49 protein-coding genes and 1 riboswitch (2 of these 50 only partly in view) are annotated in these 57,671 nt (G+C 36.9%); of the genes, 2 read left to right on the forward strand and 47 right to left on the reverse strand.

The annotated features are described in order from the left end of the window. Both QBE53_13350 and QBE53_13355 read right to left on the reverse strand, forming a co-directional pair. On the reverse strand, window positions 1-1,130 hold the 5' portion of the coding sequence (locus tag QBE53_13350; protein ID WZL80777.1) for a DUF3604 domain-containing protein. It extends 409 nt beyond the left edge of the window; 1,130 of the gene's 1,539 nt are visible here — the first part of the coding sequence; its start codon is at window positions 1,128-1,130; its stop codon lies off the left edge, out of view. An 11-nt stretch (window positions 1,131-1,141) separates the two neighbouring features. Beyond that, complete coding sequence (locus QBE53_13355) at window positions 1,142-2,455, reverse strand: 6-phospho-alpha-glucosidase (protein ID WZL80778.1); 1,314 nt, start codon at window positions 2,453-2,455, stop codon at window positions 1,142-1,144. A 214-nt stretch (window positions 2,456-2,669) separates the two neighbouring features. Here QBE53_13355 and QBE53_13360 point away from each other — a divergent pair, with 214 nt between their 5' ends. Continuing rightward, window positions 2,670-3,482: a MurR/RpiR family transcriptional regulator gene (locus QBE53_13360; GenBank protein ID WZL80779.1), complete on the forward strand. Its 813-nt coding sequence runs from the start codon at window positions 2,670-2,672 to the stop codon at window positions 3,480-3,482. On the opposite strand, the gene QBE53_13365 is transcribed toward QBE53_13360, so the two are convergent. From QBE53_13365 to QBE53_13495, 27 genes are all read right to left on the reverse strand, one after another. Beyond that, complete coding sequence (locus QBE53_13365; protein WZL80780.1) at window positions 3,477-4,409, reverse strand: helix-turn-helix transcriptional regulator; 933 nt, start codon at window positions 4,407-4,409, stop codon at window positions 3,477-3,479. The two genes, QBE53_13360 and QBE53_13365, sit on opposite strands and share 6 nt — an antisense overlap. Before the next feature lie 110 nt (window positions 4,410-4,519). Beyond that, window positions 4,520-5,299, reverse strand: coding sequence for a transglutaminase-like domain-containing protein (locus QBE53_13370; GenBank protein ID WZL80781.1), 780 nt, complete (start codon window positions 5,297-5,299; stop codon window positions 4,520-4,522). Between the two features lie 12 nt (window positions 5,300-5,311). Beyond that, a riboswitch (cyclic di-GMP riboswitch) is annotated at window positions 5,312-5,394 on the reverse strand. Between the two features lie 109 nt (window positions 5,395-5,503). Then, entirely contained in the window at window positions 5,504-6,253 is a 750-nt protein-coding gene (locus tag QBE53_13375; GenBank protein WZL80782.1) for a class D sortase, read from the reverse strand. Between the two features lie 51 nt (window positions 6,254-6,304). Continuing rightward, window positions 6,305-11,668: a SpaA isopeptide-forming pilin-related protein gene (locus QBE53_13380; GenBank protein ID WZL80783.1), complete on the reverse strand. Its 5,364-nt coding sequence runs from the start codon at window positions 11,666-11,668 to the stop codon at window positions 6,305-6,307. A gap of 112 nt (window positions 11,669-11,780) precedes the next feature. Further along, window positions 11,781-12,713: a helix-turn-helix transcriptional regulator gene (locus tag QBE53_13385; protein WZL80784.1), complete on the reverse strand. Its 933-nt coding sequence runs from the start codon at window positions 12,711-12,713 to the stop codon at window positions 11,781-11,783. A gap of 30 nt (window positions 12,714-12,743) precedes the next feature. Then, the gene (locus tag QBE53_13390; GenBank protein ID WZL80785.1) at window positions 12,744-14,432 is read right to left on the reverse strand and encodes a diguanylate cyclase; all 1,689 of its coding nucleotides are present in this window, start codon (window positions 14,430-14,432) and stop codon (window positions 12,744-12,746) included. 206 nt (window positions 14,433-14,638) lie between these two features. Next, window positions 14,639-15,355: a class I SAM-dependent methyltransferase gene (locus QBE53_13395; protein WZL80786.1), complete on the reverse strand. Its 717-nt coding sequence runs from the start codon at window positions 15,353-15,355 to the stop codon at window positions 14,639-14,641. Window positions 15,356-15,560: 205 nt separating this feature from the next. Continuing rightward, window positions 15,561-17,399, reverse strand: a complete 1,839-nt coding sequence (gene glmS / locus QBE53_13400) for a glutamine--fructose-6-phosphate transaminase (isomerizing) (protein WZL80787.1) — start codon at window positions 17,397-17,399, stop codon at window positions 15,561-15,563. A 9-nt stretch (window positions 17,400-17,408) separates the two neighbouring features. Continuing rightward, on the reverse strand, window positions 17,409-18,758 hold the full coding sequence (glmM, locus tag QBE53_13405; protein ID WZL80788.1) for a phosphoglucosamine mutase: 1,350 nt from the start codon (window positions 18,756-18,758) through the stop codon (window positions 17,409-17,411). A 169-nt stretch (window positions 18,759-18,927) separates the two neighbouring features. After that, on the reverse strand, window positions 18,928-20,190 hold the full coding sequence (locus QBE53_13410) for a CdaR family protein (GenBank protein ID WZL80789.1): 1,263 nt from the start codon (window positions 20,188-20,190) through the stop codon (window positions 18,928-18,930). Then, the gene (gene cdaA / locus QBE53_13415) at window positions 20,168-21,052 is read right to left on the reverse strand and encodes a diadenylate cyclase CdaA (GenBank protein ID WZL80790.1); all 885 of its coding nucleotides are present in this window, start codon (window positions 21,050-21,052) and stop codon (window positions 20,168-20,170) included. The genes QBE53_13410 and cdaA overlap by 23 nt, the downstream gene beginning before the upstream one ends. 31 nt (window positions 21,053-21,083) lie before the next feature. Beyond that, window positions 21,084-22,016 carry a hypothetical protein gene (locus QBE53_13420; protein ID WZL80791.1) on the reverse strand — a complete coding sequence of 311 codons (933 nt, stop codon included), beginning with the start codon at window positions 22,014-22,016 and terminating at the stop codon, window positions 21,084-21,086. A 14-nt stretch (window positions 22,017-22,030) separates the two neighbouring features. Next, complete coding sequence (locus QBE53_13425) at window positions 22,031-22,420, reverse strand: hypothetical protein (protein ID WZL80792.1); 390 nt, start codon at window positions 22,418-22,420, stop codon at window positions 22,031-22,033. Between the two features lie 185 nt (window positions 22,421-22,605). Further along, window positions 22,606-23,508 carry a MerR family transcriptional regulator gene (locus tag QBE53_13430; protein ID WZL80793.1) on the reverse strand — a complete coding sequence of 301 codons (903 nt, stop codon included), beginning with the start codon at window positions 23,506-23,508 and terminating at the stop codon, window positions 22,606-22,608. A gap of 142 nt (window positions 23,509-23,650) precedes the next feature. After that, a complete protein-coding gene (gene lysS, locus QBE53_13435; protein WZL83314.1) occupies window positions 23,651-25,129 on the reverse strand; it encodes a lysine--tRNA ligase in 1,479 nt (492 codons plus the stop codon). A 42-nt stretch (window positions 25,130-25,171) separates the two neighbouring features. Continuing rightward, a complete protein-coding gene (gene greA / locus QBE53_13440) occupies window positions 25,172-25,651 on the reverse strand; it encodes a transcription elongation factor GreA (GenBank protein ID WZL80794.1) in 480 nt (159 codons plus the stop codon). A 118-nt stretch (window positions 25,652-25,769) separates the two neighbouring features. Beyond that, a complete protein-coding gene (gene dusB, locus QBE53_13445) occupies window positions 25,770-26,726 on the reverse strand; it encodes a tRNA dihydrouridine synthase DusB (GenBank protein ID WZL80795.1) in 957 nt (318 codons plus the stop codon). Window positions 26,727-26,734: 8 nt separating this feature from the next. After that, window positions 26,735-27,505: a type III pantothenate kinase gene (locus QBE53_13450; protein ID WZL80796.1), complete on the reverse strand. Its 771-nt coding sequence runs from the start codon at window positions 27,503-27,505 to the stop codon at window positions 26,735-26,737. Window positions 27,506-27,590: 85 nt separating this feature from the next. Beyond that, entirely contained in the window at window positions 27,591-28,202 is a 612-nt protein-coding gene (locus tag QBE53_13455) for an ECF transporter S component (GenBank protein WZL80797.1), read from the reverse strand. A gap of 74 nt (window positions 28,203-28,276) precedes the next feature. Continuing rightward, entirely contained in the window at window positions 28,277-28,618 is a 342-nt protein-coding gene (locus tag QBE53_13460) for a DUF6145 family protein (GenBank protein WZL80798.1), read from the reverse strand. 15 nt (window positions 28,619-28,633) lie between these two features. Then, on the reverse strand, window positions 28,634-29,623 hold the full coding sequence (locus QBE53_13465; GenBank protein WZL80799.1) for a biotin--[acetyl-CoA-carboxylase] ligase: 990 nt from the start codon (window positions 29,621-29,623) through the stop codon (window positions 28,634-28,636). A gap of 6 nt (window positions 29,624-29,629) precedes the next feature. After that, on the reverse strand, window positions 29,630-31,936 hold the full coding sequence (locus QBE53_13470) for an N-acetylmuramoyl-L-alanine amidase family protein (protein ID WZL80800.1): 2,307 nt from the start codon (window positions 31,934-31,936) through the stop codon (window positions 29,630-29,632). Window positions 31,937-31,955: 19 nt separating this feature from the next. Beyond that, window positions 31,956-32,480, reverse strand: a complete 525-nt coding sequence (locus tag QBE53_13475) for a Gx transporter family protein (protein WZL80801.1) — start codon at window positions 32,478-32,480, stop codon at window positions 31,956-31,958. Continuing rightward, on the reverse strand, window positions 32,464-32,826 hold the full coding sequence (locus QBE53_13480; GenBank protein WZL80802.1) for a NusG domain II-containing protein: 363 nt from the start codon (window positions 32,824-32,826) through the stop codon (window positions 32,464-32,466). The genes QBE53_13475 and QBE53_13480 overlap by 17 nt, the downstream gene beginning before the upstream one ends. Beyond that, complete coding sequence (locus QBE53_13485) at window positions 32,813-33,742, reverse strand: alpha/beta hydrolase (protein ID WZL80803.1); 930 nt, start codon at window positions 33,740-33,742, stop codon at window positions 32,813-32,815. Before QBE53_13485 ends, QBE53_13480 begins: the two co-directional genes overlap by 14 nt. Window positions 33,743-33,757: 15 nt before the next feature. Next, complete coding sequence (locus tag QBE53_13490) at window positions 33,758-35,389, reverse strand: lectin like domain-containing protein (GenBank protein WZL80804.1); 1,632 nt, start codon at window positions 35,387-35,389, stop codon at window positions 33,758-33,760. Between the two features lie 15 nt (window positions 35,390-35,404). Further along, the gene (locus QBE53_13495; protein WZL80805.1) at window positions 35,405-36,544 is read right to left on the reverse strand and encodes a class I SAM-dependent RNA methyltransferase; all 1,140 of its coding nucleotides are present in this window, start codon (window positions 36,542-36,544) and stop codon (window positions 35,405-35,407) included. 168 nt (window positions 36,545-36,712) lie between these two features. Here QBE53_13495 and QBE53_13500 point away from each other — a divergent pair, with 168 nt between their 5' ends. Next, entirely contained in the window at window positions 36,713-37,540 is an 828-nt protein-coding gene (locus tag QBE53_13500; GenBank protein ID WZL80806.1) for a DUF1189 family protein, read from the forward strand. Here the strand turns inward: QBE53_13500 and yfcE are convergent. The 18 genes from yfcE to QBE53_13590 all read right to left on the reverse strand — a co-directional run. Next, on the reverse strand, window positions 37,530-38,084 hold the full coding sequence (yfcE, locus tag QBE53_13505) for a phosphodiesterase (protein ID WZL80807.1): 555 nt from the start codon (window positions 38,082-38,084) through the stop codon (window positions 37,530-37,532). The genes QBE53_13500 and yfcE overlap by 11 nt on opposite strands. Window positions 38,085-38,155: 71 nt before the next feature. After that, a complete protein-coding gene (ftsH, locus tag QBE53_13510) occupies window positions 38,156-40,012 on the reverse strand; it encodes an ATP-dependent zinc metalloprotease FtsH (GenBank protein ID WZL80808.1) in 1,857 nt (618 codons plus the stop codon). A 36-nt stretch (window positions 40,013-40,048) separates the two neighbouring features. Beyond that, entirely contained in the window at window positions 40,049-40,579 is a 531-nt protein-coding gene (gene hpt / locus QBE53_13515) for a hypoxanthine phosphoribosyltransferase (GenBank protein WZL80809.1), read from the reverse strand. Next, window positions 40,563-42,038 carry a tRNA lysidine(34) synthetase TilS gene (gene tilS, locus QBE53_13520; protein WZL80810.1) on the reverse strand — a complete coding sequence of 492 codons (1,476 nt, stop codon included), beginning with the start codon at window positions 42,036-42,038 and terminating at the stop codon, window positions 40,563-40,565. Before tilS ends, hpt begins: the two co-directional genes overlap by 17 nt. Before the next feature lie 70 nt (window positions 42,039-42,108). Then, complete coding sequence (locus tag QBE53_13525; GenBank protein WZL80811.1) at window positions 42,109-42,390, reverse strand: septum formation initiator family protein; 282 nt, start codon at window positions 42,388-42,390, stop codon at window positions 42,109-42,111. A gap of 79 nt (window positions 42,391-42,469) precedes the next feature. Continuing rightward, a complete protein-coding gene (locus QBE53_13530; GenBank protein WZL80812.1) occupies window positions 42,470-42,715 on the reverse strand; it encodes an RNA-binding S4 domain-containing protein in 246 nt (81 codons plus the stop codon). Window positions 42,716-42,801: 86 nt separating this feature from the next. Further along, complete coding sequence (locus tag QBE53_13535) at window positions 42,802-43,080, reverse strand: HU family DNA-binding protein (protein WZL80813.1); 279 nt, start codon at window positions 43,078-43,080, stop codon at window positions 42,802-42,804. Window positions 43,081-43,122: 42 nt separating this feature from the next. Continuing rightward, entirely contained in the window at window positions 43,123-43,914 is a 792-nt protein-coding gene (mazG, locus tag QBE53_13540; GenBank protein ID WZL80814.1) for a nucleoside triphosphate pyrophosphohydrolase, read from the reverse strand. Window positions 43,915-43,935: 21 nt separating this feature from the next. Beyond that, window positions 43,936-45,222 (reverse strand): UDP-N-acetylglucosamine 1-carboxyvinyltransferase, encoded by a 1,287-nt coding sequence (locus tag QBE53_13545; protein ID WZL80815.1) that lies wholly within the window; start codon window positions 45,220-45,222, stop codon window positions 43,936-43,938. 119 nt (window positions 45,223-45,341) lie between these two features. After that, window positions 45,342-46,232, reverse strand: coding sequence for a hypothetical protein (locus QBE53_13550; GenBank protein WZL80816.1), 891 nt, complete (start codon window positions 46,230-46,232; stop codon window positions 45,342-45,344). Next, window positions 46,219-47,619, reverse strand: coding sequence for a hypothetical protein (locus tag QBE53_13555; protein WZL80817.1), 1,401 nt, complete (start codon window positions 47,617-47,619; stop codon window positions 46,219-46,221). The genes QBE53_13550 and QBE53_13555 overlap by 14 nt, the downstream gene beginning before the upstream one ends. A 28-nt stretch (window positions 47,620-47,647) precedes the next feature. After that, window positions 47,648-48,280 carry a hypothetical protein gene (locus QBE53_13560; GenBank protein WZL80818.1) on the reverse strand — a complete coding sequence of 211 codons (633 nt, stop codon included), beginning with the start codon at window positions 48,278-48,280 and terminating at the stop codon, window positions 47,648-47,650. 84 nt (window positions 48,281-48,364) lie between these two features. Beyond that, the gene (locus QBE53_13565; protein WZL80819.1) at window positions 48,365-50,137 is read right to left on the reverse strand and encodes an ATP-binding protein; all 1,773 of its coding nucleotides are present in this window, start codon (window positions 50,135-50,137) and stop codon (window positions 48,365-48,367) included. A 42-nt stretch (window positions 50,138-50,179) separates the two neighbouring features. Beyond that, window positions 50,180-50,875: a response regulator gene (locus QBE53_13570; protein ID WZL80820.1), complete on the reverse strand. Its 696-nt coding sequence runs from the start codon at window positions 50,873-50,875 to the stop codon at window positions 50,180-50,182. Between the two features lie 154 nt (window positions 50,876-51,029). Further along, a complete protein-coding gene (locus QBE53_13575) occupies window positions 51,030-52,601 on the reverse strand; it encodes a M23 family metallopeptidase (GenBank protein WZL80821.1) in 1,572 nt (523 codons plus the stop codon). Window positions 52,602-52,891: 290 nt separating this feature from the next. Continuing rightward, complete coding sequence (locus QBE53_13580; protein WZL80822.1) at window positions 52,892-55,324, reverse strand: glycosyl transferase; 2,433 nt, start codon at window positions 55,322-55,324, stop codon at window positions 52,892-52,894. A gap of 21 nt (window positions 55,325-55,345) precedes the next feature. Continuing rightward, a complete protein-coding gene (locus tag QBE53_13585) occupies window positions 55,346-56,398 on the reverse strand; it encodes a LacI family DNA-binding transcriptional regulator (protein WZL80823.1) in 1,053 nt (350 codons plus the stop codon). Between the two features lie 110 nt (window positions 56,399-56,508). After that, window positions 56,509-57,671 carry the 3' portion of a UDP-glucose--hexose-1-phosphate uridylyltransferase gene (locus QBE53_13590; protein WZL83315.1) on the reverse strand. It continues 382 nt past the right edge of the window, so the window shows 1,163 of its 1,545 coding nt (coding positions 383-1,545); its start codon lies beyond the right edge, outside the window — the gene reads right to left on this strand; the stop codon is at window positions 56,509-56,511.

Consider the following 57,671-nt stretch of genomic DNA (forward strand, 5'->3'; position numbering starts at 1 on the left):
TTGCCATCGCTTCGTTTGACGGTATGAAATCCACCAGTGATTTCACTTTTAGATTGTTGATTAACTGTTGAACCCGGAGATGTAAAACACTTTTCAACATCTATAATTTCACCTTTTGTCTTTATTGAATATGTCCATTCTCTTTCAAAAATCTCCGAAAACACTCTTGTATCCGGTCCCCAACCACATTCAAGTTCAAACTTGAACTGTATTTGTCCTTCAAGAGACTTGGGCTGCACTTCTTCCCATGTAAATGTTTTTTCTTTATATCCATTACGATATATTTCTATACGATCTATTTCACTCGTTCCCACAACATTAACTTCTAATAGGTTGGTCGCTTCGCTTTGGATTTCTTCTCCCATTAGGTGTCCATTAATTCTAAAGTCGACATCTATTTTACTGCGGCTAACCCCATAGGTATGTCTTTTTTTTATGTTCTCAAATATACACTCTCGAGTATACTCTTGTGCATAGACTGCAAAAAATCCGTTGCCACTAATCGCTGGGTTTGTATGATTATCTCCACTCGCTATAACGCCTGTTTTTATTCCATTTTTCAAAGCATGGCGAAACGTTCCCTCCTCTCCTCGTGGCCCCATATGTATATGAACATTTAAGGGGATTGATGCATTGCTTGCCTCTGAACTTCCGTGGGATGAATAGATTTCCATAATTGGAGAAAAAACCGCATCATGGGTTTCCCAATTTTTCCCTCGATGCCCACTTTTATATCCCGTATGATGCGGAATACCAATGACCCGTTGATTTTTGAACGCTTCCTTTAACTGGAGATATGACAAAGGCATAAAGATATCGCCACTTTTTTCTTCAAAAAAGATATTATGATCACCATCCGAACCATTCCCTTGCCATTCATAAGCCGGATAAACAATAAAGTCACTTTCTTTATGTTGAATGTATTGATTGATTGTTTCCATATCTTGATTCATCTGTGTCTGCGAGAGCGTATCTTCAAATTTAAATCCATTTTTTTCATTAATAAAATATGGATAGTATACCGGCGCCCAAAAATCAAGCATTTCTCTTGCAAACATTTCCCATTGCATTAAATCCTTTAAATCTTTACTGTGAATATTTGTGTGAAAATCTGACCAATATGTCTTCATAATCCGCTCCTTTACTTTAAGTTCGGCCAATAGCCCTGGTTCTTTATCTTTAACGCATCTAGAATTTGACGTGCAGTCGTCGCATCCCCGATTGTACGATTTAATGTTAACGCTTGAAAAGCAGCTTGATCATCTTCATTGATAAATGCATCCACTGTTAATTTTTCGTATCCGTACTGAACTTCCATGAGTGCTTTTTGAAATGTTGGAATCTCCCCTACAAATAACGGCTCTATTCCTCTAGAACTTACAATACATGGAACTTCAATCATTGCTTCCTTTGAAAAATTTGAGATGATGCCTTGATTTTTAACGATGAGTAAAAATTCTTTTTCTTCACTTCCTGTCAACGCTTTGGCTAGTTCTACAATATAGGTTCCATGTACGCCTTTTTCTAAACTACTTCCTTGCACCGTCTTATTCTTAATAATTTGTTGACATAATCTTTCCACACCTTTTAGTCGATGATCCATAACATAATTTGCTCGAGTATATTTTGGATTCTCTTTTTTCACAACACTTTTTGGATATAAATAATATTGTAAATATGTGTTGGGTATAAACGCATCAAAATCCGATACCATCTGATGCAGCATTTCAAACGTCTCTTGCCATCCACTATCTTGTGATAATTCTTCTGGCATAACCCTCGCCTCTCTAAGTCCGGCTCTAATTTCATCTAGTCGATCATTACCATTCATATCATAAATATTAGTGAACCATCCAAAATGATTCAAACCAAAATATCGTGCTTTTAATTGATTTCTTTTTAGTCCCAACCGTTCTGCAAATCCATCCATAATTGCAATAGGCATATCACATATATTAATCAATCGCTGATCGTTCGGGAAAAAGCGTTGTGTAGCTTCTGCAACAATAGCTGCCGGATTTGAGTAATTTAAGATCCAGGCATTAGGCGATAACTTTCGAATAGCTTGTACCAAATCAATGATGTCCCTTATTGATCGCAACCCATAGGCAAAACCACCTGCTCCACAGGTTTCTTGTCCAACACATCCATAACTTAGTGGTACCTTTTCATCGTGTTCTCTCATCTCAAAGCCACCTGAACGAATTTGCATAAATACGAAGTCTACTGACGCAAATGCTTCTTCTTTATCTGTTGTCATTTTTAGCTTTACGTCTGGCATCAACTCATAAAACATGACTTTTGCCGCCTCATATATATATTCCATCTTTTTGGTTTCAATATCAAAAAGTCTTACTTCTGCAATTGGAAATTCATTATGATAATCACATAATGTTTTTATCATAGGTAGTGTATACGTGCTTCCTCCTCCACAGATTGTAATTATATTATCCATATATGCCTCCTTAATCTTTGTTTGGATTCACTCTTTTTTCTATCTGAAAGTATATACAACATATACATATTTAACAACACTTTGCGAAGACTAAGGAAAAAAGTAACAAAAGACGGAAATTAATTCTCGATTGAATTGTTGATTCTTATTTGCTATAATACTTGTCATAGCATCTATTCACAGAACACAATTTAGATTTAGCGGAGGCGTTATTATGGACACGATATATATGAAACTTACCCAAATGACCAAGGCTGACAACCTATCCTATACAACGCTTGCAAAACATATACTTGAATCCGATAATCCCAAAAAGTTAAAACTCAAAACACTTCAGTTAAACTGTCACGTATCTAACGCTACTATTTTACGATTTTGTAAAGCACTTGGTACCTCTGGATTTTCCGAGTTAAAATATCTGCTAGCTCAGGAACGGGAACAAAAAAAAGAGTGTTTAATCACTAAACACTCTGAACTATTTGAAATGTCAACAGAACACTTTGACAATATAGAGGCTTCTTTTATTGCTACAAGACGCCTTCTATCTCCTGATTTACTTGAAACGATTGTTGAAGTATTACATCAATCAAAGGTGATTAATATATACGCCCTCGGTGGTACATTTCTCGTTGCTCAAGATTTTGAGTTAAAACTTGATCGCATTGGAAAGTTTTGCAAATCTTATAATGATAAGAATTTACAGTTTTTTGCTTCTAAAAACTTAACTGAAAATGATTTAGCTATCGGAATTACTTATTCTGCCAAATCAAAAAGTGTTATTGACAGCTTAATTGTCGCAAAGGAACAAGGTGCCAAAACCCTCTTAATAACTTCAGAAAAAAACACGGAATTTGAACATTCGATTGATTTTATTGTCTATATTAATTCTACAGATCATATTAACCGCTTAGTTACAACAACCTCTCGTTTAACAATGCTTTACATAATTGATCTCATCTATTATCGGTACATTAAAAAAAATCAAACCTACATCGAAAAAAAATTAGCTCATAACAGCTATTTATAACTTTATTCGGCTGTCAAAAGCGCGTAACTCAGCTTTTAACGTCAATGGAATCTCTAATGCATCTATTATTTTATTAAAATGCTCGCATTCCTTAATTTGCTGATAATCAAAAAGACTATTGTGTAAAATGATTGCATAGCTTGCCTTAACAAAGAGCATTCTCGATTTTTCATAGTTTTGCATCTCAAAATATGCGAAGGCAGCATAGTAATACGGATAGTATATCCTATCGTACGAGTTAATTGTCTCTTGATATCCCACTATCTTTTCCGTTTGTTCTATAATCTCTCTGTGCTTTTTTTCAAAATACAAAAGTTCTAATTGATAGATCATATAGCTGTGAAAGGGTTCTTGATATTTCTTAAACGTCCTTAAATCTTTTATCAAGGCATACCCTTCATTATAGTATTCTTGTGCCTGTTTTATTTTTCCAAGCTTAAGATAACACATAGAGGTTAGTTTATATAATCTAGACAAAGTAATATCCATAATATTCAACTTTTGCTCTCCAAAATAAGATTCTTGAATATTATGGATTATTTGATCGTAGCCATTATTTTCATAATATTGTGTTTCTAAATCAATTGCTATTATCTCATGACATAGAGGCTCCTTCGTATAGTCGTTGCACTCTTTTGCTTCTGATGTCATTTTAAATAGCGACTGTATATCTCCTCGTCGACGTTGAAATACAAATTGTTCCGAAAAAAACTTAACACTCGTTGGATCATCAAAGCCTAATAATTCATAATATTCAAATAAATTAATCATTAGCTTCTGGTTAAACTTATTAACAATATCTACTGATGGGGTTCTTTGATCATTTTCGATCATATAGACATACTTCTCCGAGCAAATATCTTGTGCTAGATTTTGCCTTGTCATCCCCATTTCTTGTCTTCTTTGTTGGATAATTTTTCCAATCATATGAATCATTCCCCACACTAACACTACTGTCATTATTCATGAGTTAATTAAAGAAATAATATCACATTCACTTTTTTTATCCTACGGAACAATTGTTACTATATTATTATCTAATATGTATTCTCGACTATATATGACAAAGCATTTTTTTCCAATTCTTTTTTACCTGTTGTGACGTCATAGGTGATATCAACAGTTATCCACTGCTGAGTTTCTTTGATGTACACTTGATTCCATGCATGGTATTGATCAATATCATCTTTACGTCCCATGATAAGTTTTGTTGGAATTCCTTGACTTCTTAGCATTGATGCATATAAAGAAGCATAGTCATAACAAATCCCTTGTCCTGTAGCTATTGTCGTATCAATGTTTGGCAAGTAGCTTGGTGTAAGTTGATTTTCTTTATTATAGTCATAAGCAACATTATCATAAATATAATCATAAATTATGCGTATTTTTTCTTGATCAGTTGTCGCCTCTTTTGTAAGTTCTTCGGCTTTTTTAATAGCTACATCGTCCTTAGACCACTCGACTTTTTGGACTGATTGTAAATATAAGACTGTCGGATCTTCAAGTCGTAATGTAACTTTTTTTGTTTGAACCACTTTGTATTGATTCCCATTAATCTTTTTTAGTGCATATAACGTATACTCTCCATTACCATGTTGAAGCGGTAATTGTGTTAAGCCTTTTACTATGTAGTCGGTATTTTTATTCTCTTTTGTTATACGTACTGCCATTGTACCGTCAACGGTCGCATTAACACTTACTACACCTTGGCTAAGTTTTGTAAAATCAAAGTATTCTGTTGAAGCATCAACTGGTAACATAAATAGTACAAACATTAATGTAATATATATAATGAAGTATTTCTTTTCTTTAAACATAAAATCTCTCCTTTCGGTAACTGGCTGCCATCTATAAAAAGGAAGGCCCTGTAGTTTTGCGTCCTTAACTTTCGTTAAGTTTGCCTTTATCGGTGGAAAGCACCAATAAATCTATTATTAATATGATATCTCTATTATAGCTTGTTTTCAAGTAACTGTAAAGCTATGTGCGATGAACTTTTTGTGAACCTATTGGCTCATGGACTATTCGATCCGTTTCCCTTTAATGATCAATCGATGTGTTGGATTAATCATCGGTTCACATGTGATTAAGGTTATCTCTCCATCACTTTCATAAAAAGTGTCAAGTACATACATATCTTGAGGTTCAACATATAGCTTTTCCTCCACTTGATAGGTATAGCTCCCATCTTTTACTTGCAAAGAAATAAGATCATCTTTTTTCAGCTCGTCTAAACGATTAAAATTTTTTCCAAACGTATGGCTTCGATGTCCAGCTATAATGTAGTGTTCTTGTACATCCTGATTTTCTATATCACTCTCTAAGCTTGCCAAGGAGATATTTAGGTTTTTTTCTGTTGCGCCTCTTAAAATTGGTAAATATAAGTCAATGGAATCGATTTCAAGCGCTCCCATCATATTATTTTTAATATATTCTTGACGCTTTTGTTGCCTTTGAGCTTCTTCTTCTTGTTGCTTTTCTAATTGCCTTTGAGCTTCTCTTTTTTCTTCTTGATTCAGGGCGTTAATCTCTTCTCGAAGCGCTTGCTCACTTTGTTGGTCAAGCGTCTCTTGTGTACTCCCTAATTCCTCTAGTTCTTCTTGTTCTAGCCCATCTTCCGTTGGACTCTGGTCTATAACACTCAATTGCTCTTGCCATAACAACAAAAGCTCTTTTTGTTGACGCATCTGCTGCCAATCTTCATATCTGGGATACATCAGAACAGCCAACCCACCAAGAATCAAAAATGTTGAGAATATTTTTAATTTCATTATATTTCTCCTTATGAAAAGAGCAGAGATAATCTCTGCTCTTTGGTTATCTTATTGTATACGTTTGCGAAGGAATAATCCAGACAAGATCATTATAAGTCCCATGAGGTTATATACACGTCGACTTTCTTCTCCCGTCGCCGGCAATTCTTCTCCAGCCCCTAAAGGAATTTCTACATTGATTTCAATAAGCTCTTCTGTTCCATCTTCATGAATAATGATGAAACTGTCTTTTCCTTCATATCCTGGATCCGGTGTATACTTCCAATTACCTTCCGGATCAAATTCAACCGTTCCGTTTGTTGGCGGTGTTTTCACTTCAGGTATTGGTTTTGTCGGATCTGTTGGGTCCGTTGGGTCCGTCGGGTCTGTTGGGTCCGTTGGATCTGTCGGATCTGTTGGCTCCGTTGGATCTGTTGGGTCCGTTGGATCTATTGGCTCCGTCGGATCTGTTGGATCTGTTGGCTCCGTTGGATCTGTTGGCTCCGTTGGATCTATTGGCTCCGTCGGATCTGTTGGATCTGTTGGCTCCGTTGGTTTTGTCGGTCTACCAGGATTTGAGCGTCGTTGATTTTCTAGCGTCATTGTATACGTTTGATTATTTTGTGTAACTTCAAAAGGATATTCCGTCTTATCTAGTACGTATCCACTTGGCGCTTCAATTTCTTGATAATAATACACTCCATACTCAAGGTCATTAAATGCTACTTTTCCATCTTCCGATGTCTCACCTTGTGCAATAAGGGTTCCGTCTTGAGTATAAATCCCAATAATTGCACCTGAAAGTGCTTTGAGCGTATTACGATCTACTTTTTGTATTTCGACATTTCCATGAATTCTTTCATTCACCACCGGGTCAACTTTTATAATTTTTTGACCCTGCGTAGCTATTGAGACTTCCCATGTCTGGCTTGAACCGATATAGCCAATAGGTGCTTTTGTTTCTTTGACAACATAATTGCCATGTCGAACAAATTCAAAAACCACTTCTCCCTGAGCATTACTTTGGGCAACATATAATGGATTATTAAATTCTTGATCATTCACATCAAAAAGTGTAAACTCTGCACCTGCTAAAGGCTGTTGATTATTATCCACTTTTTTAAATTCTACGCTACCTTTTATCGGTTCATTTTCAACAATGAATCGCTGAATAGGTGCATTGTAGTCTTGGATTGTGACTTCTAGGACATCTGTATTAAGGTTGTAGCCAATTGGCGCTTCAACTTCTTTTAGCTGATACGTCCCATGGGCAATGTCTTTAAACACAATTCGTCCTTGTTGGTCTGTCGGTTCTGAAACATATTTTTGTACACCATTTTGTTCTAATACAAACTTCGCTCCCGCAAGTTTATTTTGTGTATCTTGGTCAACTTTGATAATTTCAATATCTCCAATAATCTTATGATTAACTACTGGTAAATCTGTTCGATCAATGTTTTGACCATCTTGTGTAATTGCAACTGCAATTTTTTCACTTGAAGGTTCATAGCCAACAGGTGCCAAGGTTTCTTGAACGTAATAATTTCCATATGCAATATCACTAAAAGTTACGATCCCACTTGCATCTGTTGTCTCTGTTAGCACGGGGACATCGTTCATATCAAAAAGCGTAAATTCAGCATCTGCTAGAGCTTGTCCTTGCTCATCAACCTTTTTCAAAGAAATTGTTCCTTTTTTGATGCGGTTAACTACATCTGCTAATTCAATCGTTTGACCATGATCTGTTTCTTCTACAGTCACATTAAGTACAACCGAGGATGCTATATAACCCTCAGGTGCTTCTAATTCTTTCACAGTATATTGTCCATAGGCAACGTCTGTGAACAGAACTTGACCCATATCATTTGCAATAGCTTCTTGTACTAATACTTCTGCTTGATTATATAGACCAAACTTCGCTCCACTTAAAGGCTTATTGCTATCATCTACTTTGGTTAACTGTATATTTCCTATTACACTTTGGTTTTCAATTTCCTTTAGGTAGACCTGTTCTGTCGCTTCTTTTTCTACTAAAACAGGAATACGCGTTGAAGATAGCAAGTATCCTTCTGGTGCATTGACCTCTTCAATATAATAGGTTCTGTCTAGTGGCAAGTTGATGATATGTACTTCTCCATCGGTTGTTTGGAATGTTGTATTTCCATATAAGTATTCAATATCATTAAAAATGTACCACAGCTTAAACTCTGCTGGTGATTGAGTAATTGTCTGTCCATGTTCATCTTTTTTTACAAGATGAATCTCACCTCTATTTGGTACAACTTCTCCACCTACAAATGAAAATTGTCGCGCGGATAGTTCTTGTGTTTCTACGGTTTGTTCTACAATTTTATCTCCTGAAAATGCAACGGTATTATTGACCATACCATCGGCAGCGACAACCACCGTTGTATAGGTAACCTCATATATATGCTCTATGGCATTTAAAAAGTTGACCTTTAACGTCGTCGTTTTGTCGACTTGATTATATGCACTGGAAAAAGTATATTCTGTCGTATCAACCACGTGTTTTTGACCGTTATCCACTCTATAAATTTCTAATGAATCCGGCTTATATGCCAATCCTGAACTTAGTGTATCTTCAAATCCAGCATTATCAATGATAGACAAACTTTCATTGACCAAAATCTTCCAATCCAGTTCATCATCTGTATACACTTTTGTCTCATTTGTCAGTGCTTCTTTATCAATAAATGCATCATACGAATCATAGCTTACTGATGTTTGATAGGTCCCTTTTTCCTGAACCCCTTCATTTACAACCGCTGTATTCACATAGACGCCTTCTGATATCTCAGGCACACTTGTCAAGTATTCAATGACATATCGTTGTGTCACCGCATTATTAAACTCAAGTGTAAACGTCGTCTTATCTGTCGGATCCATAATAATCGTGTATTCACTTGCTGGAATTTCACCCAAAATGGTTGTTGTTCCATTACTAGCTACATCATAAGTATATACTCGAATACTCGCCTCATCGATAACTCCGTCATAACCCAACGTATCCACAACTGAAATATCATTACCTAGATATTGGTTCAAATAGTTGATATAAACTTGCCATTGAAGTAATCGCTCGTTACCACTGTGCCAATCAGATACGATATTTTGATTCGCATCTAAACTTACTAAGCGTCCCTCTTTTTTTCCGCTATTCCATGAAGAGTCAATTACTTTTCGTGAAACTGATTTTGTCGTATCAATCACATAGTCACTCTGCGTTTTTCCACTAAATGCTGCTCGGTTAATATATGTTTGATCTGCACTTGTATTGTCTTCTATTCCTTGTTCCGGATCATAAGTTGTCGTGTAAGTTATAGTTAAACTTTCATTGAGGTACTCTGAGGGTTCATTAACATCAATTATAAGTTCGAGAACAAACCCTTTTTGATACCCTGTCACTCCATCTAAGGTATTTTCCGTTAATATATAGTCCACGCCTTCTACTAAAGGTGTACTTCCACGCTTAACATTGAGCGTACTCTCAAGAAGTTTTAGCCCTTTGTTTGGAAAAGTATCTGTAATTGTAAGCTCTTTTATCGGTTCCCGCTGAGGATTGACTTGAATTTTCCAATCCATTGTTTTTGCATTGTAGTCTATGCCAACAAAAGATTTACTGTATGTATTTTGCGGAACTGTAATTGGATACGTAGTATCAACACCTGTTCCAACACCAGTGTCACCTTCTAATGTGGCGTCATTGACAAATTGATTCACTGAAAAATCTGTGATTGTTGTCGTATATTCAATCTTTCGATAGGTTTGAATATTGCCTAAGTTTATCGTTACTGTAGTACCTGTTCCCGGGGTATCAACAACCAAAACATCTCCCGGAAGCATTGCTATAGCATCACCATTTTCATCATACACCTGAATATTTGCGCTATCTATCGACAATCCCTCTGGAATAATATCTGTAATAACCGCATTGTTGATGCTTTGATTTGCTTCATTAATATGCACTGTCCACTTTAACTGCTTATCTGTATACGTCACTTGTGAACGCCCTTCTTTACGCAAAATAGCATCTCGTTCGACCCAGACATCTGCTTGTGCCGTTCCTAGTTCTATCGTCCCATTTTTAAGGACTGCTGTATTTGTAAACAAGTTGTTTTGCAGATAGTTTCCACTGTTAATCAGTGCATAGTCAATTGATGTGTCAAATTGGATTCGGTAAGCTTCATTTGATGCAATCGCTCCTAGATTAATAGGAAAAGCGGTCGCTGTCTTGTCTGCTGACAATGTCGCTATCCAATTCTCTCCATCTTTAGACAAAGTATATATCTCAATTGATGATGCATCCACACTTAATCCAGCCGGAAGATTTTCTTCGATAATTGCTTCATCGATTGTTCCACCCGCTTTATTAACGTCAATCATCCACTCAATTTTATCTTCGCCAATATATCTGCCGCTTTTTTCAATAAAATCACTTCGAAGTAATTGATCTACCGTTGCTTTTGCCGGCAGATTTTTCGTTCCATATGCCAACGTTGCAGCATTTTCAAACGCTGTTTTTGAGTAGTCGTCAATGATGGTTACGTATTCAACACGATAACCACTGTAAGGTAAAAGCGTATCAAACTCTATCTCAAAAGAAGATGCATCCACCGTTATAGCCGCCCCACTCGTCGCTAATGTTCCGACATTGGTCTGACCATTGTATCCGACATTCAAATTATACACTTTGATTCCATCGTCACTTAGGTGAACCCCTGCCGGAAATAAGTCTGTAAGCGTAGCATTGCTAATCTGAGTTTCTTCATTATTAAGTACTTCAATACTCCAAGTTATTTCTTTGGCATCTTTGTTCGCATCAGGTTCACCAAATTTTTCAATTGCCGTCACTTGCTGAACCGGTTTAACTATAACTTGTAGGTTTTTGTTTGTTGCGTCTTGGAAAGGTATTCTTTGAATAACGTTATCACTGAACTTTGTCATATCAAACTCAAGTCCAAATCCTACGACTCCATTTTGTACTGTTTGATCTTCAATGGCTTCATTAAACACAAAGGTTAATACACCACCAATCAAGCTATAGGTTCCGACTTTTGTTCCATCATTAAGTATGATATCTAGATTCTCCCAATCACGATCAAACATAAATGCATCTGGAACTGTAATTTGTGACCAATCGCCTGTTTTTGCATCTTTGTGCATTGTATCCCAAGAATATTCAAGATATACTTGTGTTCCATCAACCACTTCAATTACATCATTGTTTTGAATATCCTGACCGTCTTTGCCACCTAGCTTTAATGATTCAAATGTGAATATGTTTCCTAAATTCTGTCCTGTCCCTTGAGCATAAACTCCAGTCGAAAAAATAGGTGCCCATAATTGAACTATCATCATCATGATAATTAAATATGCACACCTACTTCTAGTTTGTCTTTTTATTGTCTGCATAGTTCCACCTCTTCTTTCCCATACAATAGGATATTGATAAAAAGATGGTATCATATTAATACAGATATTAACATGGAACAATTGTTACTTAATATTTATTACACTTAACATTCTATGACAATGGATACATTTTCAAAAAATCATCTCGTAATTCATCTGTTACTTGAGGTAAATTTATCAGGCTGTTAAACAAAGGATTCATTCGGAAAAAATACACGTCATTAGGAAAAGGAAAAATCAAAAGAAAATTAATGGTTTTTATTATCCATTGTTGACTTTCCTGTATGTTCTTTTTCTGGTAATAGCCACAGGCTAGATAAAAAAAGGTTTGATGTATATTCTCAAGATGATTCATGTAATATTGATATTTTTCCAGTCGGTGGCCAATATCAATGACTGTATCCGGTTTATTCAACGATAAATTTAATGTCAGTTGATTAATCATCGCTGCAACCGTCACTTGTGCATAACGACTTATACATGATTTGGGCTCAATCAATGCGCAGGCACGCTGGGACATATATCTTGATTGGGCATATTCTCCTACCATTTGATAGCAAATTGAAAGAAGCAGCTTAAAATTAATAATGCACAAATCATCCATATATTTTCGATCGACGGAATCAAGGATTGCTTTGATTTTTGCTATCCCCTCTTGAGGTTGCTCTTCATATAGTACGAGATAACTTAGTTCATTAAGGACAACCTCATATTTCCAAGGCAATGTATTAAAATCGGGAATCTTCTTAGCTTCCAGTGTCACTTCCATAAGTTCGACTTGATTATTGTTCTTACGGATGGCATTCATCTGCATCATGTATTCACGCACCCGAATCGGATCTAAACAATCCAAATATTCATAATAAACAAAAAGATCAACGCCTAATCGATTACCAAGCAAACGAAGAATTTCTGTTGATGGAGAACGTTCTCCCTTTTCAATTAAATAAATATATTTATCTGTACAAATATTGTGGGCTAACTCTGAACGACTTAGCCCATTTTTTTCTCTATATTGCTGTACAACCTCTCCAATGTATCCCATCGTTGCCTCCTCGTTGGCCTTTTTATAAATCTATTTTGAAAACAATTCAAAAAACCGAAAATCATGTTTAATAATATGTCCGATGATGATTTCTTGAATGATATATTTGGCTAGATCTATTTGCTCTAACTCTCCTTTGTACATCGCTTCCATTAAATATTGCATGCTTTTCAGCAATTCTTTATGAATCTCCTTGTGCTCTTCAAGTTCAATATACCTGTATTCATACAGCACTTTTTCTTCATTTGAAAAATGTTCTACCATATGTACACAAATTCTTTCAAGAAGCTGTGATGTTTTTTCAAAATTGTCTTCCATAAAACAGTTGACAATGAGTTCATTAGATAACGCAATTAATGAATTATGCTCATAATCGACTTCTTGATGTCCACTTCTAAAAAATGGCCCCCACTCGATACTAATCGGCAATCCACCTTTATACATGAATACATTCTCATTGCTAATGACTTTATTGCGTCCTGTAAGTTTCGCTAAATACAGCGAATTATCTACACGCTTAAATATGCTTTCTGCATCATCATCTGCCAACCACTGAGTTGCTCCAAAGCTTGCAGTAATTTGCTTGAAAGCATTCACTTGTATAGCTGCAATACTACTACGTAATTTTTCCGCAACAATCCCAGCTTCATATAACTCTGCTCCTGGTAAAAACACAGCAAATTCTTCTCCACCCCATCGACAAATTATATCGGTGTCTCTTAATTGGCCCTGGAGTGTTGTTGCTACTTGACACAACACTTTATCTCCTTCTAAGTGACCAAACTCATCATTAATCTCTTTAAAATGATCCAAATCCAATAAAATCATTGAAAATGTTTTGTTATCTCGACGCCCTTCGCGAATGCGCTCTTCCAAGAACTCAACAAAAAAACGACGATTGTATAAGTTGGTCAAACTGTCTCTAGTTGCAAGTTCATAAAGCTTTTTGGTGCTTTCACGCTTTTCTATACTCAACATTCGATTACGTACACAGGCGGTTAGTCTCAATAAAAACAACTTAAAATTAAAGGGTTTAATCAAGAAATCATCTGCCCCAATATTCATGCCATAAGGAATGGAAATCCCTTCACCATAAGTTGTGATAATAATAATAATCGCATTTTTATTTTGTCGTCGAATATGGCGTATTAATTCTTGTCCTGTAAATTTTGGCATAACTAAGTCAAGCAAAAACAAATCATAGTCTGAAATCTGCTTAAGCAAATCATTGGCTTCTTGATAATAGTCCGCATTATTCACTTGGCACCTTTCAAAATAGCTTCGTATAACCTCCAGTGAAAAACGACTATCATCTATAACCGCTATCTTCATACTTTGTAAGTACTTTATAATCTCATATTCATTCAAAGAAAATAGAAAATACTGATATAATTCTTCTTCTACATTATCTGTGGTTTCTATAATTGCTGATACGCCCAAGTTGTAATAGTTGATTTTAACCTTAAAATCCATATCTTTTGTCAAAATAATACAAGAGGTTAAGTCAGTTAATTGTGAACTTACTTCCCATACAATTTTTTCTGATACTGTTGTTATATGAGAATGTTCAATCAAAATAAGCGCTGCTTCGCACAATAACTCTTTTTGTTGTTCCCACAATATAATCGGTAATTTAATTAGCTCTACATCTAGTTTTTCTGCGATCGTCTCTCCAACAAAATCGTTTTCAATATTATGCGTTAAATATATGACTTTCATAATTCCTCTTCTTTCCTGTAACGATAACAATCCATAACCTCTCTCTATATTATATCGTACTCTCATCATAGATTTCTATGGAACAACTGTTACTATTCAAGATTGATTATTTAAATCATAAAGCTTTTGATTTTTATTGTCAAGTAATATAAGTTCTCCAATGCATCTTTGCTACAAATATGCCTATGCTCTAAATAATGGTATATCTACTTTTTGGCAAGTATTATACAAGGAATCGATTGTTCAACGTCCAATGGGGTTTTCAAAAAATCTCCATACGCATCTATCGTATGAAAACCAACCTGTTTTAGCGCACTCAATAGTTCTTCATATCGAATAGGTAAAAGGTTTACACAATTATCAAATGTCTGTCCTTCTACCTTTAATACAGATTGAAAGGCAATTTTATGCTCTGTGTGCAGATAACTATATTTTCTCTCAAAGGACAACCCCAATGCTTCGTCATATAGTGTTGGTAATCCTTCAATCTTTTGATCTAAAACACGGTCATAATTGATAATCTGAAACAATAAGCGTCCCTTGGGTTTTAATATTTCATAACACTGCCTAAAAAAGGTTTCAACCTCTTGATGGTTATCTAAATGTACAATGGAATTGCCTAAACAATAGATGAAATCAAAGTTCGTATGCAGGGTTTTAATATCAAGCATATTCATAACATGCGCATCTATATTGCTCTCTCTTTGCTTAAGCATCTCAATCATTGTCTGATCAAGGTCAATAGCCGATACGTTATGCCCTCTTCTTTCAAGTTCCATAGCATAACTTCCTGTCGCACAGGCCACATCTAATATAGTTGAAGGCGTATATGGCACTTGTTCTTCCAACAATTTTAACTTTGCCTGTTGTAACGGAAAAATATTATCATAATATTTTGCAATCTCATCATAGAATTTTGACATAGTTTACCTCTTTTCTTACAATACATTCGCTATATACATTATAACATATATTATCGAATGTCTGTATCTATTACCCCTTCTATTATTAACAGCAGTCCTTGACGCTTTCTGTTAAGTTTTAAAGCTGAAAGCTAAAGTAAGACTTTCCTGGAGATCAAAAAAAGACCAAGGCGATCTATACGACTTCCTTGGTCTTTGACTTCTTCTATTCAACTGTTACTGATTTTGCAAGGTTTCTCGGTTTATCAACATCATGTCCTAATCCACATGAGATATAATATGCAAAAAGTTGTTGAGGGATATTAACAAGTAACGTAGTAAGCATCCAATGGGTCTTAGGAACCATAAACACATCATCTGCAACGTGTTCAGCCATTGTATTGCCTTCAAGGGCAATAGCAATAACATCTGCGCCTCGCGCTTTGACCTCTTTAATATTGCTAATTGTTTTTTCCATCAACTCTTCTTGCCCCAAAAGCCCCATCAAGACAGACCCCTTTTCAATTAATGCAATCGGACCATGTTTGAGTTCTCCTGCTTGATAGCTTTCTGCATGTAAATAGGCAATTTCTTTAATTTTTAATGCGCCTTCCAGTGAAGCTGCATAATCTAGACCTCTACCAATGTAAAATATATTCTTCATGCTTTTATGCTTTTGTGCTAATGCTTTAACCTCATCACTTCGGTCCAAAATATGTTGAACCTGGTCAGGTAGCTTAAGAAGAGCCGCTTTAAATTCATTAAACTCCTGATCACTTACCTTTCCTAATATCCTTCCCATACGCATGCATAATAGATACATGGCAATTAGTTGAGAAGAATATGCTTTTGTCGAAGCTACCGCAATCTCCGGTCCGGCACTTGTATATAATACATCATGCGCTTCTCGTGATATCGTTGACCCAACAACATTGACAATGGCCATAACTCTAGCTCCCGCTTGTTTTGCCATTCGAAGCGCTGCTAAAGTATCTGCTGTCTCCCCCGACTGGGACACAACAATCATTAACGTATTTTCATCAAGAATTGGATCTTTATATCTAAATTCCGATGCCACTTCTGCTACCACCGGAACACGTGCAATTTTTTCAATTAGTTCTTTTCCAATTATGCCTGCATAATACGCCGTACCACAAGCGACAATGTATATCTTATTCACTTTAGCTAGGACTTCTTCGTCGATTTTGATCTGATCTAAAACAACCTCGACAGATTCATGAGACAATCGACCATTTAACGTGTCTTTAATCACTTTTGGCTGCTCAAAAATCTCTTTTAGCATAAAATGATCATAGCCACTTTTTTCTGCAGCGTCAATATCCCAGGTTACCGTAAAAACTTCTTTTTTCAATTCACGTTTGCTTTCATCAAATATTTTTACTGAATCCTTGGTTAAAATAGCCGCTTCGCCATCTTCCAAAAAATACACATTCCGCGTATATTTTAAAAGTGCAGGAATATCCGATGCCAGGAAGTTTTCTTGCTCTCCTAGTCCGATTACTAACGGACTGTCTTTTCGAACTGCAATAATCTGGTCAGGGTTTTGATGTGAAATGACCCCTAACCCATAAGAGCCTTTTAAGTTTTTTGTCGCAGCCATAACTACCGAGAAAAAGTCTTCATGCACTTCTTGCTTTAAGGTATCTTCGATTAGATGAACGATAACTTCTGTATCAGTCTCTGAAGCAAACATATAGCCCTTCTTCTGAAGTTCATGTTTGATTTCTAAATAGTTTTCAATGATTCCATTATGAACAACTGCAATATCTGTTGCAGTATTCATATGGGGATGTGCATTGTCATAAGAAGGTTCCCCATGTGTTGCCCACCGTGTATGTCCAATTCCCATAGTTCCTGACAACGGTTGTGCTTCTAGACAGATTTCTAAATCTTTTAGTCGCCCTTTTGTTTTAACAAGTTCAATGGTTTCATCAAAAACAGCCACCCCTGCCGAATCATAGCCTCGATATTCTAATGCTTTTAGTCCGTCGACTAGAAAAGGCGTGGCTTTTTTATTTCCGATATATCCAACAATTCCACACATAATAGGCTCCTAACTTAACAATTCTTCAATTAAAGTTGCAAGTGCATTTGCATCGCGCTGAAGTTCAGCTTTGTTCTTGCCTTCAATCATTACACGCACTAACGGCTCAGTTCCTGATGGACGTATTAACACACGACCTTCTCCTGCAAATTTTTCTTCAAGTTGTTCAATTGCTTCTACAATGGTAGGGTTGTTTTGATATGCATATTTTTTTTCTGTCGTTACTTTGGCATTAACAAGCACTTGAGGTAATACATTCATAATGGATGCTAATTCAGACAGTTTTTTCCCTGTATCTTTAACGACCTCAAGAACATGTAGTGCCGTTAACAAGCCATCACCTGTGGTGTTTTCATCCAAGAAGATGATGTGTCCTGACTGTTCTCCGCCAATGTTATAATCTTCTTCTAGCATTCGCTCTAATACATAGCGATCCCCGACTTGAGTCTGAACAATATTTATGCCTTGCTCTTGTCCCATAAGGGTAAAGCCTAGGTTACTCATAACTGTTCCGACAATGGTATCTTTTTTTAATGTTCCTTTATTTTTCATATAATTTCCACAAATAGCCATGAGTTGATCACCATCAACTAATCGTCCATGCTCATCAACAGCCAAGCATCTATCTGCATCTCCATCAAATGCAAATCCAATATCAGCTCCGACTTGGATAACATATGCCTTCAAGTCTTCCATATGTGTTGATCCACATGCTTTATTGATATTCGTTCCATCTGGCTCATTATGAATAATCACAACCTCAGCTCCTAGCTCTCTAAGCGCTTCAGGTGCTGAAACATAGGATGCGCCATTAGCACAATCTATGACGACCTTCAAACCGTCAAATCGATGATTCACTTGTCGTTTTGCATAGCGAATATAATCATAGATACTTTCAAATCGATATTGCACACGCCCTATCCCTGTACCTATGGGTAATTCAATGCCTTCACAGTTATTATTGATAATCGCTTCGATCTCTTCTTCAAGGGCATCTGATAGTTTATACCCTGCACTATTAAAAAACTTGATTCCATTATATTCCACCGGATTATGGGATGCGGAAATAACAACACCTGCATCTGCCTCATATTCTCGCGTCAAATATGCTACTGCCGGAGTTGGCACCACTCCAATGGATATCGCATTGGCTCCAACCGAGCAAATCCCTGCAATCATAGCCGCCGTTAACATTTCGCCACTTAATCGTGTATCTCTTCCAATAAGGATTGTTGGCTTATGGCTCTTCTCCTTCGTTAATACGTAGGCACCTGCCTGTCCTAATCTATATGCTAAATCTACTGTGAGCTCTTTGTTCGCAACACCTCTAACGCCATCGGTTCCAAATAATATCCCCATCTACGTTCTCCTTTCATTTTTTTCACAGGTTTAATTATATCATGTACCAGCTAAACTGCAATTTATTTAGGCGAAAAAAGAACATCAAATCTCCTATGGTATATACCACTTCTGTAATGGTACACATACACTTTCAAAAGATTTGATGTCTATTTATTGTTCACCTTATCTACTCTAGTTGTTCCTCCGACTCTTCGTCAATAATCGGAGCTTCTGTTATGCTTCGTGTTAACTCAATTAATATACTTGGACGTTCAGAAACCAATTCAACGTTAGAAGGAATGAAGATATTTAACTCTACCTCATGAATCCCTTCCTCTAGGTTATCTACATTAAGGCTTGGAGAAATACGCTCTATCGTCACATTTTCAAGTTGAGACTGTAATCCTCTAAACGTCACCGCATACCCTGTTGTTTCTTCTACATAGGCAAATTGCATATCCTCAGGAAGTCGTCTAAGCGTTATGTCGCCTGAATTAATCTCAACTGTTTTTTCTAATATCGGTTCAACTTGGATTACAACCTCAACACTTTGAATGTCGTTATGAATATAAATACCTAAAGGCAATAAATCCGCAACATTAGCTGTAACTGTTGTTGTCTGTGTCAATTGTGTCATTCCAATGTCCGCTATCGTTATGTTTTTGATTGCATCAATATCGTTTTCATCGCCACGCACTCTAAGCTTGTCCTGACTCAACGATATGTCAACAACTTCATATCCTTCCGCAGCCAAATTATTTAAATCCGTTAATATATCAATTGATTTCACTTTATCAATCGGAACTTGAATTTGTACTTGTGTTATACTCTTACTTAAGCCTCGAATGATATTATTGTTATCATCAATAATCTGAGGGGTACTATATAGTGTCACATCACGTACAACCCCTTCTATGTTGACCGGTACAAGCACGCTTTTAATGAGACCAATCTTAGATTCCGGTCCTTGTATTTCAATGTTATTCGGGGAGATAACCGGATCCAAGTATACGTAATTCTCACTTGGCTCTCCTTCCATATAGTATTGAATTTCCTTTTGTACCGTGATGATATTCTCTAAGTCAACCATCATCACACTTGGCATTTTATCAATCACTGTAACACCATCTGGAACTTCTATTTGGATGTCTATCGCTCCCGTTATAGATTTTTTTTCTAAATCTGCATAGGCATGAACATCACGACTCGTCATCCGATCTACTACAGAACGCTTTCCACGAACACGAACCGATATTGTCTCGCCTTCTCTATATTCAATTGCTTTCATTTCAGATGTTATGGCTTCTTCATTAATCTTTTCCACAGATATATCACCAATGACTCGTGTTGTCAACGGATCTTCATAGTTAACCACAATGAGCCAAATTAAAAATGCAAGAATGATTGAAAGCAGCTTCCACCCTAAGTTATTCGTTATCTTTTCTACCAACTTTAGGCCACCCCTTCCACAATTTAAAGGCTTTTTTCTCTGTTGAATTTAGGTATAGATGTAATAGTTTGTTTTTTAAATATTCTGCTTCAACTCCACGTACAAGATTTCCACCTAGAGCAGCAGATACTTTTCCGTTTTCCTCAGATACAATAATAACAATAGCGTCTGATACTTCGGATATCCCTAACCCGGCTCTATGTCTCGTCCCTAATTCTTTGCTTAAGGACTTGTTATCTGATAGTGGCAAGTAGCATGTCGCCGCCTCAATTCGATTGCCACGAATAATAACCGCTCCATCATGTAGTGGTGTGTTATGTTCAAAAATATTCATAAGAATTTGTTTTGTCACATAAGCACCGATTTTTATCCCTGTTTTTTCATATTCATCCAACCGCTCTTTTTGTTCAATAACAATGAGGGCTCCTGTTTTCGCACTCGACATTTCAAAGACAGCTTTTACAATCTCTGAAATAATTGTCTCATCAAGCCCGCCTTCTTTATCTCTATTATCATCAAATGAAATGATTGAGTTTAAAAAGTTTTTACGCCCAAGCTGTTCAAGGGCACGTCGCAATTCAGGTTGAAACACGATAATCAGAGCTATAATACCTACATTTATAGTTTTGCTGAAAATCCATAAAATCGTATTAAGCTCAAATATTGTTGCAATTGCCGATACCATCCCTAAGACAATAATGCCTTTGAACAATGTCCATGCACGTGTCCCTCGTACCCAAAGCATCAGTTCATAGATAACAAATGCGATGATGAAAACTTCAATCAAGTCTTTGACTTTGATGGTCGGTAATTGATACATAAATTCATAAATTGCTTCAAGTAAATCTTTTATCGACGTCATTGCGCCACCTCAATCAATCTTAAATCACTTCTTATAATCGTTTAATTTCTTTGTGCGTTCTTACGGCTTTAACCTTTGGAATGGTCTTCACATAATAATAGTAATCATCATCTTCAAACTGAAGACTTTCAGCACTTTTATAATCCAAGCTAAACTTGAAGAATTGCATAACTCCAACAAGTCCTGCTGAAAGTATCGTTCCAAGGATTGGCCATACAAGTCCAAGCTGTGTGTTTAAAACTACATTACCAATACTATAGATAATAATATATGTTAATGCGCCTACACCAATTGTGATATACCAGATATAATCTATCTGTAATTTTTTTACAAAATACATAACCACAATAACTGCTGAAAATGCAAAAATCATTAAAAGTAACCCTTTGTCATTTAATAATACATTGGACAAATAGCCATACATATCTAAAATAATATCTGGACTTTCAAACAATGTTGCACCGTCTACTCTTAAATCCATAAGTCCCGGAATATATTTTGTGAACTGATAGACCCCCAGTCCAACAGCAATAGGAATCAACGTTCCCGGTCCAAAGAACAATCCTGCGAATAAAGGCACAATATATACCATGTTGATACTGGCTAATAATGGTACAATAATAATAAAATAGCTATACTTTGGTTGTAAGCGACCAAAGAGCAAGTAAACCGCAATCATAAGTAATGTAACAATCAACATTACTTCCATCGACGCACTAAATAGTTGAATAGCGACTACAAAAATCAATAGTAATAAAAACCAGCTTCCAGGTAAAAAAGCCGCCATCAATGCCAATGCAATATTAATGGTAATCTTTGACAATGCAGGTGAATATGCCAAAAATGCGTTTAAGCGCATTAATATAATCAGTGCAACAATAAATTTTCCAACCAAATTAACGATAAAATCAAATCTCTTATATAAAGCTACCATAATAGCTTTAATTTCTAGTAAACGTGTCATCGTGCTCCTCCCGACTACTTGCTTTTTGAAAACTGTTCTAAAGCTTTCAATTCTTTTTCATATTCTTTGACGCGCATGTATGCATCGTTATATTCATTGCGGTAGATTCTTCCACTAACGAATGCATAGACCACCATCGTAAATACCCATATTGCTAAATAGTTGATACCGACTCCGACAAAATCAAAATCCGTAAAAGTTGCCATATTTCCCAAAAATGCTACTGCAAAATCTGCCCCTAAAATGATGATGAGTGCAATCGTTACAAGAACGCAAGTTACAAATCCATTATAAGAAATATAATCATTCTTCAAGCGTTGCGTAATCTCCAAATCTTTCTTTCCTTGGTTCTTCTCATAGGAGGCTAGCTTTGTCATTAGTATAATTTTCTTTTCATTAACCATGGAACTACCTCTTTTCTTAGCGTTTTGCATCATTACCATTATATCATATTTCTTCTCTTATACAAGAAAAAGCCCTACCAATAACATTACAATTTGATGACAGAAAAAAAGCCAAATGATATATCGATTTGCATCGAGGGGTAAATATATCATTTGGCTTATGTACCTATTCATGTTTTTTAGCATTAATAGATCTTTTCATTGTAGTGGAACAAGTACATTCGGTAGAGTCCTGCACCTTGCATGGCGATAAGGCTTACTGGAATAACCCACTCTTCAATGGCGGGTTCCATTGGCAAGAACACCTTCCAAATCAATATGATATCAATAAAAATCAATGCAGGAACTAACCAATATTTATGCAAGAGCCATAAAATTTTTTTCCGTCCTTTAGGAATATCCTCAGATTGGACCTCTCGGTCTTTAGTGTAGCAGTGTACATGTGCAATAGGTATTCCACGGACACTATTATAATAACGTTCCGCTGTGTACTCCACACCATTTAGGGTAAATTCGGGGTACATCGATTCCTTGGTGATAACAATATCCACATTCTCTTTTTGCGCATACTCAAACAAGGCATCGGAAAAACCACGGGCATTTGTTATGGCTACGTTTGGCATAAAGGTAAAATCTCGCTCTTTATTGAGCTCACGTAATTGCTTGTAATCATGAACCCAAGAAGTAAAAAATCCAAATTTACTTCTATCTTCCATCTCTTCTAGGCACTGATCTACGTTAAGCGTCTGAATCTCTTTACTTCGCCCTTTTAGTTGATCACAAAATTGTATAGCCGCCTGCAATGCATTCGCCTTTTCTTCAAGACGAAGCTTTTGATTGGATAAAGCCTGTTCCAATGTCTGCTCATTTTCAAGTACTTCTTTAATCTCGTCTAAAGGCATATCCAACATCCGAAACATTTTAATGACTTTAATGGTCCAAATATCTTTTTCACCATATACTCTATAGCCGTTTTTTTCATTTCGCTCCGGTGAAAGCAATCCTTCTTTTTCATAAAAGCGAAGATTACGTTTAGATACATTGGTCATCTTTTCAACTTGATTAATATTTATTTTGTTTTCCATCATTTTATCCACCTCCACTTATAATATAAGGGTTACACCTCATAGAAGGTCAAGCTTTTTTATATATTTTATCATAAAACCCAAAAAAAACCATGAAATACATACGCTTTCATGGTTTTTATACATTATGTGTATTGATATTTTGTTATTTTTCGATTGGCTTCATTGTTGGGAACAACAAAACATCACGAATTGAATAGGAATTGGTTAATAGCATGACCAGACGGTCAATACCGATTCCCAAGCCTCCTGTCGGTGGCATACCATATTCAAGAGCCAATAAAAAGTCTTCATCAATCTGATTGGCTTCTTCGTCTCCTGCTTCGCGAAGTAGTTCCTGATATTCAAAGCGCTTGCGTTGATCAATCGGATCGTTTAGCTCTGAAAAGGCATTTGCAAATTCACGTTTTGTAATAAACAATTCAAAACGCTCCGTATATTCCGGATTGTTCGGTTTACGTTTTGCAAGTGGAGATATTTCCACTGGGTGGTCCATAATAAACGTAGGTTGTACCAAATGTTCTTCTACAAATTCCTCAAAAAATGCATTAAGTATCTCACCTTTTTTGAAATGCTTTTCTACCTCAACATGATGCTCTTTTGCTAATGCATGTGCTTGTTCATCCGTTGTTATCGTATCAAAGTCAATGTTCGCATATTTTTTCACAGCATCAACCATTGTTAAGCGTTCAAATGGTTTTCCTAGATCAATATCGACATCGTCATACGTTACTGTCGTAGCATTTAATACATTTTGCGCCACAGTACGAATCAAGCTTTCTGTTAAATCCATCATACCATGATAGTCCGTGTACGCTTCATATAATTCAAGCAATGTAAACTCAGGATTGTGTCGTACAGATAATCCTTCATTTCTAAACACGCGTCCAATTTCATATACACGTTCAAACCCACCAACAATCAGTCGCTTTAACGGCAACTCAAGAGATATTCTTAAGTGCATCGGTAAATCCAGCGCATTATGATGTGTATTAAAAGGTTTTGCCGCAGCACCACCAGGGATAGCAGTAAGAACCGGTGTCTCAACTTCTAAGTACTCTCTTGCGTCTAAGAATTTTCGAATTTCCTTGATAATTTGTGATCGTTTTGTAAATGCACTCTTTACATCCGGGTTCACAATTAAATCAATGTATCTTTGTCGATAGCGCGTATCCGTGTCTTTTAGCCCATGGAACTTCTCCGGTAAAATCTGAAGACTCTTAGACAATAATACAACCTTCTTGGCCTTTACCGAAATCTCTCCTTTTTGGGTTTTGAAAACATCACCAACAATTCCAACAATATCACCTAAGTCATAGTGCTTGAATTCTTCATAGTCTTGTTCACCAATGGTATCTTTACGAACATAACACTGAATCTGTCCATCTCGGTCTTGAATATGGCAAAAAGATGCTTTTCCCATGAGTCGCTTCGTCATAATACGACCTGCTACCTTGACTTGTGCACCTTCATACTCATCAAACTTCTCAAGTATGTCTTCACTTTTATGTGTTACTTCAAATTGAGTAATCTCAAAAGGATCTTTCCCCTTATTTTGAAGTTCCTCAAGTTTCGTTCTACGAATTTGAAGCAGTTCATTTAACTCTTGACCTTCTGGATTCATACTATTGTTTTCAGACACTTTATGCACTCCTTTTTATTTTATTTATCTATGTATCTCTAATACTTTAAACTTTACTGTTCCACCTGTTTTTAAGTCAATCTCTACGATGTCGCCTTCTTTTGCCCCAAGTAATTTTGCCCCGACTGGCGATTCATTGGAAATCTTACCTTTTAAAGGATCCGCTTCGGTTGAGCCGACAATGGCATAGTCAAGTTCTTCTTCAAATTCAAGGTCATACAAGCGAACCTTGCAACCAATACTTACCATACTCAAGTCAACTTCGTCTTCATCAATTACTTCGGCATTTTTTAATATCTTCTCCAATTCAACAATACGTGCTTCAATCTCACCTTGTTCATCTTTTGCAGAGTCGTATTCGGCATTTTCGGATAAATCGCCTTGCGCTCTTGCTTCTTTAATTTTTTCTGCAATTTCTTTTCGCTTTACAAGTTTTAAGTGTTGTAACTCGTCTTCTAAAGCTTTTAACCCATTATACGTCAGAATATTTTTCTTGTCTGGCATTTTTACTACACCTCGTCTTTCTTATAGGGGTGCGCATGCGCACCAGCTACAATATGATATATTCGTAGTATTATAACTTAATCTACTCTCCTTGTCAAACCCTTATATAAAAACAGCTTTAGGCGTTTTTGAGCTGTTCTAAAATCTCATGAACATCTGCTATACTTTCAACCCGATTAATACCTGCTCGAATTTTCGTTGCATTTTTTAACCCTTTGGTATACCACGCAATATGCTTACGCATCTCTCGCATAGCAATGTATTCTCCTTTATATTCAATCAACATTTGACTGTGTCGCTGAATCATTTGAATGACAGCATCAATCGTTGGAGGTATATATGTGCTCCCATCGATTGCAGCACTTAGTTCAGCAAAAATCCATGGGTTTCCCATCGCCGCACGTCCAACCATCACACCATCACATTTTGAATGTTCTAGCATCGCTTTTAGCGAATCCCCATCAACAACATCTCCATTACCGATAATAGGAATCGAGACACTTGCCTTAGCTTGGGCAATAACATCCCAATTAGCTGTACCACTATAATATTGTTCTCTGGTTCGTCCATGAATCGTTACCATAGAGGCACCTTCTGTCTCAGCAATTTTACAGACTTCCACTGCATTAATCTGTTCTGGCGAAAACCCAGAACGAATTTTTATGCTTATCGGTTTATCTACTGCATTAACCAGCGCCTTAACAATAGCACCAATTTTTTTAGGGTCTTTCATAAGTGCTGATCCTTCACCGTTGTTTACAACTTTTGGTACCGGACAGCCCATATTGACATCAAAACAATAAATACCATCATGGTCAATCCTTTTAGCCATCTCACTGAGAATATAAGGATCATTGCCAAAAAGCTGTACCCCTACTTGTTCTTCGTCTTGACCTATTTCTAAGATAAGCTTTGATTTTTGATTGCCATAGCTAATTGCTTTGGCGCTGACCATCTCTGTAAAGGTTAATTCACACCCTTGTTCTTGACATAATTGACGATATACGCGATCCGTCACGCCAGCCATTGGTCCTAACAACAGACCTTTTTTTAACTCAATGTTTCCGATTTTCATGGATTCTCCTACTTTTTAGCATTCTTCTCATATATATACTTTAATCCTTTTAAGGTTAATTCACTATCATATATCAAGTCATCATCCATAGAATCAATGATGATGCGTCCAAGGCCTCCCGTTGCCACGACTTTCATCTCCATATTCATCTCTTTTTGGATTTGTTCAATGATGTATTTTACTTGTCCAATATAGCCATAAACTAATCCTGCCTGCATACTTGTAATCGTATTTTTTGCAAGAATACTAGACGGTTTTTTAATTTCCACTTCCGGAAGTTTGGCTGTCTTTTTCCATAATGAATCTGCAATAATACGAATACCCGGCGACGTTATTGCTGCTTCAAACACACCTTTTTCTGTCACAACATCATAGGTAGTTGCTGTCCCAAAATCAATAATAATAATTGGTCCACCATACTCTTTATACCCTGCAACAGCATCCACGATTCGATCCGAACCGACTTCAGATGGGTTGTCCGTATGAATGGATATACCTGTTTTTATCCCCGGTCCCACAATCATAGGCTCTTTGTTCAAATACTTGCGTATACCATTGGTAAATGAATACATAATATCAGGGACAACTGACGATATAATAACATCTTTGACCTCACGGGCATAGATTTTGAATTCTTTAAGTACCGTCACAATAAAGACTCCATACTCATCGGATGTCTTTTCTGACTGTGTTCGCATACGAAAACGCGCAACGAGTTCCTCTTCTTTAAATACTCCAAATGTAATGTTGGTATTTCCAACATCAATGACTAACAACATGCTATCACTTCTTTCTATTTTTTTCTTAGAATAAGGAGAGTCAGATGACTCTCCTTATTCTAATTATACTTTACAGGTACTTCCTTTATTTTTTAATCAAGTTCGATTTATTGACCGCAAAATATGTCACCACAATCGCTGTTGTGATTACACCTGCAACAATAGCCTCTAACACTGCATTTGTTGTGATAATGGTAAAAAGCATTGCGCGAATGCCACCTGTTGTATCAATTCCATACATCTGCATCAAATCTTTTACATAAATAATGTAGAGCATAGAAAGTACTAAGATAGTATTGGTCATACTTCCAAAAATGCCGCCTACAGCCGCACTAATTGTTTGTCCGACTTTTTTGGACCCTGCAATTTTTTTTGTTAAGCTATAGGTATAGTAAGCGACAACACCTATGGCCATCCTTGGTAATACACTCACCAATGGATTAATAAATAGCGGGTCTAACGCTGTTACTGGCCGAGTCAACGCATTAAAAAGTGATATGATGCCCATAAAGGTTCCCATTACTAAGCCGTATAAAGGACCTAAGACAATACCTGTGATAATGGTTGGCACATGAACAATTGTTGCACTAACACTTCCTAGGGGAACAAACCCTATGGGTGTCACCGACAAAATAAATGTAACGGCTAACATAACACCTAAAAAAGTGAGTCTCCTTGTTTCTGATCGAATATTCATAATTTCCTCCTGTTCTCGTTCCATAATGGATACAAGACATATTAATAAAGTACCTAATTATTATAACAAAAATCTTAAAAAAAACAATTGTAAAATTCTTGAAGTGCATCAAACAGTTCTTCTTTTTCAATGAGATACTGTTTGATTTTTAAATGGGAACCAATCTCATCGTGATACCCATCAAAATCTTTAACCTTTGATTTGATAAACAATTGTCCGTCAACGTCAAATCCCATAATGAGCATACCGCCCACTTCTTCTGTATGCATAACCATCATAATTTGAATTTCTTTTTGAATGGCTTCAGGCAACGCATCAAAATCTTCGTTAAAATAATATAATTTGTCATAGCTATTGGATACAGCTAAAATAACCCCCTGATCATACTGCGCATTGTCCATAAAATATTCTTCCATTGTTATACAACCTTTCTATACATACCCATAAATTCCTCGAACCGATACTTCGCCTGAATTGACTTTGATCGTCTCTCCTTGAGTATTTAATACTAACAGTTCACCATACTTTGTAATCCCTTTTCCTATTCCTGTAAAAGAATGGGATTGCCCTTCAATACGAATATCGCCTTTTACATTAAGGCAAAGCTGTTCATATTCTTCTTGCATAAATGCTAAGTCTTTTGTTTTTAAAAACATATCCATCGCCCCCATAAATTCTGAAGCAAATAACTGAATATACTCCAATCGATCGAATGTAAACTTTTTAGACGTACAAGCCAATGTCAACGATGTTGCTTTTTCTTGAAGTTCTGGTGGAAAACTCTCCTGAGATACATTCATGCCAACGCCAACAACTAAGTAGTTGATTGCATCAATCTCTGCACTCATTTCCGTTAATATTCCAGCCACTTTTTTTCCTTGAATCACAAGATCATTGGGCCATTTTATCCTTGCATCCACATCATACAAACGATTAAGTGTCTTAGCAAGCGCCAGTCCGGCAATAAGTGTAACCATGGATGCTTCAGAAGGCATAATCTCAAGACGTAACAATAAGCTTACATAGCATCCGCTATCTTTTGGTGATTGCCATGCTCTTCCTCGGCGTCCGCGTCCGGCTGTCTGTTCTCGGGCTACAAAGCATCCATTCCCTGATACTTGCTCTGCCTTACGTTTTGCTTCAAGGTTTGTCGAATCCAGGGACTCATCAAGCTGAACATAAGTAAATCCATAGGCTCTAAGGGCGTGTAGCAATTGACTTTTTGAAAGCAAATTCGGTTCTTTGATAAGTCGATACCCTTTATTGCTTACAGAATCAATCTGATAGCCTTCCTCCTTTAGCCGTTTGATATTTTTCCATATCGCTGTACGACTAATTCCGATGAGCTGACTCATCTTTTCCCCTGATATATATGTGCTTGCATTCATCAGCAAGTCAAGTATTTTATCTTTGTTTTTCATATCTTCTTACTTTCTTCCCGTTGGATAAAGGCGGAAGGTTTCTAGAATCGATAGTTCAATCCCTTTCGCTATTTCATCATAATAACTTTGGTCTGTCAGTATTTTCAAATCTTCTGGATTACTCATATAGCCCATTTCTAAAATAACTGCGGGCATATTGGTTCCATTTAGGACATAAAGATTATCCCGTTGCTTAATTTTGTAATCCGGGAAAAGCGTATTTGCTGTGAAGGTGCGTTGAACCACCTCAGCCAGTTCAAAAGCATTTAATCCCGGTGTATCGCCTCCAGGTAAATACAACGTCTCCGTACCTCGGTATGAGGATTGCTTAAATGTGTTCGAATGAATACTTAAAAAGAAATCAGCTTCAACTTCATTGGCTAATACGCATCGTTGCTCAAGTGAAGGGCGAACGTCTGAAAGTCGCGTATAATAAACTTTGATATCCGGGTGTTGATCAAGGAGTTTTTTTAGTTCTAATGTAACACCAAGATTAATGTCCTTCTCATGATATTGACCTCCAGCTGCTAGCGCTCCCGGATCATTACCACCATGTCCTGCGTCGATGACGATGACTTTTTCATAGAGTTCTGTCGGCTTATACGCTTTAATGGCAATACCTTTTTCATCTTCTTGAACTCTAAATTCATAAATAGTCGCTGTTTTAATAGTCACTTCTGTATCTCCGGACGCGTTTAATTTCACACTAATATTATCAATAATACCGTCATTGACTTTGACTAAACCACTACCAAAGTGAGAGCGATAATCCCCAGGTATCGTTATGATATATTCTCGGTCTTGGTATCGATCGGTGTATTTGACTCCATCAACTTCTTCTATATCTTTTTCAATGATAACCGTTGGGACATCATCTGTACGATCATAAGCAATGTGTTCATATTCCGGCTCCATAATCTGCACACGTGTCGTCTGCCCATCTAGTTCTACAATCTCATAGTCCGGCTGACCATCAACATCCAAAACAATCCGTGTTGTTGTCGCATCAAACTGTGACGTTCGAATGTTGGTAACATATTGTCCCTCGGCATCAGCCTCTTGATATCCAAAAGGCGTTACAGTATTTGGAATGTCAAAGACAATTCTTGATGGATTGCTTAAACGAAAAGCTTGAACACCTCGCGCATTAACTCCACCAATTTCAACAAAATCGCCCTTTTCATTTTGCCCTAGCGTAATATTAGCAATGGAACTATTCATCGGTTTTACGTATATTTGATTTCGCTCCGGGTTTAAGCTTACAAAAAATTGATATCCTGATTCTTTTAAATCAAAAACAATTTTTCCATACGCTGTACCGTCTTCATCCGTATGTCGCCCCATACGAATTTCATCGGCAATGGGATTACGCTGATAATCTATATTCATACTCGAGCGGTCAAAGTCCGCATTTTCCACTTCGAGTATATATTTGCCTTCCCACATATAATCTTGTATATCCGTAATTTTACCATCAACATTGATGGTAAAATATAATGCGTCCATATCAAAATCAACATCTTTAATATACGCGAGTGGATGTTTTTCTCTTTTAATGGTCTCAATCGTTTGTCCATCCTCATCACCTTTAAAGACAACAGGATTATTCGACAAGTCTGTCGGCAACGGCCGTTTTGCATTATTCCCGTCAATACGGTCTACACTCTCTTCACCTAAATCACTAGGTTTTGAAGGTGTTAATTCCTCGTCAATGGTCTCATCCTCATCAAGCACACCTTCGTTGTCTATCTGTCCATCATCAACACCGTCATTTGGTGCTTTTGTCGCAAATGTGCTAATCAGTGCTGTATAGGTCGTCGGATCCCAGTCCACATTAAAACCCAGATTTTCAGATACAAATCGAAGAGGAATCATTGTCTTGGCATTGTCCTTGCTTCGATCACGAATAAGTTTTGCCGGCATGTCCAGGGGAATTTCTTCACCGTTCACCGTGGCAATGTTTGAATCAATCTTTAATTCGACGGTTGTATCTTCATATGTTATCCGTATTTCTTGTGTCTTTGTATCCCACTTTACTTCGCCACCAATCGCCCGACTCTCAAATACTTCTCGAACCGGCACTAGCGTATGGGAAGTGGAGGAAGCAATATCGTTAAACAATATTGCCGGCATATCTCCTGTCTCTAAGCGTGTTCCATCAATGGATAATGTGACTAGGCGATTACGGTATTTGTAAATCTGTCCGTCAAATTCAAGAAACAAATTTTCTGCATAGTCCCCTGCGTCCACATATATAACTTGAGTACTCATAACAATAAGCATTACGAGCACTCCTATAATTCGATATTTCATAGAAATGTTCTCCTTAAGGTCAACTGTTAAATCTAAAAATAACTTTTACATGCTTGATGAAATACATCGATGTGATTCCTACAAAAATACCCGTAAGAATACCTGCAACCATTAATATTGGCGCATAATATAATGCGATGGTTGTTCGTCCTGTAATAACGCTAAGCACAAGCAATTGACCTACATTATGCAATACGCCTCCAAGAACACTAATTCCAATGGTACTCACATATTTTTTAAAAAAGTGATAAACAAACACCATGCCTAAACTACTTAATACACCACCTGCTAAACTATAAAAAAAGCTCATCATGCTTCCGATAATGAGCGCCGTTAATAAAATACGACTAATCACAATCAAGAACACTTCACTTTTTTTAAAGTACACTACACAGGTTACTGTAATTATATTGGCGAGTCCTAGCTTCATGCCCGGTACATTATAGGGCAATGGAATGAAGCGCTCAAAATAGCTTAGTGCCATAGCTAAGCTAATAAGTAGCCCCATATAAACAATTTTTCTGGCTTTATTGTGAGATGACATCAATATCCCCTCCTTCGCCGATAATTTCTACTGTGAATCGGTTCGGAACGCATACAAGAGCCTCTCTAGCCTTTGTTGCATCTTTTGTGTTCACACAAATTTGGTCACGACAGTCTGCAGCAATAATGCTAGCACTGCCATCATGAATATGTAAATGGTTAAATCCATATTCCGTATGATATTCTTTATCGACCTCATCTTCTAGGTTAAAACGATCCACCACTTCGCCGTCAATACGTACTTCTACGATTAGCACATCATCTTCACCTTGACGCCCATTATATGTATACACACTAATAATGCCTATAATGATGAGGGCAAAAATAACGAGGTCACCTTTTTTCATCCTGCTTCCCTTCTATTAAGTTCAATACAAGCTCATAAATTTCTTCTTTGTTAATCTCATTGAGAATTTCATGACGTGCATTTGCAACACTTTTTAAATCCACATCATAACCTAAGCGTTTATACATATTATAAACACTCGTAACGCCTTCCATAAACTGTCCCACAGGGTCCATATCCCCTGAAATCAATGCAATAGGAATATGTGGAGTTTTTATGATATTCTCTTCATTTGAGACATAATCCAAGCCTTTGGCAAATTCTTTGTAAAACCGTGGTGAATATTGGTACCCGCATAATGGACTGTTAATGTACCAGTCCACCACTTTTTTATCACGTGACAACCAATCAAATTCTGTAGCGGCAGGCTCAAAGGTTTTGTTCATTCTTCCAACAAACAAATAATCTAAAGCCTTATTGCGTATAGAGGGCGCAACCGCTTCGCATGCTGCACTTAAAATGGCTCCGGCTTTATTTTCCAATAAATGTGAGTGCACAGTTCCCATAATAATTGCTCGGTCCACTTCTTCGCCATAAACTGTCAGATAATAGCGTAGCAGTACTGATCCCATTGAGTGTCCCAACATAATATGAGCCGTCTCTGGTTCGTTAGATTTTATGAATTTTTGCACATGATGAATATCTTCAATCATGTCTTCCCATGTATCATTGGTGAAGATACCTACGCGTTCATTTCTTTGAAGGCTTTTCCCATGTTTACGATGATCATGGATATAAACGGTATAACCATGTTCAACCAAAAACTGCGCAAAGTGCCCGTATCTTGCCCCATACTCTGCCATACCGTGTAAAATATGTACAATCCCTTTTACTTGTTCTTCGCTTTTGTTTTTATATCGTCTCAAAAATATCTTTTGATTTTTTGACCCTTGAATAACCCAAGTTTGTTTTTCCATAGTATCTCCTCCTTATTACAAAATATTGGTGAATGCTTTTAAACTAACATTGGCATTTAACGTTTCTTCCACGTCATCCCATTTGAGTCCATCATAACTCATATAGCCATCTCCATCTTTAAGGTTCACTGTGCTTATCCAAGAATTTTCTTTTTTAAACTCAGCCGCTACCGGATACTCGCTGTTTGGCGTCGTTATTTTAACAATAACCGCATACCGTCCATCCACAGGAATTGGTGTCTCAAAATCTACTGTGTAGTATCCTCCATATGTTTTGCTACCTCGTTTTATTAAACGCATATCAAAAAAGCTTTCTGTATTTTCATAGTTATCGACCACATATATTTCATAGGTTGAGGTCTCATCTGTCGCATAAAAACTGACAGCTTTAAGTTCTTCTGGCCCTTGGGTCTCATAAACATTAGAAAAATACGCCGTCTCCTCACCATATCCGATTTGTCCAACAAAACCAAGCCAATCCGCCTGATATATTTTGTCATAATTATCTACATTATCAATACGCGTATAGACAATGTTTTGTGTGCCAATCTGAATATCTTCATAGGAAATATAAAAATATCCTTCTTTTCCAAAGGCTGTTCCATAACTATTTTTAGCTAAGAAAGCTCCATTGCGTCTTGGTTCAATATTGAAGTTCTCTTTTGGGTAATTGTCATCCCATCCAATTAATACGACGTCATGATTGATTGCTTTGTTCCCATTATAATAATAACTTGCTGTTGTCGGGTTATAATAATCTGTATTTGCAGTAAACGTTAAGTCCGATACATGCATTGAACTTTGTACCCCTGCGTGCCCCATGATGGCCACTTTTATTCCCGCATAGTCTTTTGAAGGTATAAACTGCGCTTCTTGAAGGTGCTTAATAACTGGGGCCTGTGCATTCGTTTTTTTATCGTTGAACGGATCATCTTTTTCTAGTACCGGTCCTGACCAGCGTGTCAAATAGCTTAAGGCAATCATATAATTTCCACCTTTTGCCTGACTTAGATTGTAGCCGTGTCCAAGACTTAAATGGTCTTCTGAAAAATCCCATGTCTCTTTGGGCAATAGCGCTGATTCGAGAGCGCCAAGAGAGGCAAATGCCCAGCATGCACCTGTGTCAAACTGATTTCTTATAGGCGTTACTTTGCCATGATTGCGCAAATCATATTTTGCCGGTATTCGTGTAAATAAATTGGTCTCTTCTTCATAAGTAATGACAACTTTTTGTTCCGAAGCATTCCAAGTCACTGTGCTGCCAAAAGCTTCCAAAACCACACGGATAGGAAGATAGGTACGATTATCAATAATACGCGATTGCGTGTCATTTAATATTTTTTCACCGTTTTTATAAATGTACATCGCTCCAATAGGAACATCCACCCGCACTCCGTCTTTGACGGCTGAAGCCATTTGCTTTTTTGCATTCCAGCTTACACTTGCGCCTATCGCTTCTAATGTACGTCTAAATGGCACTTGCGTCCGATTGTTTTCATCAATAAATGGATAGCCATAATTGTCATTGAACGAAATCAATTTACCATTATACTCAATGACAGGACCAGCCTCTATGGCATCAATCGGCATATACATTATGGTGATCAGCATAATTGCAATCATCAAACTTGAAATTCTTCTCTTCACTTTTATTCTCCTCGCTTAGTGTGGTGGTCTTGGACCAAGGTATTGATAGATATATGATTTTAACATTCCGTTATACAATTTACGGTTTTTAGTCGCCTTTTTCCCGTAATGGCGCTCGAACTCTTCAAAAGATGTAATGATAAAAATACTCCAGTCCGTCAAAGGCTCAAAAACATTTCCCATTTGCTTATATAATGTTGCCACTGTAGATGCATCTTCCAGACGTTCACCATATGGTGGGTTGGTCACAATTACACCATAATGTTTTTTTGTCTTGAATTCACTTAAAGGACGATCTTGAAAATGGATATAGTCTTCTACATATGCATTTTGGGCACAATCTCTTGCAACATTAACGACTTTATAGTCAATATCAAACCCTTGTATATTTAGCTGCACATTATGATCAATCGCGTCATTTGCCTCATTCACTGCATCCATCCAATATTTTTTAGGAATAATATTTGTCCACTCTTCTGCCTCGAATTCTCTGTTAAGTCCCGGGGCAATATTAGCTCCAATCATTGCCGCCTCAATAGGAATCGTACCTGTCCCACAAAACGGATCTACTAATATACGGTCTTTATTCCATGGAGACAATAGCACTAAGGCCGCTCCTAGAGTTTCACGTATTGGTGCTTTGGCAATCATCTTACGATAGCCGCGTTTATGCAATCCATCGCCTGATGTATCTAAGGTTACATTAACCATGTCCTTTTTGATAAAAATACGAATAGGGTATGAGGCTCCCGTTTCTTCAATTACATCCGTATTATAGGCTTCTTTTAGGCGCTCTACGATTGCTTTTTTTACAATAGACTGAATATCTCTTGCACTAAAAAGCTTCGATTTAATTGAGTTCGCTTTTTTTACCCAAAACTTGCCGTCCTTTGGAATATACTCTTCCCAAGCAATCCCTTTAATTTTATCAAAAAGCTGTTCAAAGGTTGTTGCTTTAAAGTCATCAACTTCAATTAAAATCCGCTCGGCTACACGTAAGTTGATATTACTACGGCAAATCCCCCTTGCATCTGCTTGAAAGGTAACACGCCCATCTGTAACGCCTACGATTTCATAGCCTAAATCCTTGACTTCTTTTTTTACAATTGCTTCCAGCCCAAACATGCATGGGGCAGTTATATTATATATTTTCATTGGTACTCCATTCTTGATTTTATATTTATTTATGCTATAGTTGTAAACCATGATATATATTATACGTTATCTTTTAAAGATGCACAATGTTATGGTCTAAAAATTACTTGTAAGTTTTTATAAACAAGGATACAATAGTAAAGAGTTTGAAACATACGGAGGTATACTATGAAACTAAAGCATTTTTTTGATCGAATTCTACGTTCGATACATTCTTCTGAATTTTACGTGATCGTCACTTCAGAAAAACTATCCAAAGCATTCATTTACATTTTTTTGATTATCAGTATTGTCGGTTCAGTATCAGGGTTGATTCAAGGAATCCTAAGCAACAATCAATTAAAAGAAGCCATTACTGTAGCAAAATCCGATTCTTTCCCTGATTTTTCTTTTTCCAATGGACGTTTTTCGATTGATCGCGATGATCCGATTGTCTATGATTTTGATGACTATTATGTCTTTATCGTTGACCCGACCAATACAAAAACAATTAATGATTTGGCCGGATATGAAGCCGGTTATTTACTCCAACCAGAATCCATATACATATCGACTATCGGTAACTCTCCTGTACGTTATGATCTTTCACTTTTAACCGGGCTAGACTTTAACAAGATGGACTTGATTGCATATATGGAAACGTTATCTTCATTTTTGGTTCCCTTGGTCATCCTCTTTAGCATTATCTTTATCATAATCGGAACGATGTTTAAGAGTTTGTTTTTGTTTTTACTCGGGATCATGATGCGAAGTATGAATCAAATCATCACCTTAACAAATGCCGGTATATATAAGATGGTTTTATACTCCATGACTATTGGTATCCTTCTCACCGAAATCATCGCATTGATCTTAATTTTTACACCTATAGTTCATCTGAGTCCTTGGATTTCTTCATTATTGCCTTTTTTAACTTTCTATCTGCCAAGCTCTCTGTTACTTTCTAAAGGAATGAAGGCATATAAGGATACCCACAGCGAACCGCCTACACTCTAAGATCTTGTTCAATATAACAGTCGCCTTCTATGGTTTTGACTGTTATTTTTTTGTCTTCAAAGATAGCATATGTTTTTGGATGTCCTTCTTTGGGTAACGTAATTGATCCCGGATTAACATGCCACACGCCTTGCTCTGTTTTTTTTACTATCGGAACATGGGTATGTCCTTGAATAAAAACACTGCCACTTTTTAAGTTTTGTGGAGGCTGATTTGCATAGAGATGTCCATGGGTTGCAAATATTTGGGTTGCGTCTATCCACAATCTCGCTTCACCTTGCATAATATCAAAGTCCAGCACCATTTGATCCACTTCTGCATCACAGTTACCTCGAACCGCTATAATATCGTCTTGTAACTCATTAAGCTGCTTAATAACACCCTTAGGGTCATATCCTTCTGGAAGAGGATTTCTCGGACCGTGATAAAGTATATCGCCAAGAACAATCAAAACATCCGGTTTTTCTTTTTTATAAGCTTTGATGGCTTTTTCTACACAGGTTGCCGATCCGTGAATATCTGATATGAACATTATTTTTTTCATAAGTACCTCCTTAATAAAACAACCCTTAGCACATGTCTAAGGGTTATCCATTTGTCATTTTTCTTATTTTTTTATACAGGTGAAATTTCCGGTGCTATTTCTGGCTCCTCTAATACATCAAACAATTTTTCAAATTGTTCGCCATCAATTTTTTCTTTTTCCATAAGCAGCTTTGCTGTACGGTGCAATACTTCCATATGTTCTTCAAGAAGTCTCTTCGCTTCTTCAAAAGAGTCACCAACGATTCTTTTGATCTCACCATCAATAATACCCGCGATATTTTCACCATAGTTTCTGGTATGTCCCCAGTCACGTCCGATGAACACTTCATCATTGTCTCCTCCGTACTGAATCGGTCCTAGTACGTCAGACATTCCATATCGAACCACCATATTTCTCGCAATACCTGTTGCACGCTCAATATCATTAGACGCACCTGTTGTCACATCATCTAACACCAATTGTTCAGCAGCTCGACCGCCTAAAAGCGCAACAATTTCTTGCTCCATTTTTCTTTTTGTTAAGTACATCTCATCTGCCTTAGGTAGAGGCATTGTATATCCACCAGCAAATCCTGTTGGTATAATTGAGATACTATGTACGGAATCAATTTCTTCTAGCACATGATGAATAATTGCGTGTCCCGCTTCATGATACGCTGTTATTCTCTTTTCTTTTTCACTAATAACTCTGGATCGTTTTTCTGTTCCGATTCCAACTTTAATAAATGCTTGACGCATATGCTCTTGTTCAATAACTTTTTTGTTTTCACGCGCAGCATAGATTGCCGCTTCGTTAACCAAGTTCTCTAAGTCAGCTCCGGTAAAACCAGCTGTTGTCTGAGCCACTTCAAGTAAATTAATATTGTCTGATAAAGGCTTACCTTTAGCATGCACTTTTAGAATTTCTTCACGGCCTTTAACATCTGGGCGTCCAACATATACTTTTCTATCAAATCGACCTGGGCGTAAAAGCGCCGGGTCAAGAATATCAACACGGTTTGTAGCTGCAATAACAATGACACCTTCATTAATGCCAAATCCATCCATCTCAACCAACAATTGATTCAGTGTCTGCTCACGCTCATCATGTCCACCACCAAGTCCAGCTCCACGCTTACGACCTACTGCATCAATCTCATCGATAAACACAATACATGGCGCATTCTTTTTTGCCTGTTCAAATAAGTCACGAACTCGTGAAGCTCCGACCCCAACAAACATTTCGACAAAATCAGAACCAGAAATACTAAAGAACGGTACTCCGGCTTCTCCGGACACAGCTTTTGCCAACAAAGTTTTTCCTGTTCCCGGAGGTCCAACTAGAACAACTCCCTTTGGAATTCTTGCACCTAATTCTACAAACTTCTTAGGGCTTTTTAAAAACTCAACCACTTCTTCAAGTTCTTCTTTTTCTTCTTCTAATCCGGCTACATTTTGGAATGTAACCTTTTTGTTTTCATCCACAACCATTTTTGCCTTAGATTTTCCAAAAGACATTACTTTGGATCCTCCACCGCCACCTTGTGCCTGGTTCATGATGAACATCAACAAAAACACAACGGCAATCAGTATAATGATTGATGGTAAAATACTCATCAAAAAGCTTGGACGCTGTACATCCGAATAATGAATCGGAATTTCTTGTCCGGTTTCAGCAATTTTTGTTCCCATGACGGTTGTATTAGGAACATAAAAGCTTTCTTCTTTTCCATCTTGAAAATAAGCACGAAGAACACCTGTAGGAATCTCTTGATTTTGAGTGATCTCAACACGTACCACTCGCCCTGCTTCGACATCCTTCATTAATTCTAATTCACCATAATTATCTGCCATTTGTTCGTTTGTCGGATTTGTAAGAATAAGAGCAAATAGCAAAATGAGAATCAGTAGTGCGTAAAAACTAAATCCACGCATATATTTCTTCATATCTTTTTCTCCTTCCAATTGAGTTCGATTTGATTATTACTCATCCAACACACTAATCTTTCCAATATAAGGGAGATTACGGTAATGTTGGCAGTAGTCTAATCCATATCCTACAACAAACTCATCAGGAATTGTAAAGCCGACATACTCAACATCAACGTCAACAACGCGTCGGTCTGGCTTATCTAGCAATGTCACTATTTTAATGCTGTTAGGTTTTCTTTGGTTTAGTACGTGGACCAAATAATTCAATGTTCTTCCTGAATCAATGATATCTTCAACAATAAGTATGTCTTTGCCTTCAATTGAATCATCTAAGTCTTTAACTATTTTTACAACCCCTGTACTTGTTGTCTCATTGCCATAACTTGATATCGCCATAAAATCCATTGTCATGGGTGGTACAAGCTCTTTAGCCAAGTCAGTCATAAACATAACTCCACCTTTGAGCACACAAATCATATTGATTTCTTTACCTTCATATTCTTTTGAAATTTGTTCCCCTAAATCTTTGGTTCTTTTTACGAGTTCCTCTTCTGAAATCAGAACGTCAATTGTCGTAGCCATTATTGTCCTCCTTAGTTAGTTCTACTCGGATTATCTCGGATGATTTTTCTGTCGCCTCATAAACAGGATTCACACGGTATCCAGGCACCCATAAAATATGATTGCCCATAGCTAATAGCGGCATTTTATTTCTTAACGATAATGGGATTTTTTCATCAATAAAAAATTTTTTTATTTTTTTTGTATGTCCCTTGGAATCGATATGGATTACATCCCCCGGTTTTCTCGTACGTAAAACTAAATTAGCTTTTATTTTATCATAATCGAACCACTTCGTGTATAGATTTTTTGTATTTTTAAAAGAATCTTTATACTTTGTTGGTAGTTCGTTCACAACAGTATACCATAAATCAGCCTTTTGAATATACCCTTTATCTGGAATCGTGTCAAGTTCGTAAAAAAATTCTTCTGTTTCTGCTGTTTTTTCATATATGAACAACAGCCTTTGATATTCATTGACGACTTTTAGCCCTTTGTATACTTCAACCTGCTTACCTGATTGTTGGCTCATCAAATCATAAATTCTTTCTACATGGATATACTCTAAGTTCTTCGTTGTTCCTACAACATTCTCTACCGCTTTTCTAAGCACACGTCGAATGATTGCCGGATGTTCTCGAACAAGCATCTTTCCATCAATAACAAGCGCATGTCCATTTTCTTTGCATTGATACGTTCCACCAATCAACTCCCTTGCACACGCCACACGCTGATAAACCTTCGTCGCTTCGAATTCCATATACTGCTCCTCATCAGCAAATACACGTGCTGTTCGGTGTAATGTATCCACGATGTTTGGATTATAATCATTTTTAATTTGTGTTATGAGTTGATGACGGATTCGATTGCGTTGATATATCATCTGATCATTCGTTTCATCTTTGGCATAGGGCAAACCATTTTTACCAAGAAAATCAAGAATTTCTTTTTTTGAGCCATTGATGAGCGGACGAATCAGTGTGTCCTGATACTGGTTTTTACTTATGCTTTCCATCCCTTTTAAGCCCAAGAGACCTGCACCTCGCATAAAACGGTATAATATCGTCTCTGCCTGATCATCTTTATGGTGTGCAATCGCTATCTTATTGGCATTAACTTCAAGTAGATATCGGTGCAAAGCCATATAGCGTAATGTTCTTGCTCCATCTTCTTGCGATACGCCTTCATTTTTGCAAAACGTCGTAACGTCGACATGTTGAACTTTTAAACAAAGACCCAACATCTGACAATGGTGTTCACAGATCAATACATCTTCATCCGCACTTTCGCGCAGTCCATGATGAATATATATGGGGAAAATCTCAAAGTAGTTCTTTTTTTTACGAAAGATGTCAAGCATATACAGTAATGCAACTGAGTCAGCGCCTCCCGAAAACCCTACTACAATTCGATCCCCTGTTTGAATCAAGTTTTCTTGACACACCAAGCTTTCAAAATTTTGGGTCAGTTTATGTGACATATTTTTTCCTTTCCTATAACGTAATAAAAATGACCCAACTTTTCAGTCGAGTCACTGTCACAAGCATCTACTATTCTTCTGTGATAAAGAGGATCTCGCCTTCTTGTATCAAATTAAATTCATTTCTCGCTTTCTTTATGATAAACTCGTCAGACTGAATATAAAATTCCATCTCTTCAAGCTCGACTTTACGTTCTAGCTCTCTGACAAGCTCTGCATTTAATACTTCTAGCTCTTGCTCTTTTTCAAGGGTTTTTGTATACGCTTCTGAAATTTGAAAAAAAACAATACCACTTAATAACATTAATACAAACATTAAAAAATATATTGATTTATGTTTTTTTCTTTTCACAAGTACACCACCCTTTTTATAATATATTATCCCTTATAGTATAGCATTATTTTTTAATTTATGGTAGTCCTTATATAAATTATTCACTCAAATATGTGAACATTGAATCTGCATCTTCTTTTTTTGTTGTATCCTTTATAGCATCGACACGAACGTTGACTGTATTATTTCCAAAAGATATTTTTATTATATCGCCAACATTTACAGGGGTTCCAGATTTTGCGACTTTTCCATTGATCTCAACCCGTCCTGCATTACAAGCCTCATTAGCCACCGTTCGTCGTTTGATTAATCGGGATACTTTTAAAAATTTATCTAAACGCATACGTCCTCCTTTGACAACCTTATGTAACATAAAACACAAAAAATCTACACTAATCGTGTAGATTTTTTGAATCTTAATCGATTAAATTATTTTGCATTAACCGCATCTTTCAAAGCTTTTCCTGCTTTGAATCTTGGTGCTTTTGAAGCAGCTATCTTCATTTCTTCCCCTGTTTGTGGGTTTCTTCCAGTTCTAGCTGCTCTTTCAGATACGTCATAAGTTCCAAATCCAACTAATTGAATTTTTCCACCTTGACTTAATTCCTCTGTTACTACATCAATAAATGCTTTTAATGCTTTCTCAGCATCTTTCTTGCTAAGATCAGTTTTTGCTGCCATAGCGCTCACTAATTCTGATTTGTTCATGTGTCGCTCCTCCTCGTAAGAATAATTTGCTTCAAGAAACCATTAAAAAGATTGTTGCTTCTTAACCACTTCCCAAAGTTCGTTCATTTCGTTAAGGCTCAGGGTCGCCATCTCCCGCTGTTGATTGATGGCAAGCTCTTCAATGCCCTCAAATCTATTTATAAACTTTTCTGTCGCATTTGTCAAGGTATTTTCAGCATTTAACCCAAAAAAACGTGATAAATTCACTATTTGGAACAACAAATCACCAATTTCATCTTCTATACATGCTATGTTCTTTTTTTGAACAGCTTCTTTCATTTCCTGAACTTCTTCGTCCAGTTTTTCAAGCATTTGAATTTCATCTTCAAAATCAAATCCGACCTTTGCCGCTTTCTTTTGAATCTTACTTGCTCTTGTTAATGCAGGCAAAGCTTTTGCCACAGAGCGCATAACATCTGTGGTGGTCGTATGCTCTTTTTCGATTTTTTTAATTTCATCCCACTGCACCAAAACTTCATCGGAATTTTTGGCATGTTGATTACCAAATACATGGGGATGACGTCGAATCATTTTTTCAATGATGCCATACAATACATCGTCTTCATCAAAACGATTTTCTTCTTTTGCAATCTGAATATGAAAAGCAATGTGCAACAATAAATCTCCAAGTTCTTCTTGCATATTTTTATCATCATTATTATTAATGGCTTCAACCAATTCATACGCTTCTTCTATTGTATCACTTTTTAGAGACTGATGCGTCTGTTCTTTGTCCCATGGACATCCATCTTTGCTGCGAAGCCGTTCCATAATTGCTAAAAGTTGTTCAAATGTATACCGCTCATTTTCCATTTTGGCCCTCATTAATAGTGACTACATCACTTTAAACTGTCGTTTGTCCCGTGTCTCCGATTTACGAACAATATTCGCTCCAATATCTTGTAGCTTTTCTTCTATAAATTCATATCCACGGTCAATATAATCCACATGATTGATGACAGTCTCACCTTCTGCCACCAAAGCTGCTAAAATAAGTGCAGCTCCTGCACGTAAATCCGACGCAGTTATTTCTGTTCCTGTTAACTTTTCAACGCCACTGACAATAGCCGTATTGCCTTCAACTTTAACATTAACACCCATGCGATTTAGTTCATCCACATATTGAAAACGATTTTCAAAAATACTTTCGGACACAATACTCGTTCCCTTTGAAACCGTTAACAACGCCGTCATTTGAGGTTGCATATCTGTCGGAAAACCTGGGTATGGCAATGTCTTAATGTTAACACCTTTTAACTCACCACGTGAAAATACGCGAATCGAGTCACCTTGTTCCTCAATACCAACGCCCATCTCTAAAAGCTTTGCTGAAATAGCCTCCATGTGTTTTGGAATTAAGTTACCCACAACAACATCACCGCCTGTGATTGCCGCTGCTATCATATATGTACCTGCTTCAATTTGATCCGGAATAATCATATATTCTGAACCATGTAGCTTTTCAACACCATGAATTTTAATTACGTCTGTTCCGGCACCTTTAATTTCCGCGCCCATTGAATTTAAATAGTTGGCAACATCAACAATATGGGGTTCTTTGGCTGGGTTTTCAATGGTTGTAATCCCTTTAGCCATAACCGATGCCAACATAATATTGATGGTCGCTCCCACGCTAACCACATCAAGATAAATACTTGCACCTGTCAAATGCTCTGCTTTTGCTTTAACCATTCCATGGTCAACCTCTACTTGAGCACCAAGTGCTTCAAAGCCTTTGATGTGTTGATCAATAGGTCTTTGCCCTATATTACACCCTCCCGGCATAGCTACTTGCGCTTCATTAAACCGCCCAAGCAAAGACCCAAGAAGATAATAGGATGCTCTGATTTTCTTTATATGTTCATAGTCTACGACAAATTTGTCCACTTTTCGACTGTCAATTTCAATTGTATGATTATCAATATTTTTTATTTTAATGCCTAAGTCCTTCATGGCTTCTAAAAGCACACGAATATCATCTACATAAGGAACATTTTGAATTCGGCTTACTCCATCCGCTAATAGCGCTGCCGCAATAATGCCCAAAGCAGCATTTTTAGCACCGCTGACCTCAACTCTCCCATTTAATACATTTCCACCATTTATTATAAACTGATCCATTCTACACCTCATTGATCTATACTATTATATATCCTATTCCAAAGGTGATTATATCACATAACTAATTCTTTGTAAATTCTAATGGATTTCTAATAATATTTTCCTTAGATTAAGAAGCATCAAAGTTTATAAATCACATTGGAATATGCATTGATATAATAGACATCACCATCTTCAAATATGACTCGGTAATACGGATCCGCTCTGAAGGTAAGATTTCTCGCGCCTTCATCAACGACATAATAGCCTACATCAATATAGCGGATTGTTCGTCGTCCGCTTTGTTCTAACTGACTCTCACTATATTCTTCTTCCAGGTAGTACATCAAATTATAGATAACTTCATCAAAAGGATAGACATTTTGTTTATCCCCACTAAATTCAATAGGTTTATAGCGTATTGCCAGGGCTTCTTCGATTCCATTCATTGTAATATAGAGCTTAATATAACTTTGAAAAATCAAATTCCCCTTATAACTTTCATTTAACTCAATGCGGTAACCTTCACCATCAACTTCTTTCCAATATGTAGGTTGCATATTTGTGTCTTCACCAAATAAATCTTCTGAAAATTGAAGGATAACCTTACGTATGCTTGCATCTGTGAGGTCTTCCGGGGCATATGCTTTCGCACCGTCCTTAAGCTTATAATACATCATTCCCTTTTGTTCGCCCATATAAAATGTGAGTTCCTGATCTTCATTAAAGATACGCTCTGCAAAATAATCATTATCCAGTCGACTCTCATAGACTTCGCCTAGGACACGCTGAATAATGTTATCTTTATCTAGCGTCGGTGATTCCAACCGCAGCTGCGTCTGGGGATAATATCCCGGAATATATGTATATATACCTATGCCTCGCTCATTTAATACTCTTTCCATTTGGCGAACTCGACTATCCGACATCACATAGCGTTCACTCTCATAATTTTTTTGGTTCATAAATAGTAATAAATTAAACCCCAAAAAAATAATAATAAACACATTAAGAACTTTATTCCAATTCAACGTAATACCTCTCTTCTTCATTTTCAAGAATCCAAGTCAAATAGGCACCATCACTTACATTGTCAATACGATAACCCAAGTACATATCCGATAACTTTAATGGCTGAATCGCATCAATTAGCAACAAATCATCAATCGGTTTTTGAAAGCGCACCTCAAATGCGCTTCCCTGCACCACAACTTCTTGGCTTTTCCACATGATTCGCCGATACTTTGTCACTGTATTACCCGAGACAACAATCTCCATGGGATGCTTCATAGAATAGGCACTTAGATCATTAAAAATCAGAGGAACATTTCTATACTTATAATTATAATATAACACAATTTCACTGCCTCGCCGCTCAAAATCATCCAAAGCATATTCGATCTGATTAAGCAAGCGATCTTTGGTTAAAAAGTCATTAGCTACCCGTAAACTACGAGATAATGTTGTCTCCGGATTTTCAACTTCATAATTCAATTGATACTCAAACAGTCCACTATCGGTGTAACGGACAACCGACTCCAAATCACCAAAACGTACTTCATTGACATTATTGGTTTTCCATGTGCTTTTTGGGTTTACAAAAAAATAACTCACAAAACGTTCGAGCTGTTCATCATCCCGCTTATCACCTTCGTAAAAGTACATATCCCCATACAGGTTGCTCAGCAGATTAAAAGCTTGTCCATTTACCGGAACCAATACATCTTCTTCAAAAATATCTAACCCTTGCTCTTTTGTCGAGAAAAACATATGGTTTTGTTCTTCTTCAAGTGTATCAATATATAAAATCAAGCTATCATTTAAAAGTTGCATCCGCTCATCTTGGACGTTGACCGACCTTAACTGCGTTAATTTTCGGTCGGCAAAAACAATTCGAATCCCTTTATACATACTTTGTTCTGCTTGATAGGCATCAATTTCTTGTTCCGGGAAAATATATATGCGTTCAAAGCTAAACGCATCATCAATCCATTTGCTTTTTATGTTCAATTCTTTTTTTAATAATTCACTGGTAATGGAGTAGGGCAAATCAATCAGTACATGTGAGCGATCCCAAAGTTCCGATATATCGATCTGCTTATTATCCAGTACACCGATATCAAAGGAGTCAAAAACAACTTTGATACTATCATCAACTAAATTCAAGCTGTCACTTTGCGATAAGCTCATAACCCCATAGGTTTTACTTCCATCCCCATAAAAAACAGATATTTTTTCCGGGAAAAACAAATCATCATGCATCTCATTACTTTCATTAACAACCGCTTGTTCATCATTGACCAAACTATAAAAAAAGTTACGATTTGACGGGTAGTCAAACCATAACATGGCCGTTTGATATATGCTTAAAAAAACTAATATAATAAGTAATACACTTTTAAAATACACTTTAAACATAGAACATCCCTTCTACCGCAACTTCCAACTAACGTGTTTGATTAAGCTGTTCAAAAAATGAAGTATTGCTAGCTTCTGGCGTATTGTCAAAAAAATCAATCTTGACATTTTCAAGTTCCACTTTCTTTTCTTCTTCCAAACGTACAATATTATATACGCCATATTTCACATTCTGTTTTTGTGCATCTCTAGAAACAATAAGTATATAATTATCACCAATATTCGATAAATTAATAGATTCGTTGAATAATTTGGACTTGCCTACTTCAATAGACTTTTGTCCATTCACTTGAACTTCTTCTAATGCATTAATGCTAAAAACTGTAATTCCTACTTGAGTTCCTGCATCCGCTTGACCAGAAAAAGTCTTTGTATCCGAAAACGTTGTCATACGCATACGCGCAAACTCGACATCAAGCTTTAAATTACCAATAATATTATAAGGTGTTGGTGTTGCTCCTTCAGCCCGTTCTTCAATTTGACGTGCTTTTTGTGTTGCTAAATATTCGGTTTCAAATTGTTCTGCCAAGATAGCAAGTCCTTCATCTGAAAGGCCCAACATCGATTGACCATCATCAATGTGCGCATCTTGAGCATACAGCACCCCGCTGAAAAGGTTTATTAATGAAAATAAGATGATGATTCCTATAAACTTTTTCATTGATGCTTCCTCCTTCAAATTTGGCATTTTCCACTGAATATAAGTATACCAACTCAATATTACAGCCATGTTACAACAACGTAACTATTCCGTGTCATTTTCCTTTTTATGCATTAAAAAATACAAGTAAAAACATGTGCCTTTTTCGACTTCCGATTCGACCTTAATCCATCCTTTGTGGAGTTCCATAATCTCTTTTGCAATCGCCAATCCTAAGCCGGTACCGCCCATAGCTCGTGATCTAGCCTTATCTACCCGATAGAACCGATCAAAAATATGTTCCAGATCTTCTTGTGGAATTCCCATTCCTGTATCGCGTATCTCAATGACATAATAAACCCCATCATTAATTAATCGAACTTGAACATCTGCTCCTTCCGGACTATATTTAACTGCATTGGATAAAATATTTTTGATAACTTGTTCAATTCGATTTGCATCACCTAATATCTGCGCATCCTCTTCCATAATCTGACAATCCAAATGTTGATTTTTCTTTTTTACATGTATCTCATAGTTTTTGGCAATCGTTTGGAGCAAATGAGCCAAATTGATTTCACTACGGTTAAAGCTTGTTTTTTGACTATCCAGTTTAGATAACTCTAACAAGTCTTGAACTAGATTCGTCATTCGATCACTTTCTTTATTGATAACACCAAGAAAACGTTCTGCTACTTCTAAGTCTTCAAGCGCACCTTCTAACAGCGTCTCAGCATAGCTTTTAATCGTTGTAAGCGGTGTCCTTAGCTCATGGCTAACATTTGCCACAAATTCCTTTTGCATCTTTTCAAGTTTCTTATGTTCTGTAATATCTTGAATAACACAAATAACCCCTTGAATAATCCCATCTGTATCAATATACTTGGCAAAGTCAATACTATAATAGGCTTCATCCAATGTTACTGTTAGTTTTCTTTGTTTGGTTTCAACATCACTTAAGACTTTTTCAAAAGATATCTTAAGTTTTGTTCCAAAAATATCATTAAAGGATAATGCGTTTTTTATTCTGAGCATTCGAATCGAAGCCGGATTATAATGTATAAGTATACCAAAATTATCAAACACTAAAATCCCATCTGTCATATGGGTTATCACTGTTTCCATTTTGTTTTTTTCACTAGCGATCTGTGCCAACGTCTCATTGAGTGAAAAAGCCATCCGGTTAAAGTTCGTTGTCAGTTCACCAATCTCATCATCTGAATACACTTCAATCGGGTTTTTTAACTCCCCTTTTGACATTTCTCTAGCTTTTTTTGTCAACGCTATAATGGGTTTCGTCAAAAATGCTGAAAATAAAAACGCCAAAATAACGGATAAAATAATAGCCATCAAAACAGCCAGCGCAATAACACTTGCCATTGCTGATACTTTATCTTGAACCTGTGCTGTTGATGCTAAAACATAAATCACATATATGACATTATTGTTCTTAATAATGGGACGCGCATAGCCTAAGTAAGTTGTTGAATCTTTAGACAGATGCACTTCGTCCAGTTCTTCAATCTGGGAGTTGGTAAGAGCTGCCATGACCTGTGCCGTATTAAAACGTTGCTCTTCTGTTGATACCGCTTGGGTATATACAATTCCGCCTTTTTCATCCAGCAAATAGACTCTGCCTTTAAGTAATACAGATTGCTCTTCAATCATCTCTATGATATGACCTTCTATTTCACTGGAAGGTAAATCAATGATGACTGAAGAATATACTGAGTTCGCCGTAGCTACAAGTTCTTCTCGAATAATATTATATTCATAATTTTTTGTTTGATAGACAATCAGCATTCCTGAGATAATCATTACGATGACCACTAAAAGGACAAAAATACTGACCATGCGCCATTTAATACTTCGCGTCATAAGTTTTCCACCTATTTAAGATTTAACTTCACATCTTAACTATTAGTCTTTAAAGTAATATCCGATACCGCGCTTCGTAATGATAAATCTTGGATTACTCGGTTCATCCTCGATTTTTTCACGCAATCGTCGAACGGTAACATCCACTGTTCTTACATCCCCATAATATTCATATCCCCACACTTGCTCCAACAGCTGTTCTCTTGAAAAGATCTGTTGCTTTTGGGATGCCAAAAATTTAAGCAGTTCATATTCACGAACCGTTAACTCAATAATTTGTCCGTTCTTATTGACTTCATACTGGGTCATGTCAATAACCATACCATCAAATTTGAGTATATCGTGCTTTTCTTCTTTTTCCATTTTCAAATTCATGCCTATTCGGCGAAGGTTTGCTTTAACTCTTGCTATGAGTTCACGCACACCAAAAGGTTTGGTCATGTAATCGTCCGCACCAAATTCCAACCCAAGAATTTTATCCACTTCTTCTGCCCTTGCTGTTAGCATAATAATAGGGACATTCGAACTTTCACGAATTTTCTTGCATAATGTCAATCCATCCATAACAGGCATCATAATATCCAGCAACAATAAATCCGGCGCCTCTTCATTAAAGACGCTTAACCCCTCTTCTCCATTATATGCAGTTACTACATGATACCCTTCTTTTTCAAGATTGAACTTTAATATATCTACAATTGCGTGTTCATCATCTACAACTAATATTTTTTCACTCATATCCGATTGTCTCCTCTCCATTCTTTTAATATCATATCAAACTTCATCTCAAACCACAAGAGGGTTTATCGCGTCATATAGTGCAAAACAAAAGCGTCGAATATCGACGCTTTTGTTTAATCCCTTTTATTGATATTTGCTTAGCCCAAGTGGTTTACTCCAAATAGTTGATTGGATTTGCTGTCGTCCCGTCAAATCGAATCTCAAAGTGGACATGTGGTCCGGTACTTCGTCCGGTACTTCCCACTTCTGCAATTTTTTGACCCTGCGCAACTTCTTGTCCAACCTTTGCAGTAACCTTACTTGCATGTGCATATCTCGTCGTAACACCATCCCCATGGTCAATCTCAACAAAATATCCATACGTACTACTCTTCCAACCTGCAAAAATAACGGTTCCACCATCTGCTGCAACGATCTCCGTTCCATAGGATACTGCTAAGTCAACTCCATGGTGGAATGAACCCCAGCGTCGTCCATATGGCGAAGAAATTCTATATCCAGATACCGGGAACATATAACTTCCAGTCGCTCCTTTTACAGGAAATGGTTTTGATCCTTTTGATACAATTTTATCTTGTGGTTCTTTAATAACCTTTTTTCCAATAATCTCTCTTGAATCTTCAGTTCCGTTGATTTGCGTCACTAAAGCCGTAATCTCAACTGTACCATCGCTACCATTATCAATAACCTTTTCACTTCCAATGTACACATCTGGATCTTTTTGATAGATCACATCACGTGCAATAGGCTCTGTATAGATTACTTCTACTTTGGTTTCAACTTTAATCTCCGGTTCAGGAACCATAACAACTACTTCATCCCCTATTTGGATGCTTCGCTCTTTTTCCTTTAACCCTGGATTTAATGCATAAAGCTCACTTAGCTTCATATCATTTGCACTCGCAATAACCGAAGGACTATCTCCTGGTTGAATAGAATACATTTTTGCTTTTTCATTTTCTTTTGTAATTAACCCTGTTGCCATTTCAACATCTACAATGTCATTAGGATTAATATACGTTTCTACGACGGCGATATCTTCTGAAAACTCTACTGCCACCATCTTGCCTTGGCTTTCAGGTGTAGCTGCCTCATCACTCTGTTCATCTGCCTCGCCCTGTCCAGCTGTAACTAATGCCATCGATTCACTTGACATGTCTTTCATAAGTACTTTGGGCGTTAATATCATCGAATTATATTCATTAAGGTCTAAATCAATCTCTAGTGCAACATCGGTCTTAATAAAATGACGCTGCGCATTTTCCAATACTTCTTTAACTGCCTGTTCACTTTCTAGAACAACTGTAAAGTCATCTCCTATTCGCATTACATAACCTTTTTGTTTGATGACATCCAAACTGTTATACAGTTCTTCTTGTAAGCCTAAGGCAATTGTTTTGGTATCTAATGTCAGCATGCCTTCTCGAACCGGTATCAATGCAGGTTCCGGTACAATTTCCGGATCATAGCCAAGCTCTTGGACTAATCCATCATATGCAATGCCTAACAACGCTTCAATATCTTCTTCTTGAGCTACAACCCCTAACTCTTTTCCATTATAAACAACTTGGTACCCAATAATCGGGGCTTCTTGCTCTATCGTAACACCATTTTCATCAATGGTTTGAACACTTAACATATCTTGTTTAGGTGAAAATTGAACAACTGTTGCAATCGTTAAAAATGCACCTACCGATAAAAAAACTTCTTTTTTATATTTCATAAAGAAGTTCTCTCTAAATTTCGGGACTCCGTACATATGTTATCCTCCATGCTTCATAGTAGTATTTATTTCGTGTTATACGTGTATATTCAATTGTTGTCATTATGCTTAAGTCATGTTTGTAATATTTCTGTAACATTCCTATATCATATTAGCATAGATTATGATTAATGTAAAGATAAGGAAGTCGATTTAGGTAATAATTCCTTCAACTTCCTTGTCCATCGTCTTTATTACTAATTTTTCCGTCTTTTTTTAGTCATTTAGCACAATCAGAAATTTGCTTGTCATTACATGACGACCTCTACATGAATGACTTCCTTAGATTCCATCATCGGTATGACTGTACCTTCGATTGGGCTCTTATTCACTTGAATTTGCGAGACCCCTTTTGACTTATTGTTAGGGTTTTTGACTGTTATATGGTACGTTGTTCCTCTAAAGCGACGTGTGACACTATAATGTTTCCAATTTTTCGGAATACACGGATCAATCAATAATCCATCATAGTGAGGCTTCACACCTAGAATTGCTTGTGTAATCGTTACGTAGTTCCATGCAGCCGTACCTGTTAACCATGCATTTTTTGCTTCGCCATGGTTTTTCGCATCTTTTCCTGCAATCATCTGTGAATATACATACGGTTCGGTTCGATGTATATCGCTTATTTCTTCCAAATATGCGGGGCAAATTTTTCGATATATTTCAAACGCCTTGTCTCCTCGTCCTACTTTTGCTTCTGCACAAGCTACCCAAGGGTTGTTATGGCAAAAAATCCCTCCATTTTCTTTGTATCCCGGCGGATAAGATGAGATCTCTCCTAACTCTAGCTGATACGAGGTATATGCAGGCTGATTAAGCACCATTCCATAATCCGTATCTAAATAAGCCCATGCACTATCTAATGCTTTGATGGCTTCACCTGTCTCAATTCCTATATTTCCCATTACACACATTCCTTGAGGTTCAATAAATATCTTGCCTTCTTCGCACGCTGTTGATCCTACCTTTTGACCTTTTGCATCATAAGCCCGTAAAAACCATTGTCCATCATAGCCATGTTCTAAAACCACTTCTCGCATTTTTTTAATCGCCTGTTCTGCACGAAGTGCTTCTTGTGTTTCTCCTCTTCGTTGACATAGTTCCACATATTCCGGCCCAATAAACGCAAACATCCCTGCAATAAATACCGATTCTGCCGTTAATCCATCGGTTCCGTTATTCGCCGTTTGGAATGATTCTCCTGGTGTCGTTGAATAGCAGTTTAAGTTTAAGCAATCGTTCCAATCGGCTCTTCCAATCAATGGTAATCCATGGGGTCCCAAGTTATTGAGCACATGGTTAAACGATCGTTTTAGATGCTCCATCATCGTTGCAGATAAACTAGCGTCATTTTCAAAGGGTACCTGTTCATCGAGCAACTCAAAATCGCCTGTTTCCTTGATATAAGTTGCTACAGCCAGAACCATCCACAGCGGATCATCATTAAACCCACTTCCCAAATCATGATTTCCTTTTTTGGTTAAGGGTTGGTACTGATGATATGCGCCTCCATCACGAAGCTGTGTAGAAGCCAAATCAATCAACCGTTCTCTGGCACGCTTAGGCAATTGATGTACAAATCCTAAAACATCTTGGTTTGAATCTCGAAAGCCCATGCCTCGTCCAACCCCTGACTCAAAATATGAAGCACTTCGTGAAAGGTTAAATGTCACCATACATTGGTAAGCATTCCATATATTCACCATACGATTCACTTTTTCATCTTCGGTCTTGACACTGTACGCCGATAGCAGTTGTGTCCATTTGTCTTTTAACTGTTTAAGGGCCTGCTGTACCTGTTCTGATGTCAAAAACTTATTTTTCATCATATACGCTTTAGCTTTATTAATAATTCCTGGTCGCTCCCATTTATTTTCTTTGTTTTCAATATATCCGAGCACAAAAATATATGATACACTTTTTCCCGCTTCAAGGACAGTATGCAAATGATGGGATGCTATTGGCGACCAACCACTGGCGATACTATTTTTAGATTGCCTGTTAAAAACAACCTCCGGCTTAGACACATCCCCATATAAGCCAATAAACTGTTCCCGATCGGTATCATACCCTTGCACAGACTGATTCACCGAAAAAAAGGAAAAATGGTCACGCCGCTCACGATATTCTGTTTTATGAAAAATCGTATTCTCTTCGACTTCAACTTCCCCCGTACTATAATTACGTTGAAAATTAGTCATATCATCTAATGCATCCCATAAGGCAAATTCAATATATGAAAATAAATCAATTGTTTTTTTCTTTGTTCCTTTATTGGTCAGTACTACCTCATGCACTTCGCATGCTTCTCCCAAGGGAACAAAGGATGTCTGTTGAACCTTCAGGGCATTTTTTTCTGAAGTAATCACACTATATCCTAAGCCATGACGACATTCATAGTCATCGAGTTCTGTCTTAACCGGCTTATAACCGGGTGACCATGTCACATCATTATCAACAATATAAAAATATCTTCCTTCATTATCAATAGGAACATTATTGTAGCGATAGCGAGTTATGCGGCGTAAACGCGCGTCCATGAAGAACGAATAACCGCCAGATGTGTTTGAAAAAAGCGAAAAATAATCGTCCATTCCAAAGTAATTTATCCAAGGATATGGTGTTAATGGACTTGTTATAACGTACTCCCTGTTGACATCATCAAAAAAACCGTATTTCATTTTTTCTCCTCCTTAAAATCCTTAAAGTGTATGTACTGTATCACGTTCAATAAGTTCAAATGCAAAATTATATATGTTATCATCTCCTGTTTTTTGCTCTTTCATGAGATGTTTATGAATGGCTTCAACTGATGTTTGGGACATCGCAAAATAGTCCGGACACATTGTTGTTAGTTTAGGTTGCATTAAAGCCCCCGTCTTTGTATTGTCAAATCCTATAAAACTAACTTTTTCAGGTACTTTGATACCATGTTTTTGCAAACATTCCATAGCCGCAATTGCCATATAATCATTCGCACATATGTATACTGTCGGAAGCATTTTTTTTGCAATAGCTTCTTCCATTTGCTGGCTTGTTTTACTTTGATTAAATTCTCCTTCTAATATATATGCATCGCAAAAGGTTAACCCAAGTTTTTTAATCGCGTCGAGATAGCCTCTGTAGCGGATTGAAGCTGAGCGTGTCTTTTCAATTCCCTTTATGAAACCGATTTTTTTATGTCCTTGCTCTTTTAAATAGCTTACCGCGTAAACGGCTGCTTCATAATCCATTGCGTTGATCACTGTCATACGTTCTTGGTTCAAATATTTTTTAGGAATCTGTGTTGGTTCCATATCCATAACCACCATATGTTGACATATTTCTTCTTTTAAAATGTGGTTCAAGCTGTCACTTCGGGTTCCAATAAGTATCCCTCCATCAACTCTTTGTTCACAAAAAGCACTAGCAATTTTCTTGTAGTCTTTGGCACATGTTATGGTTTGAACAAGAACATAATATCCTTTACTGTTGGCAATATCGATAATCGTTTCTAAATAAGCCGTAAAAAAATCATTGTGATGCAGTTGTTTTTGACTTCCAGGTGCTTCATCCATAATCAAAAAAACACCAATCGTATCACTACGTTTTCCTGCAAGCGTTCGTGCATAAGCATTTGGATGGTATTTGTACTTTTCAATCGCTTCAAGTACTTTCTTTCGCGTTTCATCCGTTACATTAGGATAATTATTGATTACACGTGATACTGTACTTCTAGATACACCAACTAATTTTGCAATTTCTTCACTTTTCATCTATATTCTCCTTAACTCAAACCCATAATTATCAACTATGAACACGCGTTTATTATAATGCAAAAAAGAGGAGAAGTCAACGACTTCTCCTACAAAAACCATCGGTTTATCTATTTAAGACTTTCAACAAACCGTGTTATTCCTTCTAGACCCTGTTCATCTAATTTGTAGACACCTGCACACTCTAGTACCTTCTCAAACTTTTTACCGACATGCTCACGAACAATACGATGGGCTTCACTCGCTTCGCACTTTGTTCCATAAAGCTGCATTAATTCCTTAATCCATGGTTTATGTTGTTCCATGTTCTTATCTAATGCATCCATTGAGACGCTTCCTGATAATACGTTTTCAACTTCAACCAATTCTTCTTTTAATCGTGCAGGTAAAACGGCTAATCCCATAACTTCAATCAACCCAATGTTTTCCTTTTTAATATGATGCAAGTGGCTATGTGGATGAAAAATCCCCAGTGGATGCGCATCATTTGTTCGGTTATTACGAAGGACTAAATCAAGTTCATATTCTCCTTGATTATTGATCCGACCAATGGGGGTAATTGTATTATGTGGCACTTGCTCTTTATCGATTGTAGAGTATGCATGAATCTCACATGCTTCGTCTGAATAATTTCTCCACGCTTTTAGTACTGTATCTGCTAACGTAATTAAAGCCTCTGAGTCTTTTGATGTTAATCTAAGTACGGATAAAGGCCACTTGACAACCCCAACTTTTACATTTAGAGCACTAGCAATTGTAAAGGTTTTTATCACTGGTGCCACTTCCATAGGGAATGTATGGTGTCCACCTTGATAATGGTCATGACTTAAAATCGATCCACCAACAATAGGCAAGTCTGCATTTGATCCAATAAAATAATGAGGCATTGCATCTAAAAACCCAATAATGCCTTTAAATGTTTTTTTCGTAATGCGCATCGGATCATGCTGTCCTTTGAATATAATAGAGTGTTCCTGATAATATACGTAAGGTGAGTACTGAAAATACCACTGTTCACCATTTAAGGTTAAAGGTAGTACACGGTGGTTGCCACGTCCCGGATGATTCAAATGCCCTTCAAACCCAACATTTTCTACACACAATAAACATTTGGGGTAATTGACTTGAGGCATTGACTTTGCTTTTGCAATCTCTTTTGGATCTTTTTCCGGCTTGGACAGATTAATGGTGATTTCCAAGTCACCAACCGGAGTGGATGTTGTCCAGTATTCATTTTTTTGAATACGGTCCATCCGTATATAGTTTGAATCTT

It is taken from the genome of Vallitaleaceae bacterium 9-2 (assembly GCA_038396585.1).
Lineage (GTDB): Bacteria > Bacillota > Clostridia > Lachnospirales > Vallitaleaceae > UBA1351.

Coding starts and splice junctions, on each gene's coding strand:
- QBE53_13355 (WZL80778.1), bottom strand. CDS start 2,455: ATGGATAATATAATTACAATCTGTGGAGGAGGAAGCACGTATACACTA.
- QBE53_13360 (WZL80779.1), top strand. CDS start 2,670: ATGGACACGATATATATGAAACTTACCCAAATGACCAAGGCTGACAAC.
- QBE53_13365 (WZL80780.1), bottom strand. CDS start 4,409: ATGATTGGAAAAATTATCCAACAAAGAAGACAAGAAATGGGGATGACA.
- QBE53_13370 (WZL80781.1), bottom strand. CDS start 5,299: ATGTTTAAAGAAAAGAAATACTTCATTATATATATTACATTAATGTTT.
- QBE53_13375 (WZL80782.1), bottom strand. CDS start 6,253: ATGAAATTAAAAATATTCTCAACATTTTTGATTCTTGGTGGGTTGGCT.
- QBE53_13380 (WZL80783.1), bottom strand. CDS start 11,668: ATGCAGACAATAAAAAGACAAACTAGAAGTAGGTGTGCATATTTAATT.
- QBE53_13385 (WZL80784.1), bottom strand. CDS start 12,713: ATGGGATACATTGGAGAGGTTGTACAGCAATATAGAGAAAAAAATGGG.
- QBE53_13390 (WZL80785.1), bottom strand. CDS start 14,432: ATGAAAGTCATATATTTAACGCATAATATTGAAAACGATTTTGTTGGA.
- QBE53_13395 (WZL80786.1), bottom strand. CDS start 15,355: ATGTCAAAATTCTATGATGAGATTGCAAAATATTATGATAATATTTTT.
- glmS (WZL80787.1), bottom strand. CDS start 17,399: ATGTGTGGAATTGTTGGATATATCGGAAATAAAAAAGCCACGCCTTTT.
- glmM (WZL80788.1), bottom strand. CDS start 18,758: ATGGGGATATTATTTGGAACCGATGGCGTTAGAGGTGTTGCGAACAAA.
- cdaA (WZL80790.1), bottom strand. CDS start 21,052: ATGACGTCGATAAAAGATTTACTTGAAGCAATTTATGAATTTATGTAT.
- QBE53_13420 (WZL80791.1), bottom strand. CDS start 22,016: ATGACACGTTTACTAGAAATTAAAGCTATTATGGTAGCTTTATATAAG.
- QBE53_13425 (WZL80792.1), bottom strand. CDS start 22,420: ATGGTTAATGAAAAGAAAATTATACTAATGACAAAGCTAGCCTCCTAT.
- QBE53_13430 (WZL80793.1), bottom strand. CDS start 23,508: ATGATGGAAAACAAAATAAATATTAATCAAGTTGAAAAGATGACCAAT.
- lysS (WZL83314.1), bottom strand. CDS start 25,129: ATGAATCCAGAAGGTCAAGAGTTAAATGAACTGCTTCAAATTCGTAGA.
- greA (WZL80794.1), bottom strand. CDS start 25,651: ATGCCAGACAAGAAAAATATTCTGACGTATAATGGGTTAAAAGCTTTA.
- dusB (WZL80795.1), bottom strand. CDS start 26,726: ATGAAAATCGGAAACATTGAGTTAAAAAAAGGTCTGTTGTTAGGACCA.
- QBE53_13450 (WZL80796.1), bottom strand. CDS start 27,505: ATGTTGTTAGTCATTGATGTTGGAAATACCAACATTACATTTGGAGTA.
- QBE53_13455 (WZL80797.1), bottom strand. CDS start 28,202: ATGAATATTCGATCAGAAACAAGGAGACTCACTTTTTTAGGTGTTATG.
- QBE53_13460 (WZL80798.1), bottom strand. CDS start 28,618: ATGGAAGAATATTTTATGGACAATGCGCAGTATGATCAGGGGGTTATT.
- QBE53_13465 (WZL80799.1), bottom strand. CDS start 29,623: ATGAAAAACAAAGATAAAATACTTGACTTGCTGATGAATGCAAGCACA.
- QBE53_13470 (WZL80800.1), bottom strand. CDS start 31,936: ATGAAATATCGAATTATAGGAGTGCTCGTAATGCTTATTGTTATGAGT.
- QBE53_13475 (WZL80801.1), bottom strand. CDS start 32,480: ATGTCATCTCACAATAAAGCCAGAAAAATTGTTTATATGGGGCTACTT.
- QBE53_13480 (WZL80802.1), bottom strand. CDS start 32,826: ATGAAAAAAGGTGACCTCGTTATTTTTGCCCTCATCATTATAGGCATT.
- QBE53_13485 (WZL80803.1), bottom strand. CDS start 33,742: ATGGAAAAACAAACTTGGGTTATTCAAGGGTCAAAAAATCAAAAGATA.
- QBE53_13495 (WZL80805.1), bottom strand. CDS start 36,544: ATGAAAATATATAATATAACTGCCCCATGCATGTTTGGGCTGGAAGCA.
- QBE53_13500 (WZL80806.1), top strand. CDS start 36,713: ATGAAACTAAAGCATTTTTTTGATCGAATTCTACGTTCGATACATTCT.
- yfcE (WZL80807.1), bottom strand. CDS start 38,084: ATGAAAAAAATAATGTTCATATCAGATATTCACGGATCGGCAACCTGT.
- ftsH (WZL80808.1), bottom strand. CDS start 40,012: ATGAAGAAATATATGCGTGGATTTAGTTTTTACGCACTACTGATTCTC.
- hpt (WZL80809.1), bottom strand. CDS start 40,579: ATGGCTACGACAATTGACGTTCTGATTTCAGAAGAGGAACTCGTAAAA.
- tilS (WZL80810.1), bottom strand. CDS start 42,038: ATGTCACATAAACTGACCCAAAATTTTGAAAGCTTGGTGTGTCAAGAA.
- QBE53_13530 (WZL80812.1), bottom strand. CDS start 42,715: ATGCGTTTAGATAAATTTTTAAAAGTATCCCGATTAATCAAACGACGA.
- QBE53_13535 (WZL80813.1), bottom strand. CDS start 43,080: ATGAACAAATCAGAATTAGTGAGCGCTATGGCAGCAAAAACTGATCTT.
- mazG (WZL80814.1), bottom strand. CDS start 43,914: ATGGAAAATGAGCGGTATACATTTGAACAACTTTTAGCAATTATGGAA.
- QBE53_13545 (WZL80815.1), bottom strand. CDS start 45,222: ATGGATCAGTTTATAATAAATGGTGGAAATGTATTAAATGGGAGAGTT.
- QBE53_13555 (WZL80817.1), bottom strand. CDS start 47,619: ATGTTTAAAGTGTATTTTAAAAGTGTATTACTTATTATATTAGTTTTT.
- QBE53_13560 (WZL80818.1), bottom strand. CDS start 48,280: ATGAAAAAGTTTATAGGAATCATCATCTTATTTTCATTAATAAACCTT.
- QBE53_13565 (WZL80819.1), bottom strand. CDS start 50,137: ATGACGCGAAGTATTAAATGGCGCATGGTCAGTATTTTTGTCCTTTTA.
- QBE53_13570 (WZL80820.1), bottom strand. CDS start 50,875: ATGAGTGAAAAAATATTAGTTGTAGATGATGAACACGCAATTGTAGAT.
- QBE53_13575 (WZL80821.1), bottom strand. CDS start 52,601: ATGAAATATAAAAAAGAAGTTTTTTTATCGGTAGGTGCATTTTTAACG.
- QBE53_13580 (WZL80822.1), bottom strand. CDS start 55,324: ATGAAATACGGTTTTTTTGATGATGTCAACAGGGAGTACGTTATAACA.
- QBE53_13585 (WZL80823.1), bottom strand. CDS start 56,398: ATGAAAAGTGAAGAAATTGCAAAATTAGTTGGTGTATCTAGAAGTACA.